Origin of the sequence: Streptomyces sp. HNM0645, assembly GCF_030056615.1 — a bacterium.
In the GTDB taxonomy this organism is placed as follows: domain Bacteria; phylum Actinomycetota; class Actinomycetes; order Streptomycetales; family Streptomycetaceae; genus Streptomyces; species Streptomyces marianii.
Genome location: NZ_JASHLT010000026.1, coordinates 1 through 57,671, shown reverse-complemented (window position 1 = coordinate 57,671; position 57,671 = coordinate 1). Strand labels below are relative to the sequence as shown.

The window sequence follows — 57,671 nt, the reverse complement described above, 5'->3', positions numbered from 1 at the left end:
GGAGGGCCGATGGCGGGGCGGCGTGGCGAGCGTGTTGAGCGTGCTTGCCTGGCTCCGGGCATGGGGAAGCACGCCGATCGTGGTGATCCGCGTGCTTCGGCGCTGTGGGGTTGTTCCACGCGGGCTCGGTCAGCGGGTGGACGGTGGCGGGCGCCCCGACGGCAAGGCGTGCATGACAACGGGATCGGCGGGTGGTGGGAGGGGGCCGCTGGCGTCGAAGTCGGCGGGGGTGAGTTCGTCGGGGCCGTCGCGTTCTGTGAGCTGGGTTTCCAGGACGGTCAGGTTGGCGATCGTGAGCATGACGGCGAGGAGAAGCGCCTGGGTGACTTGCCCGGGGGCGGGCCGGTGTTTGGGGTTGCCGATGTCGAGTTTCCCGCTCTTGAAGCGCCCGTTTGGCGCCTTCGTTGTGGCTGCGGATGGGCCGGTAGACGTTGATCCACGTTGTGTGCAGGTAGTGGACGTCCTGGCGGTACTTGGCCAGGCGCCAGTCGGCCGCTTCGGCATCGGCGGGCACGGTGATGGAGCCAGCGCAGCACACCTCGGGCAGCGTCTTCTTCGGTGGCGGGGCGAAGTGTTCGGCGTCGGGGATCTGGATGGTGGGGCGGGCCGCCGTGTGGGCGGTCCGGTCACGGGGTGCGGTGAGGTCGACGATCCGGGTGGGCATCGTGGCGGGGGTGCGGGGCCTCAGCCGGTCGCGGCGGGCGCAGTTGACCGAGGGGGACGGGCCGGAGGCCGGGCACTGGAGGCGGATCGCGCCGCGGGCGTCGGGTCCCTGTTTGAGCTTGAAATGGTACGGCTCGCGGGCCTCGATCTTCTCGGCGAGTTCGTCGCCAGGGGCGCGGATGGTGTCGTCGGCGGCGCCGGAAGTGGCCTGGATCAGAGGGGCGGGGGTGAGCGGGCACATCAGCGAGCCGTCGACGAGCGGGGCTCCCTGCCAGCTGCCCTGCCGTCCGCGCTCGATGACCTTGTAGTCCAGAGCGAGGCGGTAGCCGAGCCGTCGGACGGGGGTCTGGAAGGTGGCGGGGGTGCAGTTGGTGTAGGCGCGGTCGGCGGCCAGGATGCCGGGGGGCAGGCCGAGTCCGGTCAGTTGGGTGAGAATGTTGACCGCGTTGGGGCCGGTGCGGACGGTGGGGGTGTCGAGCTCGAAGCCCAGGCACAGCTGCGGGTACGCCTTGGGTGGGTCGTCGTCGGTGTCGCGGTGGTGGGCGGCTATCCAGCCGGTCAGGGGAAGCAGACGGTCCACCAAGTCGCAGCCGAGCGCGAGGAGGGTCAGGACGCCCCAGCGGCTGGTGACGTGGTCCAGGAGGGTCCGCGACGGGCAAGCGAACGGAACGAATCTACGGCTGGTCGGCCGAACCAGCCCATTGGGCTGAAGGCCCTCCCCGAACGCCCGGAAGTCTGCCGCGAGCGGCAGGTATGCGAACCGGCCCCGGTTGCGCGGCGCTGGTGATCGTGATGTGTGGCTGTGACGCGGACTGGTCAGAGACTGGCCAGCGGATGTCGCCTGATGCCGGGCGGCGCGGGGACATACGGTCGGTCAGGGCCCGGAGGAGCCACGCCCGCGCCACCGAATCGCGCCGGCCCCGAGGCCGGAGGTCACGACGGTCGGTCAGACGTACGCCTCTCGTACACGGTCACTCTCCGGCCGCGGACCTGCTCATCGGCCACTGGCCGGAAGTACTCCCGAAACGTGGAGATCTTGGTCCGGTCCCGCGCCGAACTCGCCGGCTTCGACACGTCTCCCGCGTCGGTGACGAGAACGATGCGCTGCCGAGCAAGCATCTCAGTCCGTATACGCGCGGCATCCCACTCCACTCCCTTCAGCGTTCCCGAACGTTCCGGCGTTTCCTCCAGGGCGATGTCCTGCAGGCCAGTGAACGCGTGCGGGGAGACCAGCCTGGTGTCCCGCCGAGCTGCCGGGACGAACAGCACGGCGTCCCCGGACTTCTTCAACCGCTCCACCTGCGCCGCAGCTGCTAGGACGTCGTCCACGCGGCTCTGCGGCGAGCGCTTCGCGAGCGCCTGCGGAAGCAGGACGACCGAAGCGACGGCGACCGCGACGGGAAGGACCCAGCGCGCGGCGCTCCACGACCGCCGCTGCACCGCCCCCACTAGCGTGCCAAGAAGGACACCGATCATCAGAGCCAAGCCCAGCAGGCTGAACAGCACATACCGATCCACGAAAAGCGGCTTGAACAGCGAGAGCCCGACGAGACCGAGCTGCGGGACCGCGAGCAGGGGCAGCCCGACGGCCGCTGCCGAGAGCCGTCCCGCCCGGGGCCGGTCCAGCAGGGTCCCGGCGCCGGCGATCGCAAGCAGGACCGCCGGTCCGATCAGCATGTGCCAGGTCAGCGGAGGGATCCAGGACACCTGCCCGGACTGGGTACGGCTGAAGAGGATCAGTGGAGTGACGCCTGCCGTTGCCGCCACGGATGCCGCGGTCCAACAAGCCCACGTCCCGCGCGTCGCTCGTGCCCACGCCAGGGTCGTCAGGTGCGCGGGCAGTATCAGCAACGAGAGCCAGTTCAGCAGGCCGCACACGAAGACCGTGCAGCCGTAGGCGGTCCAGTACCCCCACCGGTTCCGTCGCCCCTGCAGTATCGCCACGAGTAGCAGCGTTGAGAGCCCGGCGCCCGCCGCCACCAGGGCGTACGGACGGCCCTCCTGAAGGTAGAACTGCACGGAGGGAAGCAGCCCGAACGCCATGCCTCCGCCCAAGCCCACCGGATTCCCGGAAAGCCGCCGACCGAGTTCCGCCACACATGCCGCTCCCGCCGCGACCGCCAGCACGGAGGGCAGCCGTAACACGGTGGTCGAAGGGCCGAAGCACTCGAACAGTGCGTGCATGAACAGGTAGTAGAGGGCATGGACGACGTCGACGTGCTCCAGCATGCGCGTGATGTCGCTGGTGGACCGGAGGGCGACCTGCCAGGTTGCGGCCTCGTCCCGCCAGACACTGTCCTCCCGCGACAGCCCCCACAGGCCGAGCGCGACGGTCCACAGGAAAGGAATAAGCCAAACGGAAACACTGCGCTGAGAGCGGAGATCGGTGAATCTCGTCAAAGTCGGTCGCCCCCTGGCCAGCCAAATCCACGCAGTCGTTCGCAAGGTGTGGTGCTCGGCGTGAATCCGAGTGACGGGCAGGCCGGCAGCGCGGTCGTGATCTTACCGGCAAGGATCTCCATGCGCCGAACGAGGGGTCTCGCAGAACGGTCCGGCGGCGTCAACTTCCGTGCCTGAAGGGGCAGTGAGGTGGAGGGACGGAGGTGCGTGCGGGGCCGGGACTCCGCGCGGGGCAACGATTTTACGCCAAAAGGGATTCGAGCTGGCGCAAAATCGAGAATACGACACAAGTGGATCCGAGAATTCCGGCGCCGATTTCGCTAAGTCGGACGAGGGTGGCCGAAATTGCGGCATGGCCGAAACGTGACGGTGATTCAGGTCACTTAAATCCCGGTTGACGAGTTGCTAAGCCATTGGCAAAGATCTCTTCTCGGTAAATTGATCATCACGTAAGGGGAAGCGTTCATGAAGAAGAGAAGTGCTCTGAAGGCCACGCTCGCCTCCGCGGCGCTGATTCTCGGAGCAGCCGCTCCGGCGATGGCCATCACGGTGGACGTCGGCGGCGGTCGGTGGTCCTACGACCAGGGGGCGAACAGTGCCTGGTCAAACTACTACCACTCGAAGAACAAGCACGCATCCTCCGTGAAGATCGGTGCCAACATTTTCCGGAGTGGCTGCACTTCGGCCGGTAGCTGGTCGCTGGCGTCCGGTGGAAAGAACGGCGGCACGGTTAGCTGGTACTACGACCCGAGCTGCTGATTCCACGCTCGGATCGTGAAAGTGTGCACCCGGTAGATCTCGCTGAGTGAGCCGAGGCTCCGGTCCGACGCGGCTGCGGATATGCGGTTCTGTTCTGCCGTCTTCCGCAGTCGCGTCACGCTGCCCCTTGTTTCACCTGACATGCATGGCTCCCTGGAACTCTGAAATAAGATGTGCAATGCTGCAGCGAGGTATTAGGTTTGTTCACGTCGTCACACTGGCTTTCTCCGCCCTCCTCGCCTTCCTCTTCGTACGAGGCATCGACGAGAGCCGAGTTCTGGGAAGCGTCGCCCTGGTCGACGTGGTCGACTCCGATGGCACGGCGAGTTCCGCGCGCGTCGTAGACGTCGTCAAGTCGGTCGCGGCCGAGAGCCGAGTCGGTGTGGCCCGCGAGGTGCCGGATCTGAAGAACCCCGAGGGGCTCCGGCATCTGTACCTCGCCACAGGAGACCGTGGATCGGCGACGGGGGCGTGGCTGGACGAGGGTTACCCGTCCTTCAGCCGGAACGTCGAGACCCGTGTCCATCCCATATCCGAAATCGAACACCTCGATCCGCGCGGCGCTTATCACGTCTTCGGGCCGCCGGAAGCCGTCGACGCCCTGATCGGCGAGTTCGCCGAGCTCGGGCTCCGTGTGAACGTGGCGTACCCGCTGTCCTACGCGACGCTGGCGACCGACTACTCCGGCGATCCCCTGCCCTGGTCCCTGGGTGTCATGGCCCTCGCCGCCGTGACCCTGACCGGGGCGAGTGTGCTGCTGCGAGCGAAGACCTACGCCGTCCTTCGCCTGCAGGGCATGTCCTACACGGATGTCCTGATGCGCGATCTGAGGCAGACGGCGGGCTTCTGGCTCGTCTCCTTCGGTGGCGTCGTGGTGGTGACCCTCAGTGCCCTCGGTCTCTACAACGGCTGGGCCAGACTCGGTCTGTTCGCCTCGGTCGCCCTGGGGATCGCCGCCCTGCTGACCCTCCTCGTGATCGGCTCCCACGCCGCGGTTCTCGCACTCGTCTTCCGAGTCGGAATCCTGTCGTCCCTGAAGGGCGAACTGCCCTCGCGAGCGGCGACCATCAGCCTCTACGTGGTTCGCGTACCGGCGCTCCTCCTCGCGTTGAGCATCGCGTTGAGCGTCGCCGTGGCCGGCCAGGACGTCCTGAAACGACAAGAGAACCGCGACGTCTATCGAAGCGTGGGGGATGCCGTCTCGATTCGTCTCAGCGGCGCGTTCGCCACCCGACCCGACGAACTGGACCGAAAGGTCGGGCCGTGGCTTCGGGCGGCGGATGCGCGAGGCGAGATCGTCGTAGCCGGCCGAGGGGATCTCCAGATGACAGCACCGGATGCGAACCTGCCGGCGGGCGAGATCCTCATTGTCAACGAGACCTACGCCCGGGAGCAGCCGGTTCTCGACCAGGAGGGCCGCCGTTACGTCCCCGAAGCAGGTGACACCAAGAACTCGCAGCGCCGCCCCGTGCGCGTGATCATTCCCGCGCCTTACACCTCGCACACGGAAGCGATCGTCCAAGCGGTCTCCAGGAAGCTCGACCCGGGGCTCAGCCGGAGCATCCCCGTCAAGCCGCTCGGCGCGAAGAACGGGCAGCAACTCTTCGGTTACAACACCGGTGCCCTGGTCTACAGCTCGGCACACCCTGCGAACGAGGACAGGTCGCTGATGCGCGATCCGATCGTCGTCGTAGTCCCGAACGGGTCGGACTTCCTCACCGATGACGCCTACACCACCTTCGCAACTCAGGAAGGTGTCGTCTTCCTCGACCCCGACGATGTCCTGAACGCCATCGCATCGGAAGGGCTGCGGGACTATGTGTCGTCCGTGTCCCCGGTCGGGCAGCGGATCGCGACGGAGCTGAGCGACGCGGTCGGCGACTTCCGGCTGCAGATGTTCAACCTGGCCCTCGCGGTGGCGGTCCTCCTGGTCGCGGGAGTCGGAATCTGCATCATCTACACGAGGAAGAACGCCCAGCTCATCTTCGTGCGTCACATCAGTGGCTGGACATTTGCCGCATCCCATCGCTTCATTCTGGCGGTGGAGGCGGCCATCGCGATCGTCTTCGCGGTACGGATTCCCATCGAGGTATGGCAGCAGAACCGGGAGATCGCCGAGTTCACAGCGGCAGGCCTGCCGGCCCCCTTCCCTCCGTTGCGCGTCGAACTCGCAGAGCTGGCTCTCATCGCCGGCCTTGCCGTGGTCGAACTCGCCGTGATCCTCCTCGCCCTGTCGGCGTTCCACCGCCGGATCGTGAAGGAAGGCGCATCCGAGGCGTGACCCCCTCGAGAATCGAAGCAACCCCCCATCCAGCCGGAGTGCAATTGTGATTGACGTCGAGGGACTGTCGAAGAGTTTCGGCGAGCGAACGCTGTGGCGCGATATCAGCCTGACGGTAGGTCGTGGCGAAATGCTCGCCCTCACCGGTCCGAGCGGCTCCGGCAAGTCGACTCTCCTGAACTGCCTGGGGCTGCTCGACAGACCGAGTGCCGGGGCCATTCGCCACGAGGGGAAGGACATCACACGTTTCGGCAGGCGCGAGGTTCGCCTGTTCCGCAGAGATGTTCTCGGGTACCTCTTCCAGGGGTACGCCCTCATCGAGAACGCCACTGTCGAGGAGAACCTGGAAGTGGCCGTGAAGCCGCGTCGTGCGCTCCGGGACAAGGCCGGCGCGTCCCTCGCGGAAGCACTGCAGCGCGTCGGGCTGGCTGGGCGGCACCAGGAGACGGTCCACCGCCTCAGCGGTGGGGAGCAGCAGCGTGTGGCCCTCGCCCGTCTCATCGTCCAGCAGCCGACGCTCGTCCTCGCGGACGAGCCGACCGCCGCTCTGGACCGTGACAACACCGCCATGGTTCTGGACTCGCTACGGGAAATGAGCCGAGCCGGGTGTGCAGTAGTGATCGCCACACATGACGACATCGTCCGTGATGCCTGTGACAACGTGTTCGCCCTGGGAACGCCGCTCGTGGCCCAGTGAGCCTGACAGCGGGGGAGGCGTCAGTCGCCAGCGAGGTGGGGAACGATCTCTGCCGGCTTGGGAAGCGATCTTCGTACGCATTTGGAATGCCTGGTCAGGGGCACTCGTGAACGGCCCACAGCAGGGCTGTTCTTGAGTTCGCTCAGGTTCGGTTGACGAGATCCCGCCGATCTTCTTGATCGGTCGGGATCTTTGTCGTTTCCGGGGCCTGTTCGAGGCTGTTCTGGGTCGTGGATGGCGGCGGACGCGGAGCGTGGCCGTGATGCTGTCCCGCTTTTCAGTGGTGCGCGCACCACTGGCAGCCCCGGGGTGCCGGGGCTGGCCGCGGTCATGTTCGGTTCTTGCGGTTCAGCGATCTGTGGTGGGTGGCGGTGATCATCCGGTCTTCGCGGGGTGTTCCGTCTGCCGTGGTGCTGGTCGCTGGCGCTCGGTGCCTGGCGAGGATCTCGTCGAGGGCGGCAGAGAGCTGATCGTGAGCCGTCCGCGCTTTCAACAACTCGTCTTGGAGAGAAGCGAGTTCGGCTCCCAGTTCACGCTGACAGCGTTGGAGGCGGTCAGCCTTGCGAGCGTAGAAGTCAACGGCCGTGCGCACCCCGGAGGCCGCTGCAGTCTCGACCGTGCCAGCGAAGTCCATCCGCCCTCCCCAACCCGACAACGCCACAGGCACGACGTCAGACATCGTAGGCAACGCCAGACGTCCCAGACCCCCCAAACGTCAAGCTGTGTCTGGCAGTTGAAAGAAGCGAACTGCGACTGGTGCCCTGCGGCCCACCTGACGGCGCGGCGGGGGCCGGGCTCACGACGGCCCTGTCGGTACCCCTGCCGACCACCAGTGGGGCATCGCCTTGTGGAGCGCGGATCGAGGCGATCACGCGGCTCCAAGGGCGGGAGGTCCTGGCCTGGGTGCGCCGTCGGCTCGAAGCGCATGTTCGGCGATCTGTGAGGGAGCGGCTTGATGTGACACGCGACACCATTGACCGGCGCACTCTCCTTACACATGATCTTCACAGTTGTTTGTAGGGGGAAACTTAAGAACGGGGTGGGCGTGTTCACGCGACAACGGCGGCACGGCTGGCGTCAGGTGGTGCGGAGCGGGGTGACAGTCGTCGCGCTCCTGGGGGGTCTGATTCCGGCGGCCGGCGCCGTGGCGGCGACGCAGGCGCTTACCGCCGACGGGCCGACCGCGCCAGCGGCCGACAGCACTCCCGAGTCGGAGGCCAGCGCTCTCGCGGCGAAGACCGGTCAGCGTGTGGCCGTGGACGCCGTAACCACCGAGTCGTCCCAAGTCTTCGCCAACCCGGACGGCACCTTCACCCAGGAGATGAATGCCGCCCCGGCCCGTGCCCTCAAGGACGGCGGCACCTGGGCGCCCATCGACACCGCCCTCGCGCGTGAGGCCGACGGTTCCATACGGGCGAAGAACACAACCGCCGACGTCACCTTCTCGGGTGGAGGCAGCGGCGACGGGCTCGTCACGCTGGAGGATGGAGGGCACGAGCTGCGGCTCGGCTGGCCGACCACGCTCCCCGAGCCCCGGTTCGACGGCGCCACCGCCACGTACCCCGAAGTCCTGCCCGATGTCGACCTGCGGCTGACCGCGCTGAGCTCCGGATACACCTCGGTGCTCGTGGTCAAGACCGCTCAGGCGGCGAAGAACCCGGCGCTTGAGACGATCAGAATGACGGTCTCCGGCGACCTTGACATCGCCGCGACGGCCGACGGCGGCTTCGTCGCCCGTGAAGGCGACGGCACCCCCGTCTTCGAGAGCCCGGCGGGCCGCATGTGGGACTCCGCCGGTGACACCCCGGAGCCGGCGGGCGCCGCCACCCAGCACGCCCGCACCGCCCCGGTGACGGCGAGTACCACGGCTGCGAGCGGAGTAACGCCCGTCCCGTCGGCGACGACCACGACCCCGCTGCCCGCCGCCCAGGGCGAACCAGCCCCCGCGGAGGGTCCCGGCAGCGGTGACGCGGAAGCCGAGCTCCCGCTCAAGGTCACCGGCACCGCGCTGGAGATCACGCCCGACCCGGACCTGCTGCACGGCGAGGACACCGTCTTCCCGTTGTACATCGACCCACCCACCAAGGGCGTCACGCTGGGCGACTGGACCGCCCTCTCCTCCGACGGCGACAAGTTCTGGGAGTTCAGCGGGGACAAGGGCGTGGGGCGCTGCTCCAACTACGCCGGTTACCTCTGCTCCAGCAGCCCCTACACCCAGCGCATGTACTTCGAGTACCCACTGTCCTCGATCCACGGTAAGAAGATCCTCGACGCCACGTTCGAGGTGTACATGGTGTGGTCGTTCACCTGCGATCCGCAGTGGTACGACCTCAGTCACGTCACCAAGGGCATTTCATCCAGCACCACCTGGTCGACCCGGCCCACCGCGGACGACCTGATGGGAGACCGGCATGTGTCCTACGGCCGCGGCGGTCTGTGCAGCCCGTCGCAGCCGGCCAACTGGGTGCGCTTCAGCGACAACGTCGGTGAGGAGACCAACGAGAACCTCACGCCGACCCTCGCTTCCCACGCCGCGAACAAGGCCGCGCAGATCACCTTCTCCCTGACCGCGCACGACGAGTCCAACGCTGCCTCCTGGGCGCGGTTCCGCAATGACGCGAAGCTGTCGGTGACGTACGTCTCCTACCCGGACAAGCCGACTTCGTACGGCGTCCAGCAGGGCACCACCGGCCGGGCCTGCAACGCCTCCACCCTGCCCTTCGCCACCAGCGACACCACGCCGAAGATGCTGGGTACGGTTCAGTCGGTCGACGGCAGCCAGGCCCAGCTGCGCGCCATGTTCGAGGTGTGGAAGGCCGACGGCTCCAGCCGTGTCTGGTACGCGGCTTCGCCAGGCAGCGCGTGGGTCGCCGACAACGCCGTCCGCGACGCGTCCGCCAGCACGCTGGCGGCACAGACGGACTACCGGATGCGGGTCAAGACGCAGGCGTACTACAAGACGGACCGGGGTGCCACCGGTGTCCTGGACTCGGCCTGGTCGTCCTGGTGCTACTTCCGGGTCGACACCGATTCGCCGCCGCCACCGTTGGTGACCAGCGCGGACGGCGTCTACCAGCCGGCTGAGACCGATCCGGCCGCGGGCGGGGTGGGCACGCCGGGCCAGTTCACCTTCACCCCTGCGGACACCAACCCCACCACGGCCGGCATCCAGTCGGACGTCGTCAGCTACAAGTGGAGGCTGAACAGCGGCGCGGTCTCCCCTCCGATCCCCGTCGCCCAGGGCGCGGCCACGACCCGGACGATCACCCCGGACCAGGCGGGTGAGAACACGATCCAGGTTTGGGGCTACGACGCGGCCGGACACAGCTCGCTCACCGGCTATTACAGCTTCCTGGTGAAGGGCGCCGAGCATCCCTCGGGGATCTGGCACCTGGACAACAACCTCACGGACGCCACCACCGCCACCCAGCACCCGCTGACCTCCTCCGGGGCGACCTGGGACACCCTGGCCCGCAGCGGCTCCGGCGCAGCGAAGTTCAACGGTACGACCGCCTACCTGTCCACCTCCGGCGCGGTCCTGGACACCACCAGGTCCTTCACCGTCTCGTCCTGGGCACGTCTGGTGAAGAAGGACGTCAACTACACCGTCCTGTCGCAGGCGGGGACCAACGCCTCCGGTTTTCAGCTGTACTACTCAACCGCCTACAACGCCTGGGTCTTCAACCGCCACCAAACGGATGTCTCAGGCCCCGCGATCACCCGCTCGATCGGCACCAAGCCGCCGGTCCTGAACGTTTGGACCCACCTGGCGGGCGTCTACGACGCGGCAGCGCAGACCCTCCAGCTCTACGTCAACGGCGTCCCCCAGGGCGACCCGGTTCCCTTCACGGCCACCCCGTGGAAGGCGTCCGGAGGCGTGCAGGTCGGGCGACTGTGGGCGTCGGCGACCGGCAAGGAGAACTTCGCCGGAACCATCGACGAGGTGAAGGTCTGGTCCCGCGCGCTCGCGGACACCGAAGTCGCCCACGACGCCTGGCTGGAGGACGAGGACATCAGCGATGGCACCGCCGGCGACCCCGTCCCGGCGCTCGTCGCCAAGTGGGACGCCACGGACATGGCCAACGCGACCGGCACCACGGTGAAGGACACCAGCGGCTTCGCCCGGAACCTCACCCTTAACGGGGCCGCACTCACCCAGGCCACCACTGGGGATCCGGAGATCGGCGAAGAGGTCACGACCACGCAGTCGATGACCCTGAACGGCACCAGTGCGTATGCCACCGCCGCCGGTCCGGTCGTCGACGACTCCGGTTCGTTCACCGCGACCGCCTGGGTGACGCTGGACCCTGCCGAGCTGGCCGACACCAGCAAGTCGTACGCGGTGCAGGTGTTCGGCCAGTCGGGGACGAGCCAGTCCTCTTGGGGTGTCTGGTACGAGCAGCCGACCGGCAGCACCCAGGGACGGTGGACGTTCGGCCGTCCTGACAAGGACGGTACCGGAGCGGTCTGGACCGAGAGCGAATCCACCGCGTTCACCACGGGCCAGTTGGGTGTCCCGGTCATGCTGACGGTCGTTTACGACGCCCAGGCGGCAGCTGACCCCGACGACACCTCCAAGCTCGGCGCGCTCAAGCTCTACGTCGACAGCGCCCTGATGGGCGACGAGGACGGGGTGCCGTACTCGGCACCGTGGCAGGGCAGCGGAGCGTTCGAGATCGGCCGGGCGAAGATCAACGGCGCTGCCTCGCGCTACTTCCCCGGGACGATCGACAGCGTCCGCGTTTGGGCCGGAGCCACCTCCACCGACACGATCGCCAACCGGCGTAACACCGAGCAGTAATTAGGAGCGGGGCGGGACAGGGCGGGCCTCACGGCCCGCCCTGTCCCGCCTGCCCCGTTCTGCTCGAAACACTCTGAGCGTCTTCGCGGACGCGCCGTCGAGATCTGGCGTTCTCGGGCTTTGATGCTGCCCGAAAGCCTCCTGCCCCTATCCGAGAACCGGGAAGTCACCGTGTCTTCATCACCCTTCCGCACACGCTTGCCAGAGGCGGTCATACGCCGCTGGCTCGGCCGTGGCGCGCTCGTCCTCTCCCTCTCCGTCCTTCCGCAAGTCGTGATTCCCTCGGGCTACGACTTCGCCGCCCAGGCCCAGTCCCCGGCAGCCCGCAAGTCGCTGGAGGACCGGCCCGACGCGAAGATCGACAAGGTCGGTGTGCTCAAGCCCCGCACGTCCAAGGCCCCGAAGGACAGGGCTGCCCCCGCCTCCCACGAGACCCGTGAGCGGCTCAAGAAGGCCGCGTGGCCAAAGGCTGGGAAGGCCACCGCCGAGGTCGCGGCGACCGGTGAGACAACTCTCACCGTCGGAGGGCTCGGCGTAGAGCTGGCCCAGGAGCCGGCCGCCCCGGCACCCAAGCGGGCGAAGAGCAAGGCGTCGGCGAAGGCCACCGGTCCGGTCGAGGAAGTGGCGCTTCGTGTCCACTCCCAGTCGGCCGCGAAGAAGGCAGGTGTCAACGGCGTCCTGCTCACTGTCGACCCGGCGGGAGTCACGTCAAAGGACTCGGCCGGTGACACCGACAAGCTCCGGGTCTCCCTGGACTACTCTTCCTTCAACGACGTGTACGGCGGCAACTTCGGCCCCCGTCTGAGCCTGGTGACGCTCCCGGCGTGTGCGCTGACCACCCCGAAGAAGGAGTCCTGCCGCACCCAGAGCCCAGTGGCGGGCGCGGACAACGATGCAAAGTCCCAGACCCTGACGGGCACTTTCTCCGCCCGCACCCGCGCGGCCGGCGCCCCGATGCTGTTGGCGGCGGCGGCTGACAGTTCGGGCGGCGGAGGCGACTACAGCGCCACCCCGCTGTCCCCGACCGCCACCTGGGAGGCCGGCGGCAGCACGGGTGACTTCACCTGGAACTACCCGCTACGGGTTCCCCCGGCGACGGCCGGACCAAACCCGAACCTGTCCATCTCCTACAACTCCGCCTCGGTGGACGGACGCACGGCCGGGGAGAACAACCAGACCTCGGTGGTCGGCGAGGGCTTCTCGATCACTGAGTCCTACATCGAGCGCAAGTACGGCTCCTGCAAGGAAGACGGCCAGTCCGGCAAGAGCGACCTGTGCTGGAAGTACGCCAACGCCACCCTGGTCCTCAACGGAAAGGCCGTTGAGCTGGTCAACACCTGTGCTGACACAGCGGCCTGCGACACCGCAGCCCTGTCCGAGGTGTCGGGCGGCTCGTGGAAGGTGAAGAACGAGGACGGCAGCCGCGTCGAGCACCTGACCGGAGCCACCGGCAACGGCGACAACAACACCGAGTACTGGAAGGTCACCGACTCCTCCGGCACCCAGTACTTCTTCGGCAAGCACCGGATGCCCGGCTGGAGCGACAACGGCACCGCCGCCGACGACCCGGTCACCAACTCCGTGTGGAGCGTCCCGGTCTTCGGCGACGACTCCGGCGAGCCCTGCTACAAGTCCACCGGCTTCGCCGACTCCTTCTGTACCCAAGGCTGGCGCTGGAACCTGGACTACGTCGTGGACACCCACGGCAACGCCTCCACCTACTGGTACAGCCGGGAGACGAACTACTACTCCAGGAACGCCGACACCACGGTCAACGGCACCGGCTACACCCGCGGCGGCTACCTCACCCGCATCGACTACGGCCTGCGCAGCGACCTGATCTATGCCAAGCCCGCCGCCCAGCAGGTCCGCTTCACCTACGCCGAGCGCTGTGTCACCTCGGGAGGCTGCTCCAGCCTGACCAAGGACACCAAGGCCAACTGGCCCGACGTGCCTTTCGACATGATCTGCGCGTCCGGCACCAAGTGCACCACCCAGATCGGCCCAGCCTTCTTCACCCGCAAGCGTCTCACCGACGTCACCACCTCGGTGTGGACCGGTACCGGCACCACCCACCGAGACGTGGACACCTGGCACCTGGAGCAGAACTTCCCCGACACCGGTGACGCCTCCTCGCCGAGCCTGTGGCTGAAGTCCATCCAGAACACCGGCAAGGCCAACACCACCGCGGCCGCCCTGCCGCCGGTCGTCTTTGGCGGTGTCCAGCTGCCCAACCACGTCGAAGGCAGTGGCCCGGACACCCTGCGCTACATCAAGTGGCGTGTGCGCACCATCAAGTCCGAGACCGGCTCGACCCTCACGGCCAACTACTCCGACCCCGACTGCATCTGGGGCACCAGCATGCCGGCGGACATCGACAAGAACACCCGCCGCTGCTTCCCGGTCAAATGGTCCCAGTCCGGAGCGAGTCCGGTCACCGACTGGTTCCACAAGTACGTGGTCACCTCCGTCTTCCAGGACGACCCCTACGGCCACGGCGACACCGGCGAGACATACTACGACTACCAGGGCGGCGCCGGCTGGGCCTACGCCGACGACGAAGGCCTGACCAAGCCGTCCAACCGCACCTGGTCACAGTGGCGCGGCTACGGCAAGGTCATGGAGACCTCCGGCGACTCCGAAGGCCCGCGCTCCAAGAAGTCCACCCTCTACATGCGCGGCCTCAACGGCGAGAAGGAACTCGACGGCACCCCCCGGGTGGAGAAGGTCACCGACTCCACCGGCACCGAAATCACTGACGCCCGCCAGTACGCCGGCTTCGTCCGCGAAACCATCGTCTACAACGGCACCGAAGAAGTCAGCGGCACCGTCAACACCCCCTGGTCCCACAAGACCGGCAGCCACACCTACAACTGGGGCAGCACCGACGCCTGGATTGTCCAGGCCGGTGAGACCACCACCCGCACCAAGACCTCCACCGGCACCCGCGCGGTCAAGCAGAAGACCACGTACGACACCGCATACGGCATGCCGGTGACCGTCGAGGACAGCGGAGACGCCGCCAAGACCGGCGACGAGATCTGCACACGGACGAGCTACGCCCGCAACACGACGGACTGGCTGGTGAACAAGGTCAGCCGCGTCCAGGTGTACTCCGCCTCCTGTTCCGCGACGCCGGTGGTGCCTGACGACGTGGTCTCCGACGCCACCACGGCTTACGACAACCAGGCGACCGGGGTGGCGCCCACCAAGGGCGACATCACCGCCACGTACCGGGTCGCGAGCCACAGCGCTGTGGACAAGACCCCCGTCTTCCAGAAGGTCTCCGGGTCCACGTACGACAAGCTGGGCCGCCCGCTCACTGAGACCAACGCCCTGAACCGCACGGTCAAGACCACCTACGTACCCGACGACACCGGCTACGGCCCGCTGACGTCCAAGACCAGCATCGACCCGAAGACCTACAGCTCCACCACCCAGGTGGACCCGGCCTGGGGTACGGCCACCAAGACCACCGACGCCAACGGCAACGTCACCGAGTGGTCGCTGGACGCGCTTGGCCGGCTTCGCTCGGTCTGGAAGCCGGATCGTTCCCGCGCGCTGGGCGACGCCGCGACGATCGTCTATGCGTACAGCATCAACAATGACAAGGAGACCTGGGTCCGCACCGACGCCCTCAAGGCCGACGGACAGACGTACAACAGCTCGTACGAGATCTTCGACAGCCTCCTGAGGTTCCGTCAGAAGCAGGTCCCCGCGCCCAACGGCGGCCGGGTGATCTCCGAGACGCTGTACGACGACCGCGGCCTGGCGTACGTCAGCAACGAGCAGGTCCACGACAACGTGGCGCCCTCGGGCACGCTGGCCAACACGTTCCCCGGTTCCGTCCCCGCCTCCACCGAGACGGTCTTCGACGCCGCAGGCCGCGCCACCGAGTCGATCTTCCGCGTCTACGACCAGGAGAAGTGGCGTACCAAGACCCAGTACCAGGGCGACCGCACCGCCGTCACCGCCGCCGCCGGCGGCACCGGCACCCTGAGCATCACCGACGCCCGCGGCAGAATCATCGAGCGGCGGGAGTACGCCGGCCCGCTCCCGACCGGCACGGACTACACCCGTACGCTCTTTGAGCACGACCCTTCCGGCCGGCTGACGAAGATGACGGGCCCGGACAACGCCGTGTGGTCGTACGGCTACGACCTGCGCGGCCGCAAGACCACGTCCACCGACCCGGACAAGGGCACCGTCACCACCGCCTACAACGACGCCGACCAGCCGGTGACCACCACAACGACGCTGGAGCAGGTCACCCGCACACTGATCACCGACTACGACGAGCTGGGCCGCAAGATCGGCACCTGGGACGGGGCGAAGGACAACGCCCACCAGCTGACCAAATTCACCTACGACTCCCTCGCCAAGGGGCAGGTGACCGCGGCGATCCGGTACGTCGGCGGCACCACCGGCAAGATCTACTCCCAGGTCGTCACCGGCTACGACGCGCTCGGCCGCCCCAAGGGCGCCAAGACCGTCATCGCCTCCGGCGACCCCCTGGTAGCCGCCGGTGCGCCGCAGACCTTCACCACCTCCACCACCTACAACATCGACGGCACCGTCCAGTCCACCTCGATGCCCGCGGTGGCCGGTCTGCCAGCCGAGACCGTGACCAACAGCTACAACAGCCTCGGCATGCTCACCGGCACCGACGGCATGACCGACTACGTCCAGAACATCGGCTACTCCCCGTACGGCGAAATCGAGGAGACCCGCGTCGGCACCTCCACCGGTGCCAAGCAGCTCCAGATCCTCAACCGATATCAGGACGGCACCCGCCGCCTGTCCAACACACACACGGTCGACCAGACCAACACCGGCTACACCAGCGACGTCGACTACGTCTACGACGCCACCGGCAATGTCACGTCGATCACCGACAAGGCGAACGGCAAGGACACCCAGTGCTTCGCCTACGACGGCTACCGCCGTCTGACCGAGGCCTGGACCCCGTCGTCCAACGACTGCGCCACCGCCCGCTCGGCGACCGCACTCGGCGGGCCGGCCCCGTACTGGACGAGCTGGACCTATAAGCCCGGCGGCCTGCGCGACACCCAGGTCGAGCACAAGGCCACCGGTAGCACCACGACGGCGTACGGCTACCCGGCCGTCAACGCCAGCGGCGGCGGCCAGCCGCACACCCTGACCTCGCTCGCCGTGAATGGCGGCGCCGCCAAGTCGTTGACGTACGACGAGCAGGGCAACACCACCAAGCGGTACGGCACCACTGGTGTCGCACAGAGCCTCACCTGGGACATCGAGGGAGAGCTGGTCCGCCTCACGGAGGGCACGAAGACCACCGACTACCTCTACGACGCAAACGGCGATCTCCTGATCCGCCGCGGCCCCGGCAAGACCGTTCTCTACCTGGCCGGTCAGGAACTCCACTACGACACGGCTACCAACAAGTTCACCGCCCAGCGTTACTACGCGGCCGGTGACGTCACGGCCGTGCGCACGGAGACCAGCCTGTCCTGGATGGTCGACGACCACCACGGCACCGCCTCGATGTCGGTGGACGCCACCACTCAGGCCATCACCCGCCGCTACACCAAGCCGTTCGGCGAGACCCGCGGCGCGACACCCTCGGTGTGGCCCGACGACAAGGGGTTCCTCGGCAAGCCCGTCGACTCCGCAACCGGTCTGATCCACGTGGGCGCCCGTGAGTACGACCCGGCCACAGGGCGGTTCCTCTCGGTTGACCCGGTCCTGGTGCCCGAGGACCACGAGTCCATGAACGGCTACGCCTACGCCAACAACACCCCCGTCACCAAGGCCGACCCCACCGGCCTGCGGCCCATTACGGACTGCGAGCGCGGGTGCAGCGACGGCAAGGGCGGCACGTACCGCGACTACATGACCATGGGCCCGAACGGCACGTGGGTCTATCACTCCACGAAGACCTACACGACCAAGGTCCCTGGCACGTCCAGCACGTACATCAGCGCGACGGTGACCACCCGCGCCGGCCGGACGACCTCGGTCGACGTCGCTGTCTTCAAGAAGCCGAGCTTCAAGAAGGGGCCGAACCCCGAGCCTGAGCGAAAGGGGGGCAAGAAAGGCGAGGCCATGGACCTCTCCGCCCAGGAGCTGGTCATGCTCTGGGCGAAGGGAGGGCCGTCCGAGGTCACGCTTCCCCCGGACGGCGAGTTCGTCCGCCAACTGCGAACGGAGGACCACTTCCGGTCCTTCATCCGCAAGATGCAGGGTCTGATCAAGGACGGCGTCTACACGGCGGAGGGGCGATTCGACAAGTCCCACGGTAAGCGGAGCGACGGTGAGAAGATCTGGGAGGGCCTCACCGACCTCACCGGGTTCCTCACCGAGGGAATCTACGGCGCCAGCCCCGCGAGCATGGCGCTCGGCTCCTACAACCTCGACTACCAACTGCTCGGCGTCGCGTGCGAACCGCCCAGGACCGACTCGGAGTGGGACAACGGAGCCCTGGTCGGACAGGTGGACGTGACGATCTCCAACACCATGTCGGTAGCCTCGGCCACGCGCAGCCTCTCGAATGACGGGTACAAGAACGGAAGCTCCAACCCGGTCATGAAGGCGGGCTCGAACGTCGCCAAGCAGATCTGGCCCGACGGCCAGAAGGACATCACCGTGAAGATCCACTGGATCGAGGAAATCTATGTGCCGTACTAGGAGCAGCCGACCGTTCCTCTTTGCCGCCGCTGTCTCCACCGTCCTTGCCGTCGGTGTGTCGGGGTGCGCAGGGGAGGAAGCTCTCCCCGTCCCGACCGAGGGCCAGATCGTCGGCTCCTGGAGTAACCCGGAGGGCGACTGGATCAACTTCCAGAGAGGCGGAGCAGGCACCATCTCCGCAGGCGCGCAGCTCCAGCTGAGCGAACTGGTGGACGAGTCCGACACCAAGCCGGAATGCTCGTTCTCCTGGGGCGTCGACACGATCCCTGCCGGGGGCGACACGTGGGTATCCGTCACCTTCAATAGCGGTCAGTGCGGATTCTCCGGACCGGCCGAATTCGGTCTCTATTGCTACTACGAGGAATCTGGCGAACTGCGTCTTTCGCCGGCTGTGGAGCTCCCGAAGCCCGACGAGATCTACGCGCGCTCGACCGCGACCGGGTAATGAAGGGACGGCTTCGGACTGGCGGGTGAGGGGGTGGCGGCCGATGGCCGCCACCCCCTCACCCGCCTTACGGCGGCAGGGGCCAGCCGTGTCCGAATGCGGGCGGGTCCTTGGGTTCCGGGGCATCAGGCGGCCGTGTGGAGGGCGAACGGGGCGATCGATTCTCGCCGCCCAGGTCCGCCGCCCACCCGGCTGTCGGTGCCGGTCTGTCGCTCGCGGGTGCCCCGTATCTGCGAAGGTGATCCAGCAGCTCTCCCGGGCGGTGTCGAGGAGGGACCAGACGCGGCCGTCGCCGGTCGCCTCGATCTGCCACTGCTCGGGGGTCTGCGCGGTGTGTGCCATGTGCCAGACCGCCTTTGAGGAGGTGGCGCCGGGGTGTCTCGGTGACGGGTCCTGGGTACGCGCGGAGCCCCGGCGACCCCGCGGAATCGTGGTCAGTAGGGTCACGGGGTGACGACGAAGACGGACGCGACGGACGGTCGGCTGCTGTACGGGTGCATGGGGCTCGGAGGAACGTGGGACACCGCGCCGTACGGCCCCGGGGACATAGCCGCCGCGGAGGCGGCGGTCGAGGCCGCGCTGGACAGCGGGATCACCAGGTTCGACCACGCCGACATCTACCGGCACGGCAAGGCGGAGGCCGTCTTCGGCGAGGTCCTGGCCCGTGCTCCGGGGCTGCGGGAGCGGATCGTCGTGCAGACCAAGTGCGGCATACGTCTCGCGGACGGGGAGCGCCCGGGGATCTACGACCTGCGCGGGCGGACCATCGTGCGGCGGGTCGAGGAGAGCCTGGCGCGGCTGCGCACCGACGTGATCGACGTACTGCTGCTGCACCGGCCCGATCCGCTGGCCGACCCCGACGACATCGCCGAGGCGCTGACGTCGCTGCACCGGCAGGGCCTGGTGCGGCGGTTCGGGGTGTCCAACATGGGAGCGGCGCAGATCGCCCCGCTCCAGGCCCGGCTGGACGTGCCGATCGTCGCGAACCAGCTGGAGATGAGCCTCCAGAAGCGCGACTGGCTCGAGGCCGGTGTGGTCGTGAACACCCCCGAGGCGGCATTGAACGGCTTCCCCTTCGGCACCCTCGAGCACTGTCGGGACAACGGCATCGAACTGCAGGCCTGGGGCGCGTTGGCGCAGGGCCGGTTCACCGGGCGTCAGGAGACCCGCGAGGAGCAGGCCACCGCGCGGCTCGTCGCCTCCCTCGCCGAGCGGAAGGGCGTGACGCCGGAGACGGTGCTGCTGTGGTGGCTGCGGCGCCACCCCGCCCGGGTCTCGCCGGTGATCGGCACCGCCAACCCCGAGCGCATACGCGCCTGCCGGCAGGCAGCGCGGCAGGAGCCGGACCTCGACCACGAGGAGTGGTACGCGCTCTGGCTGGCGGCACGCGGTCTGCCGCTGCCCTGAACCGGGTGCGGCGACGGCCGTTCGGGCCGGGCGAGCACTCCCGGGGCCCGGCTACGACACGACGTCCCGCAGCGGTTCTCCGGCCAGGTGGTCGACGACGTTCTGGACCGCGGTCAGGGCGATCCGGACCAGGGTCTCCCGGGTCACGCCCCCGACGTGCGGCGACAGGACGACGTTCGGCGCCTTGAGCAGGCGCAGGGCGGCCGTCGGCGGTTCGGGGTCGAAGACGTCGATGCCCGCGCCCGCCAGGGTGCCCGCGGCCAGCGCGTCTGCGAGGGCGTCCTGGTCGACGAGCGCTCCCCGGGCGGTGTTGACGAGGAAGGCGGTCGGCCTGAGGAGCGCCAGCCGTCCGGCGTCGAGGAGATGGCGGGTGTCCGGGGTGAGCGGCGCGTGGAGACTGACGTAGTCGGAGACGCGGAGGAGTTCGTCGAGAGGGAGGAAGCGGGCGTCGCCCAGCCGGGACTCGGTGTCGGCGGGGGCCCTGCGCCGGCCGGTGTAGGCGACGCGCATGTCGAACGCCACTGCGCGGCGGGCGACTTCCCGCCCGACACCGCCGAGGCCGACGATGCCGAGGGTCTTGCCCGACAGCTCGGTGAGGGACTGCTGGAGGCGGGGCAGGGCCCAGTCGGCCTTGGTGAGCGCGGTGTGGGCGGGTACCACCTGCTTGGCGAGCGCCAGCATGAGCGCGAAGGTCTGCTCGGCCACGTTCTGCGCCTCCGCGCCGCTGGAGCCGATGTTGCAGACCGTCACGGACCGGGCGCGGGCGGCGTCCAGGTCGACGTAGTCGTATCCGTGGCTCGCGCACTGGACGAGTTCCAGGGCGGGTGCGGCGGCGATGTGCCCGGCGGTCACCGGGGCGAGGGCGGTGATGATCGCATGGGCCTCGCGCAGCGCGGCCGGGTCCTCGTCCGCCGACTCCACGACGGTGACGCGGGCGCCGGGAACGAGGCCGGCGAGCCCCGTACCGGTCGAACGGCCTCCCATGTGGGGCGGGATGACCGCCAGGACGTGCCTGGCGGCCGGCCGGTCCTCGCTCATGCGGACTCCCCCGTCAGATCGTCGGGCGTGAGCGAGCCGGGGCCCGCGTGCCCCGACAGCGCCAGTGTGAGGTCGAGTTCGGCCAGGAGACAGCGGATGACGTGGTCGACGCCCGCCTGCCCGTCGAGGCCGAGGCCGTAGGCGTACGGGCGGCCCAGGAGCACCGCCCGGGCGCCGAGGGCGAGGGCCTTGAACACGTCGTCGCCGGTGCGGATGCCGCTGTCGAAGAGGACCGTGAGCCGGTCGCCCACGGCCTCGACGACGCGGGGCAGGGCGTCCGCCGCGGCCACGGACCCGGCGACCTGCCGGCCGCCGTGGTTGGAGACGACCACGCCGTCCATGCCGGCGTCGGCGGCGCTGCGGGCGTCGTCGGGGTGGAGGATGCCCTTGAGGACGATCGGCCCGTCCCAGTGTTCGCGCAGGAAGGCCAGGTCGGGCCAGGTCTTGGCGGGGTCGGCGAACATGCCGACGAAGTGCGTCACGGCCGCGTTCGGGTCCTCGTGCACGGGTTTGGCGAGCCCGGCCCGGAAGGCCGGGTCGGAGAAGTAGTTGGCGGTGCCCACGCCGCGCAGGAACGGCAGGTACGCCTGGTCGAGGTCGCGGGGGCGCCAGGCCAGCAGCGGGGTGTCCAGGGTGACGACCAGCGCCGTGTAGCCGGCGGCCCTGGCCCGGTCCAGGAAGCTCGCGGTGACGTCGCGGTCCTTGGCCCAGTACAGCTGGAACCACCGCTCGCCGTCGCCCATCGCCTCGGCGACCTGTTCCATCGGAGTGCTGGAGGCGGACGACAGTATGTACGGGACTCCTCGCGCGGCGGCCGCCCGCGCCGCGGCGCACTCCGCGTCGGGGTGCATGATCGACAGCACGCCGATGGGCGCGAGTGCGAGCGGCGCCGGCAGTGGCCGGCCCAGGACCTCCACGGACAGGTCGCGTTCGTGGACGTCACGCAGCATGCGCGGCACGATCCGCCGGCGGTCGAGCGCGGCGCGGTTGGCGCGGGCGGTGCTTCCGTTGCCCGCGCTGCCGGCCACGTAGCCGACGGGCCCCGGGCCCAGCCGGTGGCCCGCCAGCTCCTCGAGCCGTGTCAGATCGGTGGGCAGCCGGGGCACGGCGCCCGTCATGCCGTTCAGATAGATCTCGTACTGGAAGTCCGCCCAGTGCCGCGTGGTCGCCATCCGATCATCCTTGCGGGGCTGGGCGGGCCTCGTCCATGGGTGTGCAGCGGCCGGCGGGGCCCGGGGTCCCGCCGGCCGCTGCGGTCGTCAGGCGGTCTGGGCCTTGTCGTACAGGGCCTTCGCCTCATTGCCGAAGTACGGGCCGAACATCCGGTTCGGCAGGAAGATGTAGCCGAAGCTGTTCACCGAGACCTGCAGGCCCGTGCCGGCCGTCTCGCTGAACCCGGTGAACCAGGGGCCGCCGCTGGAGCCGCCGGTCATGTTGCAGCCGAGGCTGTGGTCCTGGGTGAACAGCCAGTCCTTGGAGCTGTTTCCGCTGCAGTAGATCAGCTTCGTGCCGTCGTACGGGGACGCGGCCGGGAAGCCGAAGGCGTACATCTGCTTGTTGTAGCCGCCGTTGAACTGGATGCCCTGGGCGCCGGTGACCGCGGTCAGCTTCTGGCCGTTCAGCGGGGCGAGCACGGCCGCGCCGATGTCGTAGTTGATGTCCTCGCTCGCCTCCCACTGGGGGGTGGTCAGCGTCTTGGTGGCGGTCCACTGGCCGTACGGTGCCTGGCCGTTGGCGTAGGCGGGAACGAAGACGAAGTTGGTGTGCCAGCTGCCCTGGTACTTGACGCAGTGTCCGGCGGTCATGACGGTGCTGGCGTTCTGGCTGGTCACGGCGTTCGCCGAGCAGGACGCCGTACGACCCTGGAAGGTGAAGAAGACCCGGCCGGAGGTCTTCACGACCGCGCCGCCGCCGGTCCAGGCGCCGCCCGCCTGGGGGAAGGCCGTGGGTCCGACGGTCGTCGTCACGGCCCCGCGCTTCGGGGTCTTGAGGGTCTTGAGCGCGTCCGCGCCGAGGCGCAGGTCGAGCGGGACGGCGGCGCGCATTCGCTCCGCGGTCCAGAACGTGCGGGCCTGGTGCTGCTCGGCGGCCGTGGCGTGGTGGGCCACGGCGGTGGGAGCGGGCGAGGGGGCCGGGGCGGCGGCGTGGGCCGTGGTTGCGGCCGTCAGACCGCCGGTGAGCAGAGCGCCGACTGCTAACAGGGTCGCTGCGGCTGTGCGATGGCGTCTCACGCATGTCTCCTTCTGCCGGGGCAGGTGGGGGATGAGAACGGTGCGGACAGACGTGCGTGAGGAAGGGTGTCATGACTGCGCCCACTTTGTCAGGAGCGCGTCATGGCTGTTGTTCGCGCCGGCATGGAAGTGCCGGGGCCGGCGGACTACCGGGCCGGCGGGTCATCGCGCGGCGAGCAGCTTGGCGAAGCAGCGGCTGTTCTCGTACTCGCGGTAGTGGCCGAACTTGGCGCACGGCTCGTAACCGCTGGAGGTGTACAGCGCGATGGCCTCCGGCTGGGCCGTGCCGGTCTCCAGGACCATGCGGATCCGGCCGGCCGCGCGCGCGTCCTCCTCCAGCGCCGCCAGGACGCGCCGCGCAAGACCGAGGCCGCGCGCCTCGGGGGCGACGTACATGCGCTTGAGCTCGGCGTCGCCGTCCGCGTACCCCTCGGCGTTCTCGTCCTGGGTGCGCCAGCCGCCGGTGGCCACCGGGCGGCCCAGCCCGTCGTACGCGAGCAGGTAGAGTCCGCGCGGCGGGACGAACATCGAGGGGTCGAGCGGTGTGACATCGCCCTCGTCGCCGTAGCGCGCGGCGTACTCCAGCTGTACCTGGTCGTTGAGTTTGACCGCGTCAGGGTGGTCGAAGGACCTCGGCTGGATATCCATACCGGTAATCGTACATGTATGCGATGGGTTCTCCCTCGGATATCGTGCCGGGGTGCTCACTGTGACCAGCGTGAATGTGAACGGGCTGCGCGCCGCCGCGAAGAAGGGCTTCGTCGAGTGGTTGGCCGGGACGCCCGCCGATGTGGTGTGTCTCCAGGAGGTACGGGCCGAGGCCCATCAGCTCCCCGACGAGGTGCGCAGCCCCGACGGCTGGCACGCGGTCCACGTCCCGGCCGCCGCCAAGGGCCGCGCCGGTGTGTCCGTCCTGACCCGGCGCGAGCCGGACGCGGTCCGGACCGGTTTCGGCAGCGAGGAGTTCGACGGCAGCGGACGCTATGTGGAGGTCGACCTGCCCGGCGTCACGGTCGCCAGCCTCTATCTCCCGTCGGGCGAGGTCGGGACCGAGCGCCAGGACGAGAAGTACCGTTTCATGGACGCGTTCCTGCCGTATCTGAAGGGCCTCGCGCAGCGGGCGGCCGCCGACGGCCGGGACGTGCTGGTCTGCGGCGACTGGAACATCGCCCACCGGGAGGCCGACCTCAGGAACTGGCGGGGCAACAGGAAGAACTCCGGATTCCTGCCGGAGGAGCGCGAGTGGCTCGGCCGTGTGTACGGCGAGGGCGGGACCGGTGCCGGCTATGTGGACGTCGTCCGTGCCATGCACCCCGAGCAGGAGGGCCCGTACTCGTGGTGGTCCTACCGGGGGCGCGCCTTCGACAACGACACGGGCTGGCGCATCGACCTACTGGTGGCGACACCGCGTCTCGCGGGCGCGTGCGTGAAGGCGTACGTGGAGCGCGCGGCGAGCCATGCCGAGCGGTGGAGCGACCACGCGCCGGTGACGGCGGTGTTCGAGCTGTAGTGCCGGACCGGCGCCCAGGCGGCGGCCGTCGAGGCGGGCCGCCCGGCCCCGGGGTCCCGCGGGCGGTGCCCCCGTGCGCGGCCGTGGCGCTCGCGGACGCCCGCGGAGGGTCCGACGGGCCTGCGGTGCCCGACGGACGGGCCGGGTACGCCCGTCACGAGTCGCGCAGCAGGCGGTCCATCGCCATGGAGAGCTCCGCCTCCACCACGCTCTTCGCCAGGGGGCGCAGCCGCCCGGCGTCCGCCTCCGTCGCGTGCGAGCGCAGCAGTCCGACGAAGAGGGACGCCAGCGCCTCCGCGTGGCTGCGCACCTCGCGGCCCGCCGCGAGGACCGCGGAGAGTGGCACCCCCTCCTTCACCAGTGCGGAGGAGACGTCGAGCAGCCGGCGGCTGATGTGGACGATCTCGTCGCCGTCGGTGGCCAGATAGCCGAGGTCGAGCGCCGTCACGAGGTTCTCGGGGGTGACCTCGCCCTCGAAGTAGTCGGCCAGGTCCTCCGGGGTCAGCCGGACCGGGGTCTCCTCGGTCGGCTCGCCGAGGCCGAGCACCTCGCCGACGTCGCGGCCGCTGTCGAAGGCCGACGCCAGATCGGCGATTCCGCTGAGGGTGTGGCCGCGTTCGAGCAGGGCCGCGATGGTGCGCAACCGGGCCAGGTGGTGGGCGTCGTACCAGGCGATCCGGCCCTCCCTGCGGGGCGGGGGTATGAGTCCCCGCTCGCGGTAGAAGCGCAGGGTGCGCACCGTGATGCCGGCCTCCTGGGCCAGCTCCTCCATGCGGTACTCGCGGATTTCGCGATCCGTGCGCTGCTCGTCCGTCACGTCCGCAAGCCTATGTTGTACCGCCGGTAACTCGTTCGGTTCCACCCCTACCGCTCGGTATGCGGAGGCTCTACTCTCCCATCGTGCCAGTGATTGGTGGCACGGTTCGGCGGGAGTCTGTCTGCGGGAGGCGGCGGCATGGGCCAGCAGTACGAGCACGTGCGAGTGGCGGTGATCGGATCCGGATTCGGTGGCCTCGGCGCCGCCGTCCGGCTGCGCCGCGAGGGGATCACCGACTTCGTCGTCCTGGAGCGGGCCGATTCGGTCGGCGGGACCTGGCGGGACAACAGCTACCCCGGCTGCGCCTGCGACGTACCGTCCCATCTCTACTCGTTCTCGTTCGCGCCCAACCCCGACTGGCCCCGGACCTTCTCCGGGCAGGAGCACATCCGGGCGTACCTGGAGCACGTCACCGACGTCTTCGGGATCCGCCCGCACATCCGCTTCGGTCACGACGTGCTGACGATGCGCTGGAACACCGCCGAACTGCACTGGGAGATCGAGACCTCGCGGGGCGCGTTCACCGCCGACGTCGTGGTCTCCGCGACCGGCCCGCTGTCCGACCCCAAGACGCCCGAGATCCCCGGACTCGACGGATTCCCGGGCAAGGTCTTCCACTCGGCGCGCTGGGACCACGACTACGACCTGCGCGGCAAGCGGGTCGCGATGATCGGGACCGGGGCGTCCGCGATCCAGATCGTGCCGTCGATCCAGCCCCTGGTGGCGAAGCTGACCCTGTTCCAGCGCACCGCACCCTGGGTCATGCCCCGGATGGACCGGGCGATCGGCGCCGGCGAGCGCTGGCTGCACCGGCGACTGCCGCTCACCGGGACCGCGCGCCGCGGAATGCTCTGGGGCATCAGGGAGTTGCAGGTCAGCGCGTTCACCAAGCGGCCGAACCAGCTCGGTCTGATCGAGTCGTTGGCGAAGGCCAACATGGCCAAGTCCATCAAGGACCCGGCGCTGCGGGCGAAGCTGACTCCGTCGTACCGCATCGGCTGCAAGCGGATCCTGCTGTCCAGCGACTATTATCCGGCGCTCGCGCGGCCCAACGTCGACGTCGTCGCCTCCGGACTGACCGAGGTGCGCGGCTCCACCGTCGTGTCCGCCGACGGCACGGAGGCCGAGGTCGACGCGATCGTGCTCGGCACCGGCTTCCGCGTCACCGACATGCCGATCGCCGACCGGGTGGTGGGCGCGGAGGGCGTCACCCTCGCCGAGGCCTGGAAGGACGGCATGGAGTCGCTGCGCGGCGCGACCGCCGCCGGCTTCCCCAACTGGATGACGATCATCGGCCCGAACACCGGCCTCGGGAACAGCTCGATGATCCTGATGATCGAGTCCCAGCTCAACTACATGGCCGACTACCTCCGTCAGCTGGACGTCCTCGGAGGCCGGGTCGCGCTCGGTGCGCGGCCGTCCGCCGTCCACGCCTGGAACCGGCTGGTCCAGGAGCGGATGAAGCGGACCGTCTGGAACACCGGCGGATGCACCAGCTGGTACCTCGACGCAAGCGGCCGCAACACCACCATCTGGCCCGGCACGACGGGGGAGTTCCGGCGGCAGACCCGCACGGTCGACCTCGCCGAGTACGAGGTGCTCCGAGCCCCCCGCACCCCGGCCGCGGATCAGGCGGCCCCGGGCACCGGAGCGGTCGCGGCGGCCGTGGGGGAGGAGAGCGCATGAGCCGGCTCCTCAAGCGGTCCGCGACGGCCCCGGCCCCGCCCGTCGCCGCCCGCGAGCTCACCGCCGTCTCGGCCGACGGCTCCCGCCTCCACGTGGAGGTGCACGGCCCGGACGGAGCACCCGCCGTCGTGCTCGCCCACGGCTGGACCTGCTCCACCCACTTCTGGGCGGCGCAGATCAGGGAGCTGGCCGCCGACCACCGGGTCATCGCCTACGACCAGCGAGGGCACGGCCGCACACCCGCCGTCGCGAAGGCCGGGCACACCACCGAGGCCCTCGCCGACGATCTGGAGGCGGTACTCGCCACCGCGCTGGAGCCGGGCGAGCGGGCCGTGCTCGCCGGGCACTCCATGGGCGGGATGACGCTCATGGCGGCCGCCGCCCGGCCGAGGTTCGCCGAGCACGCCGCGGCCGCACTGCTGTGCAGCACCGGCAGTTCGCGGCTGGTCGCCGAGTCGCTGGTGGTGCCGATGCGGGCCGGCGGGCTCCGGACCCGGCTCACCGGGGCGATCCTCGGCTCGCGCGCCCCGCTCGGACCGGTCACACCGATCTCGAAGGGGATCCTGCGCTACGCGACGATGGGCCCGGGCACGGTGCCGGAGCGCGTCACCGAGTGCGCCCGTATCGTGCACGCCTGTCCGCGCCCGACCCGGGTGGCCTGGGCGGGTGTCCTCGCCGGGCTCGACCTCGACGCCGGGGTACGGGAGATGAGGCTGCCCACGGTCGTCGTCGCGGGCACCGCGGACCGGCTCACCCCGATCGTGCACGCCCGGGCGCTCGTCGCGTCGCTGCCCGAGTGCGTGGGACTCGTCGAACTCGCCGGCATGGGGCACATGACCCCCGTGGAGGCCCCGGAGAGGATCACCGCGGAGATCAGGAAGCTCGTGGACGCCCACCTGAAGCGGAACACCCCCGCGCGGCCCGGCGCCCGTACGAAGCAGGAGGAGAACGCATGACCAGGGTCAGCCTCGAAGGGCAGGTCGCCGTCGTCACCGGGGCCGCCCGCGGTGTCGGCGAACTGCTGGCCCGCAAACTCTCCGCGCGCGGGGCGAGGATCGCGCTCGTCGGCCTGGAGCCGGACGAACTGAAGGCGGTCGCCGGGCGGTTGCACACCGAGTGCGAGCACTGGCACGCCGACGTCACGGACCACCAGGCGATGACCCGCGTGGCCCGCGAGGTCAAGGAGCGTTTCGGCAAGGTCGACATCGTCGTCGCCAACGCCGGTGTGGCGTCGGGGGGTCCGTTCGCGGACTCCGATCCGGCGGCGTGGCGGCGGGTCATCGAGGTCAACCTCATCGGGAGCGCGGTCACCTGCCGGGCCTTCCTGCCGGTCCTGGTCGAGTCCCGCGGCTACTTCCTCCAGATCGCCTCGCTCGCCGCGATCACCCCGGCGCCGATGATGACGGCGTACTGCGCCTCCAAGTCGGGGGTCGAGGCGTTCGCGCACAGCCTGCGGGCCGAAGTGGGCCACAAGGGGGTGAAGGTGGGCGTCGGTTACCTGTCCTGGACCGACACGGACATGGTGCGCGGGGCCGACCGGGACGACGTGATGCGGGAGCTGCGGCAGCGGCTCCCGTGGCCGTCGAACCGCACGTACCCGCTCGGCCCCGCGGTGGACCGGATCGTCGCCGGCATCGAACGGCGCTCCGCCCACGTGTACGCGCAGTGGTGGCTGCGCGGGATGCAGTCGGTCCGCGGGTACCTGCCCGGCCTCGTCGGGGTCGTCGGGCAGCGGGAGATGAGGCGCTTCGAGCCGCGGCTCACCGGGATCCGAACGGGGCTCGTGGGCGCCGGCGGTGCCGCTGACGAGCGGGAACGTACGGAGCGTAACTGATCGAAATGCGCGGAATGTCCCTGCATGCCAGTCTGGTCGAGGCCCCGGGGGCCGGCCCAACGGCCCCCGTCCCTCACACCCTTCCAGGAGTGAACCAGATGGGTATCCAGGAGCAGTTCAAGGACAAGGCGGAGCAGCTCAAGGAGCAGGCGAAGCAGAAGCCCGGCATGAAGCAGGAGGCTTCGCAGCGCTCGCCGCAGCAGCGGCCGCAGCAGCGCCCCCCGCAGGAGCGCGGCCAGGAGCGCGGCCAGGAGCGCGGGCAGGAGCGCCGCCGCCCGGAGCGTGAGATGGGCGACGAGCCGCCGCACCGTCGCCACGACGCCTGACGTCCGAGGCACCCGGGAGGGGCGCACCCAGTGCACGGGGTGCGCCCCTCTCCCGCGGCCGGCCACCGCCGGTCGCCCGGTTCCGAGGTCCGGGCTCGTTGCCCGTCGTCCGGGTGTCCCGGTTCGGTGGGCCGGCGAGGGGCCCGGTTCCACGGCCCGGCGACGGGCCCGGTTTCCGGCCCGCGACCGTCGTCCGGCGCCAGGGAATGGCGGTCAGCCGCGTGGCGGCAGCGGAGGCCGGCGCCGGTCGGGGACGTTCTCGTACCCCGGAGGGGTCTTGGCCGGATCCTTCGCCAGCCGGTCGAGCGCGACCTGCACCGCGGTGTCGAGGTCGGTGCGCTTGCCCTCGGCCCAGTGGAGCGGCGGGCGTTCGGCGAAGATGTCCGGCTCCACGCCGTGGTTCTCCACGGCCCAGCCGTACGCCTCGAACCAGGCGGCGTTCATCGGCACCGTGATCACCGTCCCGTCCGCGAGCCGGTGCCGGCCGGTCATCCCCACCACACCGCCCCAGGTGCGCTGGCCCACCACGGGACCGAGGCCCAGCAGCTTGATCGCTGCCGTGATCATGTCCCCGTCGGAGGAGGTCGCCTCGTCCGCGAGTGCCACGATCGGTCCGCGCGGGGCGTTCGAGGTGTACGAGACCGGCTGCGCGTTCCGCGTCAGGTCCCAGCCCAGGATCGTGCGGCTCAGCTGCTCGATGACCAGCTCGCTGATGTGGCCGCCCGCGTTGCCGCGCACGTCCACGATCAGCGACGGCCGGGAAACCTCCATCCGCACATCGCGGTTGAACTGCGCCCAGCCGGAACCGCCGAGGGCCGGGATGTGGAGGTAGCCGCACTCGCCGCCGCTCATCTCCCGTACGACCGCGCGCCGTTTGGCGACCCAGTCCTGATAGCGCAGGGGGCGCTCGTCGACCAGCGGCACGACCGCCACCCGTCGCGGTCGGCCCTCGCCCTCGGCCGGCCGGAAGGTCAGCTCCACGGTCGTCCCGCCCGCCGCGGACAGCAGCGGGTACGGGCCGGTCACCCGGTCCACCGGACGTCCGTCGACATGGGTCAGCACGGCCCCCTCGCGGATGCCGGTGCCGGCGAGCGGGGAGCGCGCCTTGGAGTCCGAGGAGTCGCCGGGCAGGATCCGCACGACGGCCCAGCCTTCCTCCCTGCGGGCCAGGTTGGCGCCGAGCAGTCCCATCGCCCGCTGGTAGTGGGGAGGCCCCTCGTTGCGGCGCGCGGGGGTGACGTAGGCGTGCGAGGTGCCCAGTTCGCCGAGCACCTCGCGGAGCAGATCGGCGAACTCGTCGGGCGACGCGACCCGTTCGAGGAGCGGACGGTACTGGTCCAGCACACCGCTCCAGTCGATCCCGCACATGCCCGGGTCCCAGTAGTAGTCCCGGATGAGCCGGCCGGCCTCCTCGTACGCGCCCCGCCACTCCGCGGGCGGGTCCACCTCGTGCAGGATCCGGCGCATGTCGAGGTACACGGTGGAGTCGCTGTCGCCGGACTCGGTCGCGGGCACGGCGCGCAGCTCCCCGTCGTCGAAGACCACCAGCCGGGAGCCGTCGCCGCTGACCGCGAACCAGTCGAGGTGCGCGACGAGTTCGGCCCTGCGGGCCTTGGGGATGTCGAAGTACTCCAGGGTCGGCCGGTGCGAGGGGTCGGCGGGGTTGGCGAACGTCTCGCCGAGCGCGCCCGAGATCGGCCACCGCAGCCATACCAGACCGCCGCCCGCGACGGGGTGCAGCGACGAGTACTTGGACGCGGCCACGGGGAACGGCGTGACCCGGCTCTCCAGCCCCTCCACCTCCACCATCGCTGCGCCCTCCCCCATGTCGGCCTCGGTGGGGTCCAGCCCGCCGGCCGCCGGCCGCCCGTCGGGCAGCAGCGCGAACGGCGACGGCGTCGCGGACGACAGCGGTACGAGGTAGGGGCGGCAGCCCAGCGGGAAGGACAGGTCGCCGGTGTGGACGTCGTACACGGGGTCGAAGCCGCGCCAGGACAGGAAGGCCAGATAGCGGCCGTCGCGGGTGAAGACGGGGGACTCGTCCTCGAAGCGGCCGTTGGTGACGTCGACGACGGTGCGCGGGCCGGGGCCGTCGATGCGGGCCATCTTGATCTGGCGCAGGGAGCGGCCGATGAACGGGTGCGACCAGGTGAGCCAGTTGCCGAGGGGGGAGAAGGCGAGATCGCGGACGGGCCCGTTGCCGGAGCGGATCAGTTCGGTGACGAGGTCCTCGCCCGTGCCGCCGTGTTCGCCGACGGAGCCGGAGTCCGTGCCGCCGGGGCCGGCCGTGCCGCCGGGCCGGCCCGTGGAGCCGGCTTCCGAGCCGCCGGAAGCCCCGGTCCCGGCCTCGGCCGCCTCGGCTCGGGACGCCCCGGACGTTCCGGCTCCGTCGGGGCGGGGCCCGTCCGTTCCGGTCTCGTTCGTGCCCGTGCCGTTCGTCCCGGCTCCGTACGCCTCGGCCCCGTCGGTCTCGTGTCCCGGCGCCCCGGTACCGTCCGCCCCGTCGGTCGCGGACGCTTCCCCGGCGTCTCCTCCGTCCCCCGTGCTCTGCGCCCGCTCCGCCGCGGTCTCCTCCTCCGCCACCGTGAGCAGCAGCAGCCGCCCGTCGTGCGAAGCGATCGCGAGCCGCTCCCCGGCCGGGTCCGAGACCATCTCCAGCACCCGGCCCAGCCGGCCGGTGGCCAGCCGCCGGGGCGGCCGGTCGCCGCTGGCCCGGGGCAGATACGCGATCTCGACGGCGTCCTCCCCGTCCGCGTCGGTGACGTACGCGACCTGCCCGCCGCCGCTGCCGAGCATCACCGGCAACCGCACCCGGACGCCCGGGGTGTCGGCGATGGTGCGCGCCGGACCGTCGCGGTGGGTCAGCCAGTAGAGGCTGCCGCGTACGACGACGGCACTCGCCCTGCCCGTGGTGTCCACGGAGAGCCCGTCGACGTGGCTGGCGGCGGGGACCTGGTAGCGGCGCCGTCCGGCGCGCGGGCCGCCGAGCCGGACGTCCAGCTTCCGCGGCCGGGACTCCGGCGCCAGGTCCTCGACGACCCACAGGTCGCCGGCGCACTGGTACACGACCCGGCTGCCGTCGCTGGAGGCGTGCCGGGCGTAGAAGGCGTCATGGTCGGTGTGGCGGCGCAGGTCCGTACCGTCGGGCAGGCACGAGTAGAGGTTCCCGACGCCCTCGTGGTCGGAGAGGAACGCGATGCGGCCGTTCACGAACATCGGGCAGTCGAGATGGCCGCCGATGTCGGCCAGCAGCCGTTCGCCGTGCAGGTAGAGGCGCCCCATCGCGCCGCCGCGGTAGCGCTTCCACCCGGCCGGCTCGTGCGGCGGCTTGCCCGTGAGCAGCAGGGTGCGGTGCTGTCCTTCGCCGCCTGCGACGGCGATGTCGGAGACCGGTCCCCAGGGGAGGCGCTTTCCGGGGTCGCCGTCCGTGGGCACCTTGTAGGCCCAGGAGAAGTACGAGAACGGCTGGCCGTGCGAGGAGACCGCGAGGATGTTGCCGTCCGGGTCCCAGCCGCAGACCCGGGTGTCGGTCGAGCCCCAGTAGCCGAGGCGGCGTGCCGGGCCGCCGTCGACCGGCGCCAGATGGATCTCCGGGTCCAGGCTGCGCCAGGTCGTGTAGGCGATCAGGCTGCCGTCCGGGGAGAAGCGGGGGTGTCCGATCCGGGTCCGGTCGACGGTGAGCCGCCAGGCCCGGCCGGGGCTCCGGCCCGCGGGTACGAGGGGGGCGATCCAGAGATCGTCCTCGGCCGCGAAGCACAGCAAGTCGTCGTGCAGATGCGGAAAGCGGAGATACGCGACGTCTTCACTCACTCCTAAATGCTTTCCGCGTGCGGGGGGCCCGGCAACTCGTGGGGACGGACTTTCCCGTGGCGGCCGCGGGGCGGCCCGTGGCGACCCGGGCGACGCACTGTGGCCCAGGACACGTACGAAACGGTTTCGTTTCGCTCAGCGGCGGGGGTACAGTCGTTCTGTACGAAACCGTTTCGTTCGGAAGGTCGGTCATGGCACGTAGCAGACTCACGCCCGAGCGCGAGGCCGAGCTGTACGAAGCTGTGCTCGACCTGCTGTGCGAGGTCGGTTACGACGCCCTCACCATGGACGCCGTCGCCGCCCGCACCCGCTCCAGCAAGGCGACCCTCTACCGCCAGTGGGGGAGCAAGCCCGAGCTGGTCGCCATGTCACTGCGGCACAGCAAGCCGGTGGACATCTCCCGGATCGACACCGGCAGCCTGCGCGGCGACCTCCACGAGATGGTGTCGCAGTCCGACGACTGCCAGATGGAGCGGGACACCGCGCTGATGCGCGGCCTCGCCCGGGCGGTCCACGACAACGACGATCTGCTGCAGGCGTTGCGCGAGCTGTTCATCGAGCCGGAGATCACCGGGCTCGACATGCTGCTGCAGCGGGCGGTCGCCCGCGGTGAGATCTCCACGGACAACCCCGCCCTGAAGTACCTGTCGCACATGCTGGTGGGCGCGTTCGTGGCCCATCCGCTGATCAAGGACGAGCCCCTGTCCCAGGGCTTCCTGCACGAGTACCTGGACGCCGTCGTGCTCCCCGCACTGGGCGTCCCCGCCGACGGCGACTGACATCCCCCTCCTCTCCCCGCGCCACACCCTCCCCACCCCGCATTCCGCAAAGCCCCACCTGACGCGCACCGCTCACGTCGTCGGGCTGGTCAAGCCTGCCCATCCGCCCCAACGACCTGACCGGGAGACCCATCTCGTGGCCACGTTCCTCTACAAACTCGGACGGTTCGCCTTCCGGCGCCGACGGCTCGTCGCGCTGCTCTGGGTGGCGCTGTTCGCACTCGCCGGCTTCGCCGCCTCCTCCGCGCCTACCGCCGCGTCCAGTTCGTTCTCCATACCGGGTACGGAGGCTCAGAAGGCCTTCGACCTGCTCGACGAGCGCTTCCCGGGCACCAGCGTCGACGGAGCGACGGCACGCGTCGTCTTCAAGGCGCCCGAGGGCGAGAAGATGACGGACCCCGCCCACCGGGCCGAGGTCGAGAAGGCCGTCGCCGCACTCAAGTCCGGTTCGGACCAGGTCGCCTCGGTCGTCGACCCGTACCGGGCCAAGGCGATCAGCCGGGACGGCACCATCGCCTACACCCAGGTCTCCTACAAGGTCAGCGGCATGGAGCTGGCCGAGGAGGACCGCGAGGCCCTCACCGAGGCAGGTGAGAAGGCCAAGGGCGCCGGGCTGACCGTCGAGATCGGCGGCGACGCGCTGCAGGCCGCCCCCGAGACCGGCGCGTCCGAGATCATCGGCGTCGGCGTCGCCGCGGTGGTCCTCGTGATCACCTTCGGCTCGCTGGTCGCGGCCGGTCTGCCGCTGCTCACCGCCATCATCGGCGTCGGTATCGGCGTCTCCACCATCACGGCGCTCGCGAGCACTCTCGACCTCGGCTCCACCACGGCCACCCTGGCCACGATGATCGGCCTCGCCGTCGGCATCGACTACGCGCTCTTCATCGTCTCCCGCTACCGGGCCGAGCTGGCCGAGGGGCGTGACCACGAGGAGGCAGCGGGACGGGCCACCGGCACGGCCGGTTCCGCCGTCGTCTTCGCGGGACTGACCGTGGTCATAGCTCTCGTCGGTCTGGCCGTCGTCAACATCCCCATGCTGAGCAAGATGGGCTTCGCGGCCGCCGGCACGGTCGCCATCGCCGTGCTCATCGCCCTCACCCTGATCCCGGCCCTGCTCGGCTTCGCCGGCAAGAGGGTGCTGGGCCGCAAGGCGCGCAAGAGGACCGCGCAGGCCGGCGACAGGCCCAACATGGGCACGCGGTGGGCCCGGTTCGTGCTGCGCCGCCCGGTCGCCGTGCTGCTCGCCGGTGTCGTGGGCCTCGGCGCCGTGGCCGTGCCTGCCGCTTCGCTGGAGATGGGACTGCCGGACGACGGCTCCCAGCCCACCAGCACCACCCAGCGCAAGGCGTACGACCTGCTCTCCGACGGCTTCGGCCCCGGCTTCAACGGGCCGCTGCTCGTCGTCGTCGACGGCGACAAGGCCGCCGCGGACGGCACGGCGAAGGAGATCGCGGGACTCGACGGCGTCGCGGCCGTCACCCCGGCCACGTACAACAAGGCCGGCGACACGGCGATGATCACGGTGATCCCCGAGGACCGGCCCAGTTCCACGGAGACCGAGGACCTCGTCCACACGATCCGCGAGACCAGCGGCGACAACGTGCACGTCACCGGCGCCACGGCGATGAACATCGACTTCTCGCAGCGGATGAACGACGCGCTGGTGCCGTATCTGGCGCTCGTCGTCGGTCTGGCGTTCCTGCTGCTGATGGTGGTCTTCCGGTCCGTCCTGGTGCCCCTGAAGGCGGCGCTCGGCTTCCTGCTCTCGGTGGTCGCCGCCCTCGGTGCGGTCGTCGCGGTCTTCCAGTGGGGCTGGCTCGGCTCGCTGTTCGGCGTCGAGCAGACGGGCCCGATCATGTCGATGATGCCGATCTTCATGGTGGGTGTCGTCTTCGGCCTCGCCATGGACTACGAGGTGTTCCTGGTGACGCGGATGCGCGAGGCGTTCGTGCACGGCGAGCGGCCGGGCCAGGCGATCGTCACCGGTTTCCGGCACGGGGCCCGGGTGGTCACCGCCGCCGCGGTGATCATGATCGCGGTGTTCGCGGGCTTCATCGGCTCCAGCGAGCAGATGGTGAAGATGATCGGCTTCGGTCTCGCGATCGCGGTCTTCTTCGACGCCTTCATCGTCCGGATGGCGATCGTGCCGGCGGTGCTCGCGCTGCTGGGCGGCAGGGCCTGGTGGCTGCCGCGCTGGCTGGCCCGGGTGCTGCCGAGCGTGGACGTCGAGGGCGAGAAGCTGGGTGGCGCGGACGCCCCGGCGGGCGACGGCGGCAAGGAGCGGGAACTGGTCGGCGCCTGAGCGCCGCGCGGTACGGTCCGGCGCCGACCGCGTCCGCTGGTCCGTCCGTCCCGCCGGATCGCGTCCGCCCGGACCGGTGTCGTGACGTCGGCCCGGACCGCCTCCGGGAAGTCCGCCCGGACCGGCTCCGGGATCCGGGAGAGCGCCGGAGGGACGCCGGGCGCCCACCGGTCGACGACCGGTGGGCGCCCGTGAGCCGGAAGGCGCGGTGGCCGTGTCCGTCACACCCTGGTGGCGGGCGCGGCCGCTTCCGTGTAGGTGCGGCGCAGGAAGCGCACGAGGGGGCGGGTGTCGAACTGGATCACCGCCACACCGTCCGGCGAATGGAACTCGACGATCACCTGGGCGCGGCCGCACGGCCAGACGGAGACCGGACCGCGCCGGGCGGGTGCGCGCAGTCCCGTCTCCAGCAGCTCTCGGCGGAAGGCCCATTCGATGCCGCTCGGGAAGACGCACCGCACCGCGTCGGGCTCCCTGCCGGGCTCGTAGCGGAGGGCCACGGGCACTGATCGGTAGTGAGGGGCGTCGTTGATGATCCGGGCCTTCGCATGCTCTTCGACAGAGGGGCTCTCGACAGTGTGGGACATCGGACGCTCCTCACCTCTGGTTCTCTTTACTATCTAATGTCGCATATGTACTTCTAAACACCCAGGCGGGTCGGTTGCACCTGTAGAAAAACCACTCTTGCAAAGAGTTCGCAACAGGGCGCATCATCGGACGGTTGACCAGTCAGGCCGATGTGGCCTGCCCCCGGAAGCGGAGCCCGCCATGCATGTCCCCGACGGATTCATCGATGTCCCCGTCTCCGCGGCGGCCGGGGTCGTCGCCGCCGGTGCCGTGGCCGTGAGCCTGCGCGGTGCCCGGCGAGAGCTGGGGGACACCCGTGCCGGCGGCCATGGGGGAGAGCGGACGGCGCCGCTCGCGGGACTCGTCGCCGCCTTCATCTTCGCCGTCCAGATGCTCAACTTCCCGGTCGCGGCCGGTACCAGCGGCCATCTGCTGGGCGGGGCGCTGGCGGCGATCCTCGTCGGGCCGTACACGGGGGTGCTGTGCGTCTCCGTCGTACTGCTGCTCCAGGGAGTCCTGTTCGCGGACGGCGGTCTGACGGCGCTCGGCGTCAACATCCTGCTCATGGGCGTGGTCACGGTCGTCGTCGCCTACACCCTGTTCCGCGCGCTGGTCCGGGTGCTGCCGAAGAAGCGCAGGTCGGTGACGGTCGCCACGTTCCTCGCCGCTCTGGTGTCCGTGCCGGCGTCAGCCGTGGCCTTCACGCTCCTCTACGCGATCGGCGGCACGACCGACGTGCCGATCGGCACGGTCCTGGGTGCGATGACCGGGGTCCACGTCCTCATCGGCATCGGCGAGGCCGCCATCACGGCGGCGACGGTCGGCGCCGTCCTCGCCGTGCGGCCCGACCTCGTCCACGGCGCCCGCGGGCTGTCGGCGCCGCTCAAGCTGCGCGTGGACGGCGAACTGGTCGACGTCCGGCCCGAGTCCGCGCCGGCCCCCGCCGCCTCACCGCGTCCGGTGCTGCTCGCGGGCCTCGTGATCTCCCTGCTCCTCGCCGGCTTCGTCTCCTTCTACGCCTCCGCCAACCCCGACGGACTGGAGCGGGTCGCCGCCGACAAGGGCATCGACAAGGAGGTGGAGGACCACGCCGCCGCCGACTCCCCGCTCGCCGACTACGGCGTCACCAGCATCGACAACGTGCGGGTCTCCGGCGGCCTGGCGGGAGTCATCGGCGTCGGCGCGACGCTGGTGGTGGGCACCGGCGTGTTCGTCGTGGTCCGCCGCCGCGGCCACACCGCCGGGGCCCCCAAGGAATCCGTACGGGGCTGAGAAGCGGAAGCGGGAGAATGAGCACAGGTCACGCCCACAGGCTGTACCGGCACGGCGAGTCGCCGGTCCACCGGCTGCCGTCGCACTGCAAGATCGCCGCCGCCCTCTGCTTCGTGCTGGTGGTGGTCTCCACCCCGCGCGAGGCGGTCTGGGCCTTCGGCCTGTACGCGCTGCTGCTGGGCGCGGTCGCCGCGGCGGCCCGGATCCCGGCGGGGTTCGTGCTGCGGCGGCTGGTGATCGAGATCCCGTTCGTCGCCTTCGCGCTGCTCATGCCGTTCCTGGTGCCGGGCGAGCGCACCGAGTGGCTCGGCATCTCCCTCTCCGTGCCGGGGCTGTGGGGCGCCTGGAACATCCTCGCCAAAGGGACGCTGGGCGTCGCCACCTCCGTCCTCCTCGCCTCGACCACCGAGCTGCGCTCCCTGCTGCTCGGGCTGCAGCGGCTGAGGCTGCCGCCGCTGATGGTGCAGATCGCGTCCTTCATGATCCGCTATGGCGACGTCATCACCGACGAGATGCGGCGGATGTCCGTCGCCCGGCGCTCGCGCGGGTTCGAGGCCCGCGGGGTGCGCCACTGGGGCGTGCTCGCCAAGTCCGCGGGTGCGCTGTTCATCCGCTCCTACGAGCGCGGCGAGCGGGTGCACCTGGCGATGGTCAGCCGCGGCTACACCGGCACCATGCCCGTCATCGACGAGGTGACCGCGTCCCGCGCGCAGTGGGCGTACGCCGCCGCGCTCCCGTTCTCGGCGCTCGCCGTCTGTCTGCTTGGCTGGACCCTATGACCTCGCTCCCCCCGGCAGCCGCCGTCCCGCCGTCCCTCGACGTTCGCGGGCTGGCGTACGCCTACCCCGACGGCCACCAGGCCCTCTTCGGCGTCGATCTGACCGTCGGCCGCGGCGAGTGCGTCGCCCTGCTCGGCCCCAACGGTGCCGGCAAGACCACCCTCGTCCTCCATCTCAATGGCATCCTCACCGGCGGCGCCGGCACGGTCGCCGTCGCCGGGCTGCCCGTCGGCAGTCAGCACATGGCCGAGATCCGGCGGAAGGTCGGCATCGTCTTCCAGGACCCGGACGACCAGCTGTTCATGCCGACCGTCCGGGAGGACGTCGCCTTCGGCCCGGCGGCGGCCGGGCTGCGCGGGGAGGAGCTGGAGAAGCGGGTCCGCACGGCGCTCGACCGGGTGGGGATGGCCGAGTACCTGGACCGGCCGCCGCACCACCTCTCCTTCGGCCAGCGGCGCCGGGTGGCGGTCGCGACCGTCCTCGCCATGGAGCCGGAGATCCTCGTCCTCGACGAACCCTCGTCCAATCTGGATCCGGCATCGCGTCGTGAACTCGCTGACATCCTGCGCTCGTTGGACGTCACCGTCCTGATGGTCACACACGATCTGCCGTACGCCCTGGAGCTGTGCCCGCGATCGGTGATCCTCAGTGAGGGCGTGATCGCCGCCGACGGGCGTACCCAGGACCTGCTCGCCGACCCCGAACTCATGCGCGCGCACCGGCTCGAGCTGCCCTTCGGCTTCGATCCGCGGGCCGTGACGACGGGCGCGTGAGCATGCGGCGGGCTTCCGGGGCCCGCCGCAACCGGCCCGCCCACCACCGGCGGCGTTCGGCGCCCGCCCCACCGGCCCGGGACCGACCCGGAATCCGGTCACGGCCCGGCACGTTGCACCATGATGGGGCGAGGAGCGGGCCGGAACAGCAGGGAGAGGTGGACGTGGACGTCCAGGGCACGGTTGCGGAAGGCTTCGAGCCCGTCCGGGACGCGTTCATACGCAACTTCGAGGCACGCGGGGAGCGCGGTGCCGCCGTGGCCGTCTACAGGGACGGAGTGAAGGTCGTCGACCTCTGGGGCGGCACCCGGGACGTGGACGGTGCCGAGCCGTGGGCCGTGGACACCGCGCAGGTCGTCCGCTCGGCCACGAAGGGCTTCGCCGCCGCCGTACCGCTGCTGCTGCACCAGCGCGGACAGCTCGACCTGGACGCGCCCGTCGGCACGTACTGGCCGGAGTTCAAGGCAGCGGGCAAGGAACGTGCGCTCGTCCGGCATCTGCTGTCCCACCGGGCCGGAGTGCCCGTGCTCGACCGGCCGCTCACCGTGGCGGAGGCCGCCGACGGCGCGTCCGGGGCACGGGCCGTCGCCGCCCAGGCACCCGCGTGGGAACCCGGTACCGACCACGGCTATCACGCGCAGACCTACAGCTGGCTGCTGGCGGAACTCGTACGCAGGGTCACCGGACGCACGATCGGCCGCTGGACCGCCGAGGAGATCGCCCGCCCGCTCGGCCTGGACTTCTGGATCGGCGTTCCCGACGACGAGGCCCACCGCACCGGCAGGATCGGACGGATCGAGGAACCGCCCACGGCGTCCGGCGGCGGGCTGAGACTGCGCCCCAAGCGTTCCGTGGCGGAGGCGTACCGCGACCCGGACTCCCTCACCCGCCGGGCCTTCGGCGCCATCGACCCGATGCCCGACGAGAACGACCCCGCCTACCGCGCCGCCGAACTTCCCGCCTCCAACGGCGTCTCCACCGCCCGCGCACTGGCCCGCTTCTACGCGGCGACGATCGGCGCGGTCGACGGCCACCGGCTCTTCGCCCCCGCCACGCTCACCCTCGCCCGCACCGAGGAGTCCACGGGCCCCGACCGCGTCCTCGTGGTCGGCACCCGCTTCGGCCTCGGCTACATGCTCCACGGGCCGGCCTCCCCGCTGCTGGGCCCCGGTTCCTTCGGTCACCCGGGCCGCGGCGGATCGCTCGGCTTCGCCGACCCGGAGTCCGGCACCGCCCTCGGCTACGTCACCAACGGCATGCGCAAGGGAGTCACCGCCGATCCCCGGGCACAGGCTCTGGTCAGGGCGGTCCGCTCGGCCGGATGATCGGCGCATGCGGCGTCTCGGCCGCTCTCCCTGCCGTCCCGCGCCCCCTCGTAGGCGGCCAGTTCCTCTGCGTCGCCGATGAAGGCCGGGCCGCAGTGAGGTGGCAGCCCATCGATGACCGTCGCTACCGCATCGGCCGCCTGACGCGGGGCACATCCCGAGCAGCGAACTCATCGCTGTATGAGCCAAGCTTGATGAGCCGGTTCCAGGGCATCGTTTCAGATGTACGGACGTTTCCAGCTCGCATTCGACTTTCGATGGACTTGCCACCCCCGACGCAATGGACCGGCGGGGTCCGCGTCTGCTCCCAGAGGACGCGGCGCGCGCAGGGCCTGGGCGAACCGGGGCTGGGCAGGGGGCTCGGAAGTGCTCATGGCGGTCGCGCCAGCCGTAGGTGTACAGGCCATGCGACAGCGTTCGCCCAGCGGTACGCGGGGTGGGGCGGGTGCGGCCTACCGGGGCGGGGGCGGGGCGCGGCCGGCCCCCGCCCCTGGCCTCAGCCGGCCTTGAGGACCGACGCCACCAGCGGCCCGGCCGCGTCACCGCCGTGTCCGCCCGACTGCACCACCGCGGCCGCCGCCAGGTCCCCGGCGAACCCGGCGAACCAGCTGTTGGACGTGGCCTGCCCGTCCACCTCGGCGGACCCCGTCTTCGCGCCCTTGTCGCCCGGCACTCCGGCCATCGCCCGTGCGCCCGAGCCCCATTGGGCGGTGGCCCGCATCATGTCCCGCAGCTGTCGCCACACCGATCCCGACAGCCGCCGGTCCGCGGTTGCCAGTTCACGGCCGTCCAGCGAGCGCGGCACGATGACGGGTTGCTCGAAGCCGCCGTTCTTGGCCGTGGCGGCGACGGATGCGACGGTCAGCGCGTTCATCTGGACCGTGCCCTGGCCGATGTACTGCGCGGCCGCCTCGCCGCCGCTGCCCTCCGGCACCGAGCCGTCGAAGGTCTGCACCCCGGTGCTCCAGTCGAGTCCTATGCCGAAGGCGTCCCGCGCCAGCTTCGACAGCGCCGCGTCGTCGTGGACGTCGTCGATCAGCTTGATGAAGGCGGTGTTGCAGGAGCGCGCGAAGCTCTGGGTGAACGTTCCGTCGGGGATGTCGAAGTGGCCCAGGTTGTGGAAGGTCCGCCCCTGGTACATCGCCTCCTTCGGGCACTCCGCCTTCCGGTCGGCGGCGGCCAGCCCCTTGTCCAGCAGGAGCGCGGCCGTCACGATCTTCATCGTCGAACCGGGCGCCTGCTGTCCTCCGAGCGCCGCGTCGAAGCCGTCCTTGCGGTTGTTGGCCACCGCGCGGATCTCTCCCGTGCTCGGCTTGATCGCGACGACCGATGCCTCGCTGTGCCGTTTCACGGCCTTCTCGGCCGCCGCCTGGACGTCCGCGTCGAGGGTGGTCGGCAGCTCACCCGGCTCTCCCTCGGACAGCGTCAGCAACGTGGTGTCCGCGCCGTTCGGCGGGCTGATGACCAGCTCGACGCCCGCCTTGCCGCCCGCCTCGTCCCCGTACCTCTGCCGCAGTTGGTCGAGCACCGGACCGAGCGAGGGATACTTCTCCTTCGTCAGTTCCCTGCCCCTGCGGTCCACGGCCCTGATCGGCGGCGCGGCCGCGGGGCCCGTCCTCAGCCGTTCCTGCTTGTCGAGCTGCGGGTGGACGACGGACGGGGCCCAGTCGACGAGCGGCCGCCCGGTGGTCAGACCGCGGACGACCGTGAGCTCGGAAGCGTACGTCCAGGGCTTGCTCGCGCCCTCGTACGAGACCGTCGCGCTGACCGTGAACGGCACCTTCGGCCCGACCGGCTTCCCCTGCTTCATCGTCACCGCGCTGACGTGGGCCCCGTCGCGGAACGAGCTCAGCAGGGGCTCCGCCTCGGCGGCGTTGTTGGTGAGTTGCGCGGCCCGTGGCGCTTCCCCGGACGCCCAGGCGGCGAGGAAGTCCTCGGCGGTCGTGCGGATCTCCTCGGCGCTCGGCGGCCCCGATCTCTTCGTGACGGCACCGGACCTCGACTCCGTACCGCCGTCGTCACCGCCGCTCAGGACGTTGTGGGCGCCGTATCCCACCCCGCCCGCGAACAGCACGAACACACCGCCGACAACGGCGATCTTGGCTCCACTGCGCATGTCGCAGTCCCTCCCCGTGGCCCCCCTGAGGACCTTGAACGCGTTCAAGAATATCCAGTGGGCACTCTACGGGACAGGAGTGAGCCAGGAGACGGGCGTTACCGGACCGTGCCGTCGAACCGGGTAGGGCAAGGGCCATGAACCGCACGCGCACCATCGACACGACGACACCGCCCGGCGATCGGTCGCCGGACACGGTCTGGTACACCGCCTACGGCTCCAACACGCATCTGGAGCGGCTGTCGCACTACCTCACCGGCGGCCGCCCGCGCGGCGCCGCGCGGACCTATCCGGGCTGCCGTGACCCCCGTCCCCCCGCGGCGTCCGTACCGGTGGAACTGCCGGGCACGCTCTACTTCGCCACCCACTCCCCGGTCTGGCGCGGCGGCCGGGCCTTCTACGACCCCGGCGCGGCCGGCACGGTCCTGGCCCGCGCGCATCTGGTGACGGCCGGACAATTCTCGGACATCGTGGCCCAGGAGATGTACCGCGAGCCGGGGCGCGATCTGGACCTCTCCGAGTCGCTGGGACTCGGGAGGGCCGAACTCGGTGGCGGGCGCTACGAGACGCTCGTCTGCCCGGGTGTCCTGGACGGAGTGCCCGTCCTGACCTTCACGGCCCCGTGGACCCTCCACGACGTGGAGTGGACCCGGCCGTCCGCGGCCTATCTGCGCCATCTCGTCGCGGGGCTGACGGACGCCGGCGCGTGGCCGGCGTCCGACATCGCCGCCTATCTCGCGGCCTGTCCCGGCGCCGCGGGCCACTGGACCGCGGAGGCGGTCGCGGCGCTCACGGCGGCCCGCCGACGGTGAACCCCACGGCAGTTCGGGGACTCGGCGGGCCGGACGGCGGAACGGGCCCGGTCGGTGGAACGGACCGGTTCGGTGGAACGGGCCTCGTCAGTAGAAGTGGCGCCGGCCGCCGACCGCGTGGCCCATCGCGCCGAGGACCCAGAGCAGGGCTCCGACGGCGACCAGGATGATTCCGATGGTCCACAGGATGTTGATGCCGGCGACCAGCCCGATGATCAGAAGGATGAGTCCGAGGATGATCATTTGGTCCTCCAGGTCGGGACCCCCACAACCCGAACCTTGCCGCTCCGGCCCGCCGCAAACGAACGGCGGGGTTGATCTTTTCTGCCCTCCTCAGGCGCGGCCCTTTTCCGACGCGGGCCTGCCAGCCGCCCGCCGGCCCGGGATCGCGCGCCCTGCCGATCGCGCGTGTGGCGATCGGGCGTGTGGCGATCGGGCGTGTGGGTCCACGGAGTCTGCGGTTGCCCGCGGGACGGTCCGCAGCGGCGGGGAGGGGTGCCGGGAATGGTCACCGGGGGAGCAGCGCCGCTGCTGCTCGATGGGTGACGGCCCGATGCGGCGCATCGAGCACCGCATCGGGCTTCGGTGGGCTGGACGGGTTCAGGCGGCCAGCGCCACGGGCGATTTCGGCTGTTCCAGCAGTATCGGAGCCATCTTCAGAACCGACTCCAGCAGCGCCTGAGTACCGAGGACCAACTGCTCGTCGGGGGTGTGCTCCTTGTTGGAGTGGGAGAAGCCGCCGGTGGAGGGGACGAACATCATCGCGGTGGGGAGCCGTGTGGAGAGCACCGACGCGTCGTGCCCTGCGTAGGAGAGCAGTCGGTCCGTGCGGCCGTTCGCCCGGCAGGTCTCCTCGACGATGTCCAGGAGGAGCTTGTCGAAGTGCGCGGCGGGTTTGGCGGAGATGCGGGTCAGCGTCGCGGCGCAGTTCTCCTCGGTGGCGATACGGGAGACGGTCTGGTGCAGGTCGGCCTCGATGTCGTCGAGCGCGCTGTCGGAGGATGCGCGGATCTCCAACTCGGCGCCCGCGGTGCCGGGCACGACGTTGGCCGCCCCGGGGCCGAAGTGGATGACGCCGGCGTTGCCGATTCCCTTGGGGTCGATGCCGAGGATGATGTCCTTCAGTGCGGCGACGATGCGGGCGGCGACGCGTCCGGCGTCCTGCCGGTCCGCCCACATGGTGGTGCCCGCGTGGTTGTCCTGCCCGGATACCGACGCTTGGTAGCGGCGTACCCCGACGATTCCGGTGACGGGCGCCAGGTCGAGCCCGGCGTCCTCCATGCGCCGACCCTGTTCGACGTGGATCTCCAGATAGCCCACCAGGTCGTCGGCGTGTGCGGAGCCGGCGAGTGCGGTGGAGCCCACCAGGCCACCGGCGGACTGCGGGCCTACGCCCTCCTCGTCGAACCAGGCCACGGTCTCGACATGGTCGGCCATCGGGTGCCCCGTTTCGTGCAGGGTGCGCAGGACCTCCATGGCGGCGATCACTCCGTAGGCGCCGTCCAGATGGCCCCCTGCGGGGACGGTGTCGGCGTGCGAGCCGATGAGCAGCCAGGGGCCGGAGGTGTTCTCGCGGCGGGAGAAGACGTTGCCGATGTCGTCGTAGTAGGTGTGCAGGCCCTCCACCCGCATGGTCTTGTCCAGCCAGTCCCGCCCGGCCCGGTCGGCCTTGGTGCCGGCGACGCGCCACAGGGCGCCGTCCGGGCCTGCCCCGATCTGGGACAGGTGGGTGAGGTCGGAGAGCAGCCGGTCGGCGTTGATGCGGTCAGCCATGGGACGTTCCTGTTCCTGTGGGTGGATTCGGGGTTGCCGCGGGGTGGTGGTCAGCGCTTCGCACCCAGCGCGACGCCGGTGACGATGGTGGCCATGCAGAGGATCTGGACGAGGTTGATGTGCTCGCCGATGGCCAGGTAGGCGACGCAGGCGACGAACACGGGCTGGAGGTAGTAGATGACTCCGGCGCGGGTGGCGCCGATGAGGTCGACGGCCTTGTTCCAGGTGTAGAAGGCGATCGCGGACGAGGCGACGCCGATGTAGAGCAGCGGACCAACGGTGGCGCTGCCGGGGGTGAAGGTCCCCTGGAGCACGACGGAGGCGGCGTAGAAGGGGGCGAGCATCACGGTGCCTGCGGCGAAGGTGGCCAGAAGGAAGCTGGTGCCGGAGATCGTGGCCGGCTTGCGCTTGAGCAGGGCGGAGTAGCCTGCGAAGGTGGCCATCGCGGCGAGCATCCACAGATCACCGGCGCGGAAGTCCATCGTGAGCAGGGCGGTGATGCTGCCCTTGGAGACCAGCGTGACGACGCCGGCGAACGCGATGAGCATGCCGGTGGCGCGCAGCAGGGTCATGCGCTCTCCGCCGACGAAGGCGAACGCCGCGATCGCCGCTGGGGAAGCGGCGGCGATGAGTGCCAGATTCGTCGCGGAGGTGGACTGCCCGGCGATGTAGATCAGGGTGTTGAACAAGGTCACCCCGAGCAGTGCCGCGAGCACCACCAGGCCCGCGTGGCGGCGAATGGCCTGACGTTCACGCAGTAGGCCGCGTGCGGCGAAGGGGGCGACGGCCAGGAGGGCGATCACCCATCGCCAGAAGGACGTCTGCACGGGCGCGACGGCGTCGCCCAGGTGCCGGGCGATCACGAAGTTCCCGGACCAGATGGCGGTGGCGGCGAGCGCCAGGAGGGGGCCGAGCCACAGGCCGGGGCGGGGTGCCGGGGCCGCGGCGGTTTCCGTGCGGAGGGGGGATGCGGTCGTGGTGGTCAACGTGAGGGTCCTCGTCTGCGGGGTGGTCGGCACGTTTCGGGCGGGGGTTGCGGGCGCGAGCCGGTGACCGCGGTCACCGGAGGGCGGGTGACACGTCTTCGGCGCTAGTCCCATCCGGCGGAGTGCTGCAGGTGCCGGCTGTGAATCTCCCCGCCCTTCTCGCAGGGCGCTGCGAGCACCGCCCCGGTGCTCAGGGCGGCGAGCAGGGCGAGAGCAGCGGCAGGGAGCAAGGCGCGGGCACTTGCGGTGAGTTGGCGGCGGATGAAGGTGGGCATGACGCTCCTGCTACGCGAACGGCGAAGGTGTGCGCCGGTCGGACCAGGGCGTCGCGCCCGGCGAGATCTCCACACTGCTCGCCCGGCAGTACGAACGGAAGAAGATCAACTTGGCAAGAGGCGGCCTGGCAGCGTCCTGCCTCACGACCGTTCCGGCACCAGATGCCAACCGGACAGCAGCGGCGAGTTCACCAGCGCCCGGGAGACGATCCTGCGCGCCAGCGCTGCCGCCTTCTCCGGCGTCGCCGCCTTGATGAAGAACGTCAGATAGCCCAGTGACCCGGTCTCGAGACGCTTGGCGTGCAGGTGCTCCACCCCGTCCTCGATCGAGGAGGCCACCCACAGGATGTCGAGCACGTCAACGGGCAGGTCGCCACGTTGAGGCCCGCGCAGGGCCACGGTCACCATGTGCATGGGCTGATTCTCGGAATGCGAGACGGACATGGCCCAGGGTTTCGCCCAGGCAGGAAGCTTCCGGGCAGCAACCTGCCTGGCCTGCGGTTACCGTTGAGGGCGGCGCGGCGAGAGCATCAGGCAAGGAAGTTCATGTCGCAGCTGCACGCGCTCGGAATCGACCGCACCGCCGAAGCCGTCTACCGGCTGATGCTCGCAGAGCCCGAGCACGGCGTCGCCGAGCTCGCCGAAAGCCTGTCGCTCTCGGTGGACGAGATACGCGCCGCCCTCGACCAGCTCGCCGAACTGCGTCTGCTGCGGACCTCCTTGCAGGCAGACGGCGGTCTGCGCCCGGTCTCCCCCACCGTCGGCATCCAGCTCCTCCTCGCCGTGCGGGAGAAGGAACTCCGCCACGCCCAGCAGGAGTTCGCCGACGCCCAGGCAGCCGCCATGGCCCTGCTCCAGCAGCACGCCGAAGCCGAGACGGGCCGCCACGACGTCGAGGTGCTCACCGGCATCGAGGAAGTCCAAGCACGTCTGGAACAGCTCACCCACAACTCCACCGCGCCCCTGATGTCCTTCATGCCGGGCGGCGCGCAGAGCCAGGCCGCCCTCGACGCATCCCGCCCGCTGGACGCCGCCCTGCTGGCACGAGGCATCCCCGTGCGCACCCTGTACCAGGCATCCGTGCGCAACGACCCAGCGACGCTGGACTATGCCCGCTGGCTCACCTCACAGGGCGCGCAGGTGCGCACCGCCGCGGTCCTGCCCGTGCGCATGGTCCTGTTCACCGGCCAGGCCGCGCTGCTGCCGATCGACCCCGACCACACCCGCCGCGGTGCCGTCCAATTGCGCGGGCCCGGCGTACTCACCGCGCTCGCCGCCCTGTTCGACGCGGTCTGGGAGCAGGCGGACGTGTTCGGGACCGCCGCCGACCGGGAGTTGGACGACAACGGGCTGACGGGGCAGGAGCGGCAACTGCTGCGTCTTCTCGCCCAGGGGCACACGGACGCGATCGTCGCCCGCAGGCTGGGCATCGGCGTGCGCACCGCGCGCCGGATGATGGCCGACATCATGACCCGCCTCGGCGCCCGCTCGCGCTTCGAAGCGGGCGCAAAGGCCGTACGGCGCGGCTGGCTCAGCCACTGAGCGCCTCGACGCCGTTACGTTGCGAAGTCCGTCCGGCGTGCACGATCCCGGGCTGTCCAGGGGCCACCTGTGGGCCGTCCCCGGGCCGTCGAGCGGCGGCCCAGGACGACCGGGGGAAGCCCGTCGACGACCACGGTGGCCCCGGCACCGCCACGTGCCGGGCCCGCCATCGTGCCTGCTAGACCCAGGTGTCCAGCCGCATCCGGGCCCGCCAGTCGTCCATCGGGATCGGTTCGCCCGTGAACAGCGGCCAGAAGTAGATGAAGCCTCGCATGCCGTAGATCAGATGCCCCTGACCAGCCAAGATGCTGCCCGCGGCGCCCCGATGACTGCGCTGGGGCCGTCTCTGGGCCGTCACGACGGTCCGGACGGCTACGTCAGGCGTAGAGGCGGGCATGCGCGGCGCCGGCGAAGCTCATCATCTGGGCCTGTAGCTCGGAGGCCCTTCCTTCATAGCGGGGTGTTCCACCAGGCGCGCGTGCTCCGTCCACCGAAGCTTGCTCCAACCACTCATCAACATCTTCGATCAGCGCTTGATGGCTTGCGTAAACGGCGTTCGTGAGCTCAGTCACGGCTGCCTGTTCGTCGTCGGGCAGCATGAGCCGAAGGACCCACTCGGCAGCCTGCATCTCCCGTATCCGATCGTGGACTGCGGCCTGCCTGGTTTCGAGCTCGTCACCACCCGGGCCAGGGGCAAGCACGTGCTGCCGCACCATCCGCATGTGGCGGCGGGCAGTATCGACAGACAGGATCAGGTCGGAGTAGGCCGCGCGCCTGCGAGCTGTGGTCTCAGCGTCATGAGCGGCGCTCTGCTGCAGCCGGGCCACATTGACATGCGCGCGTGCTTGGAGACGCGCGCTGGCCCAGCTGGTCAGGGCGCCAACGACAGCCCCGCTGGCGCCGAGCGCCGCCCCTACGACTACCGCCCACTGCCCATCCATTGACCAGACGTTAGGCCCGTCAGGATTCGCCTGAGAGGCTTTCGAATATCTTCCCCACAGCGCTTCGCGTCCGTCCCTCACTACTCGGCATGAGATGCGTGTACGTGCGGAGCGTAAAGCCGGGGTCGGCGTGGCCCAAGTACTGGCTCAGGGCCCGGATGCTCTCACCTGCGTCCAGAAGCAACGAGGCGTAGAAGTGCCTCAGAGCGTGCATACCGTGTTCGGGCGCGGCTGCGTACCGTTCTCCCTTGGCAGGTTGGGGAATGATGCCGGCTTCCGCGAGGGCGGGCTTCCACATGCGGTCGTTGAAGTGGCTCACGCGAACGTGCTCGCCGGTGGTACCGCCGAAGATCAGTGACTTCGTCATCGGTGGCCCCTCCGGCGTACGCCATGGGAGGGTCACCGTGATGGGCGGGAACTTCTCGGAGTGGACGCGGAGCGCGTCGCCTACGGCTTTGGGCAGCGGAACGTCGCGGACCTTGCCACCCTTCGGGAGCGCGAACACAAACTTGCCGCGGATCCGTTTGAGCTGGTGCTGAACTGCCAGCCAGCCGCCCTCAAAGTCCAGCTCGCTCTCGTCGAGTCCGAACACCTCGCCCTGACGCAGCCCACAGCCGCCGGCCACATCTACGGCTGCGCGCAGGTGCTCCGGGAGCGCGGCGCGTACGGCGAACACCTGCTCCGCTGTCCAGGGCACGACCCTTGATCGGCTCGGCTTCGGTGTCTGCACCGAACGCGCCTTGCATGGGTTCTTGGTAATCAGGCCGTCGTCCACGGCTGCACTACTGACTTCGGCTGGTCAGGGTGATGCTGGGTTGTCGAGGGTGAGGCCGGTGCCGGTTATGAAGCCGTCGAGGGTGTGGGGCCGGTACTGGAGGCGTTTGAGCCGGTTGCGGACGAGGGCTTCGAGTCGGTCGAGGGCGACGACGGCGAGGTTGGCCAGGCTGCGTTTGACGTGCGCCCAGACCCACTCGACGGGGTTCAGGTCGGGCGAGTACGCGGGCAGCAGGAACACGGTCAGCCACTCCCGCTCGGCGATCAGCTCACGCATGGCACGGGAGACATGAGTGTTGAGCCGGTCCCAGACCAGCACGATCGGCGCCTTGACGAGGTGATGGGTCCCGTCGATCAGCGCGATGAAGTCGCGCTCGCCCATGCTGCGGCGCGTGCGCTTGCCCGCGGGGTGGGTGCGCAGGCGGTGGCACAGCCGGGTCCGGGAGCCCGGTCGCATCGCGATCAGCCCCGCCACGGACAGGCGTCCCGAACGGCTCCCGCTGACCGTCACGACCGGGGTGTGCCCGCGCCTGCCCCAGGTGCGTCCCCGGGGCGGCTTCCGGGTGAAGCCTGCTTCGTCCTCGAAGCAGATGTAGCCACCCGAGGCCGCCCGGGCTCTTTTACCTCCGCCCAGGTCGCCTCCTTCCAGACCGTGACGGCCTGCTCGTCGCGTTCGGCGACCCTGCGTGCGGGGACCTGCGGGCTGAAGCCGAGCCGGTGCATCAGCCGGGTGGCCCCGGAGACGCTGTAGGAGACGTGGAACTTCCTGCCGATCAGCGTGGCCACCCTCGCCGCGGTCCACACCTGGTCCTCCACCCAGCCATGCGCGGCCGGCCCTTCATCGAGGTAGGCGGCCAGCTTTTCCAGGCAGCGCGGGGACAGGCGGCATCGCGATCCGCTCGGGCCGCGGGAGGCCAGAGCCTGCACGCCGCCGTCCCGCCACATCTGCTGCCACAGGTAAGCCGACTTCAGGCTCACCCGCAGCCGCCGCGCCACGTCCGGCGGCTTGACGTTCTCCTCGAACAGCTCGGCCGCCTGAATCCGAACCGTCTCCCGGCGCCGACGTCCCGCAGGGGTCAACCCACCCCCATCCGCATACCTCATACACCAGGAGATACAGACAACACCCCGGACTCATCAGGGACTTCCAGAAAGATCACCCTAACGAGCCGAAGTCAGTAACCGTGGTCCAGCGCCTTCTCGGTTGCCCGAGGGCCCGGTAGCACCTGACGGCTCTTCTGTGCCTGCTCGCGTACCAGGATGCTGAGTTCAGCCGGCGTAGGCCACGGGGCGGCTCGGTGGATCATCCGGTGGCAGTTCGAGCAGATGAGCGCGAGGTCGGAGAGCTTTGTCGTGCCCTCGCCAGCCTCGTGCAGCGGTACGACGTGGTGGCACTCGATGTATCCCTCGCCGCGTTCGCCGTAGACCGCGGCGAAGTCGAAGCCGCACGCCTCGCACGCGAGTGAACCGCCAGCCTTAAGGACAGCAGCGATCTTCTTCTTCCGCAGGCCCTTGTTGCGCTCTCGCGTCCGGTGGCGGCGGTAGAGAACCTTGCCCTCGGGGGCGCTGGCGTCGTCTTCGGCGTCGTCCTCATCGTCGTCCGCGAGGACGGTCTCCAAGGTGCCGTGCGCCAGGCCCTCGCGCAGCAGCTCCGCTGCACGGGCCATTTCCTGCGGGCGGTCCAGGAAGTCACGCAGGACTTCGCGGTCCAGTTGCCCGCCCTTGGTCGGCTTCTTGTCGTAGTCAGGGTGGTGTGTGGCGATATCGAAGGTCTTGCGTGCCGCTCCGTTGTGGTTGCGGTACGTCGGGGCGCGCTCTTCGGGCGGGTAGGCGCCCAGGAGCTGCAGGTAGTGGGACAGCTCGGCAATGCGGGGGTCGTCAGCGTCGAGACCCTTCCAGTCGTTACGCGCCACCACGTCGCAGGCCAGGATGATCTCATCACGTGTCCACTTAGGGCTCCGGGACACTCCGATGGTGAAGCCCTGACGCTTCAGCCACTCCACCGCGTGACCGCGGCCGATGCCCCCGATGAGCTCTCCATGCGCCAGGGGCCTGCCGTGCTGGTGCTTGTGTGCCACGCCGGCCACTGCTTTGGAGTCGTACTCCTTACCGTCATGGAGGAGCAGGTACGTGCTCGCCTTGCCGTACTTGTACCGGTCCAGGAACGCCTCCTGCCCCAAGTCGTCGTACTCGGCAAGTGTCTTCAGGATGTCGTCCCGCGAGATCGCTCCCTTTTCCATGAGCGGGAGTGTAGGTGCGGGGTCTGACACGGACCCGCGAGTCTGCCTGGCGTGCACGATCCTGGGCCGTCCCTGGGCCGTCTGTGGGCCGTCGAGCGGCGGTCCAGGACGACGGGGGAAGCCCGTCGACGACCACGGCGGACCCGGCACCGCCACGTGCCGGGACCGCCATCGTGCCTGCTAGACCCAGGTGTCCAGCCACATCCGGGCCCGCCAGTCGTCCATCGGGATCGGTTCGCCCGTGAACAGCGGCCAGAAGTAGATGAAGTTCCAGAAGACGAGCAGTACCAGCACGCCCGCCGCGACCGCGCCCACCGTCCGGCGGCGCTCTCCGGGGGCGAAGCCCTGTTCCGGTGGGGCGGCGGGGACGCCGGTGGTGCGCTCGGGCGGGCCGATGATCGCGCCCAGGAGCATCGCGACGGCCAGGCACAGGAACGGGACGAAGACGACCGCGTAGAAGATGAAGATCGTCCGCTCCTGGTAGAGGAACCACGGCAGCCAGCCCGCGGCGATCCCGCAGGCGATCGCGCCCGCGCGCCAGTCGCGGCGGAAGGCCCAGCGCCACAGCGCGTAGACGACGGCGAAGCACGCGATCCACCACAGCACGGGAGTGCCGATCGCCAGCACCTCGCGCGCGCACTTCTCGGTGGCGGTCACCGGGCAGCCCGCGGTGCCTGCCGCCGGGTCCTCGTAGAAGTAGGAGACGGGGCGGCCCAGGACGATCCAGCTCCACGGGTTGGACTCGTAGGTGTGACCGGACGTCAGATTGACGTGGAAGTTGTAGACCTCGGTCTCGTAGTGCCAGAAGCTCCGCCACCAGTCGGGGAACACCCCGCTCCAGGGGCTGTCCTCGCCCGCCGTCGCCGCCCAGTCCCGGAAGTAGCCCTTGTCCGTGAAGATCCAGCCGGACCAGGAGGCGATGTACGTGGCGATCGCCACCGGCAGGCCGACGAGGGCCGGGAGGAGGTCGCGCTTCAGCACCGCCACGTACGGACGGACCGCACCGGCCGTCTTCCGCGCGCCCACGTCCCACAGCAGCGTCATCAGGCCGAAAGCGGCCAGGAAGTACAGGCCGTTCCACTTCGTGCCGATCGCCAGGCCCAGCATCACCGCGGCCGCGATCCGCCAGGGCCGCAGACCGAGCCGAAGGGTCTCGGCGATCCGCGGGTCCGGGCGCAGCACGCCCTCCGCGTCGACCGGGAGCGCGTCCGCGAACCGCCGTCTCGCCCGGTCCCGGTCGACGAGCAGACAGCCGAAGGCCGCCAGGACGAAGAACATCAGCACCTGGTCGAGCAGCGCCGTGCGGCTCATCACGAAGTGCAGCCCGTCCGTGGCCATCAGCGCGCCCGCGAGGCACCCGAGGAACGTCGAACGGAACAGCCGCCTGCCGATCCGGCACAGCATCAGGACCGACAGCGTGCCGAGCACGAACACCATGAAGCGCCAGCCGAACGGGGTGAACCCGAACATCTGCTCGCCGAGCCCGATGATCCACTTCCCCACCGGCGGGTGCACCACATAGCCGGGGTCCGACGGGATCGCGACCGCGTCCGGGTTCGCCAGGATCGCCTTGTCGACGTCCTTCGGCCAGGAACCCTCGTAGCCCTGGTTGACCAGGGCCCACGCGTCCTTCGCGTAGTACGTCTCGTCGAATATCACCGCCTTGGGGCTGCCCAGCTGCCAGAACCGCAGCAGCCCGGCCACCAGCGCCACCAGCAGCGGGCCGCCCCACGCCGAGAAGCGCTCCACCCGGCGCGCCGCCCCGGGCGGCACCCCCAGCAGCGACCACAACCGGTCGGAGAGCCGGGTGTACGGCGGCACCAGCCGCTCGCGCAGCCCGATGCCGGGTCTGGGCACATGGCCGAATCTGCGCAGGCGCTGCTGCCAGGACGGCGGCTGTTCCACGACGTCCCGACCGTGCGCGGCCCGTGGGGCGGTACTGGTCACCGCGCCATCGTAGGGAACGCGTCTGTGCGAGGGGCGTGGCCCGCCCTGCGAGGATTGCTCCTGTGACTGGATCGGTGACTGGAACACTCGTACTGGCAGGGACCCCCATCGGTGATGTGGCGGACGCCCCGCCGCGGCTCGCGGCCGAGCTGGAGAACGCCGACGTGGTCGCCGCGGAGGACACCCGGCGGCTGCGCCGACTCACCCAGGCGCTGGGGGTGCACACCCGCGGCCGGATCGTGTCCTACTTCGAGGGCAACGAGTCCGCCCGCACCCCGGAACTGGTGGAGGCGCTGGAGAGCGGCGCCAGGGTGCTGCTCGTCACCGACGCCGGGATGCCGTCCGTGTCCGACCCCGGCTACCGGCTCGTCGCCGCGGCCGTCGAGAAGGACATCAGGGTCACCGCCGTGCCCGGTCCGTCCGCCGTGCTGACCGCGCTCGCCCTGTCGGGGCTCCCGGTCGACCGGTTCTGCTTCGAGGGCTTCCTGCCCCGCAAGGCGGGCGAGCGGCTCGGCCGGCTGCGCGAGGTCGCGGACGAGCGCCGCACCCTCGTCTACTTCGAGGCGCCGCACCGCCTCGACGACACGCTCGCCGCCATGGCCGAGGTGTTCGGCGCGGACCGCAGGGCGGCGGTCTGCCGGGAGCTGACGAAGACGTACGAGGAGGTCAGGCGCGGCGGCCTCGGCGAACTGGCGGCCTGGGCTGCGGAAGGCGTACGCGGGGAGATCACCGTCGTCGTGGAGGGCGCCCCGGCCCCGGGTCCGTCCGAGCTGGGTGCGGACGAGCTGGTGCGCAGGGTGCGGGTGCGCGAGGAGGCGGGGGAGCGGCGCAAGGAGGCCATTGCGGCGGTCGCCGCGGAGGCGGGCCTACCCAAGCGGGAGGTGTTCGACGCGGTCGTCGCGGCAAAGAACGCGGCAGGAACAGGACCGTCGAACGGTAAAGGTCTATCGTGAAAGGCAAAGCTCGGACCGCGCGATCACGCCTTTCGGAAATGCGCCGGCCAAATCCTCGCCAATGAGCCGGAAGGCCTGATGTCATCCCGCGGCGGCAGGAGTCCACTGGTAGAGGACGCACCCCGCCGAACGGGGATCAGTGGATCAGGAGGAGCTGGCATGAGCGACACAGCGGGCACCCCGAGCGGCGCGGGACCCCTTCCGGTCGGCGCCCCCGAGACGGTGCAGGAGTCCTACGCCTTCGCCTGTATGCGGTGCGGCTACGGCTGGGAGCAGACCTACGACATCGAGCACCACATCGACGGCTCGGGTCGGCCTTTCTTCACGTACCGCGTTCAGGGGCAGGTCGTTCCCTCCCCGCTGAACCGGCTGACCTGCCTCAACTGCGGCGGGCAGAAGGTCCGCATCATGCGCGCCGGACAGGTGTCCGGCCTCGCCGAGTCGCTGCGCCGCCAGCACTTCGCGCCCCCGAACTTCGCCACCGCCGGGCCGGTTCCGACGTCCGAGCCGGAGCCGAAGGTCCCCGGGCGCCGCCACGGGGCACGCGCCGCCGACGCGTCCGAGGGGGCCGCGGCCGGAGCCGCCCTACCCGAGGGCGCGTCGCGCCGGGGGCTCGGCGGGATGTTCCGCGGTTTCCACCGCCGTAAGTGAGTCCGGCCGGCCCCGTGCTCGCAGCGGGCCGGCCGTGGGCACGGATCCCCTGCCGGTGAACCCGTCCGCGGGCCCGTCGCAGCCGTGCGTGAGGCCGTGGCCATGGTCCTCGTACGATCGTGGGCATGAGTGCCAAGCCCAACGACACCCCTCCGCCGCTGCCCGCACCGCTGGCCGTGCAGGTCGCCGATTCGCACACCCATCTGGACATGCAGAGCGGCACCGTCGAGGAGGCGCTGGAGAAGGCGGCGAAGGTCGGCGTGACGACCGTCGTCCAGGTGGGGTGCGACATCAACGGCTCGCGCTGGGCGGCCGAAACGGCGGCACGGCACGGGAACGTCCACGCGGCGGTCGCGCTTCACCCGAACGAGGCGCCGCGCATCGTGCACGGCGACCCCGTCGAGGAGGCGTCGCGAAGCGAATCGGGCAAGGGCGGCGGTGGGAGCCGGGCGGGACGGTCCCGACAGGGTGCGCGGCCTGGCGGCGGGGACGCCGCGCTCGACGAGGCGCTCGCCGAGATCGACCGGCTGGCGGGTCTCGACCAGGTGCGGGCCGTCGGCGAGACCGGGCTCGACCACTTCCGTACGGGGCCGGAGGGCATCGCCGCCCAGGAGCGGTCCTTCCGCGCCCACATCGAGATCGCCAAGCGCCACGGCAAGACCCTCGTCATCCACGACCGCGACGCCCACGCCGACGTCCTGCGGATCCTCGCCGAGGAGGGCGCCCCGGAGCGCACGGTCTTCCACTGCTACTCGGGGGACGCGGAGATGGCGCGGATCTGCGCCGACTCCGGGTACTTCATGTCCTTCGCCGGCAACGTCACCTTCAAGAACGCCCAGCCGCTGCGGGATGCGCTCGCCGCCGCCCCGCTGGAACTCGTCCTGGTGGAGACCGACGCGCCGTTCCTGACGCCCGCGCCCTACCGCGGTCGGCCCAACGCGCCGTATCTCATTCCGGTCACGGTGCGCGCGATGGCCGCGGTGCGGGGGATCGACGAGGACGCCATGTCGGAGGCGATTGCTTCGAACACGGCTCGTGCATTCGATTACTGAATGATAACGAACCGTCACATTCCGGGACCTGTCTGGCATGGCGCCGCGACACCGGGTAGTCGTCCTGCTTTGGAGAGTGACGAGGAGCGGCTAGGGTCCCGGCCTCGTGAGCACTTCGCAGGGCAGTCACCGTGCCGGCCGCGGCGGTCGCCGCGCCGCCCGGCTCATGGAGCCCCCGCCGCCGCCCGTGCCGCCGGCGCCCGTCAGGGTGCCGCCCCACGGCCGGGTCGCGCCGGTGTCCCCGTACGCGCCGACGGTCACGGCGTTCCGGTCCGGGGCGCCCGAGGGCCCACCCGGCGGTCCCGGGGGCGGCCGTCCCGGTCCCGACGGCTCCGGCCCGGCCGCTCGGCCCCCCGGCCCCGGCACACCGGGCCGTCCCGCCGGCGCCCCCGCCCGTGAGCCCGCGGGGACGGCGACTGCCGCACTTCCCGCCACTCCAGT

43 protein-coding genes and 1 pseudogene (1 of these 44 running past the window's edge) are annotated in these 57,671 nt (G+C 70.3%); 23 read left to right on the top strand and 21 right to left on the bottom strand.

Annotation, left to right across the window (positions count from 1 at the left end):
• Both QMZ92_RS19755 and QMZ92_RS19750 read right to left on the bottom strand, forming a co-directional pair.
• On the bottom strand, window positions 1-1,243 hold the 5' portion of the coding sequence (locus tag QMZ92_RS19755; RefSeq protein ID WP_283298694.1) for a hypothetical protein. 83 nt of this gene lie to the left of the window's left edge; the window shows 1,243 of its 1,326 coding nt (coding positions 1-1,243); it begins with the start codon at window positions 1,241-1,243; its stop codon lies off the left edge, out of view.
• Window positions 1,244-1,596: 353 nt separating this feature from the next.
• The gene (locus QMZ92_RS19750; RefSeq protein ID WP_138054741.1) at window positions 1,597-3,063 is read right to left on the bottom strand and encodes a glycosyltransferase family 39 protein; all 1,467 of its coding nucleotides are present in this window, start codon (window positions 3,061-3,063) and stop codon (window positions 1,597-1,599) included.
• Between the two features lie 465 nt (window positions 3,064-3,528).
• Here QMZ92_RS19750 and QMZ92_RS19745 point away from each other — a divergent pair, with 465 nt between their 5' ends.
• The 3 genes from QMZ92_RS19745 to QMZ92_RS19735 all read left to right on the top strand — a co-directional run bounded on the left by QMZ92_RS19745 (window position 3,529) and on the right by QMZ92_RS19735 (window position 6,800).
• Window positions 3,529-3,822, top strand: coding sequence for a lactococcin 972 family bacteriocin (locus QMZ92_RS19745; protein WP_138054742.1), 294 nt, complete (start codon window positions 3,529-3,531; stop codon window positions 3,820-3,822).
• A 145-nt stretch (window positions 3,823-3,967) separates the two neighbouring features.
• Complete coding sequence (locus QMZ92_RS19740; RefSeq protein ID WP_283298693.1) at window positions 3,968-6,103, top strand: bacteriocin-associated integral membrane family protein; 2,136 nt, start codon at window positions 3,968-3,970, stop codon at window positions 6,101-6,103.
• A gap of 46 nt (window positions 6,104-6,149) precedes the next feature.
• Entirely contained in the window at window positions 6,150-6,800 is a 651-nt protein-coding gene (locus QMZ92_RS19735) for an ABC transporter ATP-binding protein (RefSeq protein WP_283298692.1), read from the top strand.
• A 328-nt stretch (window positions 6,801-7,128) separates the two neighbouring features.
• Here the strand turns inward: QMZ92_RS19735 and QMZ92_RS19730 are convergent, their stop codons facing one another.
• Entirely contained in the window at window positions 7,129-7,434 is a 306-nt protein-coding gene (locus QMZ92_RS19730; RefSeq protein ID WP_283298691.1) for a hypothetical protein, read from the bottom strand.
• Between the two features lie 615 nt (window positions 7,435-8,049).
• On the opposite strand from QMZ92_RS19730, the gene QMZ92_RS19725 reads away from it, so the two are divergent.
• From QMZ92_RS19725 to QMZ92_RS19710, 4 genes are all read left to right on the top strand, one after another.
• Window positions 8,050-11,601, top strand: a complete 3,552-nt coding sequence (locus QMZ92_RS19725) for a LamG-like jellyroll fold domain-containing protein (protein ID WP_283298733.1) — start codon at window positions 8,050-8,052, stop codon at window positions 11,599-11,601.
• A 213-nt stretch (window positions 11,602-11,814) separates the two neighbouring features.
• Complete coding sequence (locus QMZ92_RS19720; RefSeq protein WP_283298732.1) at window positions 11,815-18,267, top strand: RHS repeat-associated core domain-containing protein; 6,453 nt, start codon at window positions 11,815-11,817, stop codon at window positions 18,265-18,267.
• Between the two features lie 55 nt (window positions 18,268-18,322).
• Window positions 18,323-18,712: a hypothetical protein gene (locus QMZ92_RS19715; RefSeq protein ID WP_283298690.1), complete on the top strand. Its 390-nt coding sequence runs from the start codon at window positions 18,323-18,325 to the stop codon at window positions 18,710-18,712.
• Between the two features lie 498 nt (window positions 18,713-19,210).
• Window positions 19,211-20,119, top strand: a complete 909-nt coding sequence (locus tag QMZ92_RS19710) for an aldo/keto reductase (protein WP_502962095.1) — start codon at window positions 19,211-19,213, stop codon at window positions 20,117-20,119.
• 51 nt (window positions 20,120-20,170) lie between these two features.
• Here the strand turns inward: QMZ92_RS19710 and QMZ92_RS19705 are convergent, their stop codons facing one another.
• The 4 genes from QMZ92_RS19705 to QMZ92_RS19690 all read right to left on the bottom strand — a co-directional run bounded on the left by QMZ92_RS19705 (window position 20,171) and on the right by QMZ92_RS19690 (window position 24,036).
• On the bottom strand, window positions 20,171-21,157 hold the full coding sequence (locus QMZ92_RS19705) for a 2-hydroxyacid dehydrogenase (RefSeq protein ID WP_283298688.1): 987 nt from the start codon (window positions 21,155-21,157) through the stop codon (window positions 20,171-20,173).
• The gene (locus QMZ92_RS19700) at window positions 21,154-22,329 is read right to left on the bottom strand and encodes a lactate 2-monooxygenase (protein ID WP_283298687.1); all 1,176 of its coding nucleotides are present in this window, start codon (window positions 22,327-22,329) and stop codon (window positions 21,154-21,156) included. The genes QMZ92_RS19705 and QMZ92_RS19700 overlap by 4 nt, the downstream gene beginning before the upstream one ends.
• 87 nt (window positions 22,330-22,416) lie before the next feature.
• Window positions 22,417-23,388, bottom strand: coding sequence for a trypsin-like serine peptidase (locus QMZ92_RS19695; RefSeq protein WP_283298686.1), 972 nt, complete (start codon window positions 23,386-23,388; stop codon window positions 22,417-22,419).
• A gap of 162 nt (window positions 23,389-23,550) precedes the next feature.
• A complete protein-coding gene (locus tag QMZ92_RS19690; RefSeq protein ID WP_283298685.1) occupies window positions 23,551-24,036 on the bottom strand; it encodes a GNAT family N-acetyltransferase in 486 nt (161 codons plus the stop codon).
• 52 nt (window positions 24,037-24,088) lie between these two features.
• Here QMZ92_RS19690 and QMZ92_RS19685 point away from each other — a divergent pair, with 52 nt between their 5' ends.
• A complete protein-coding gene (locus QMZ92_RS19685) occupies window positions 24,089-24,898 on the top strand; it encodes an exodeoxyribonuclease III (protein WP_283298684.1) in 810 nt (269 codons plus the stop codon).
• A 154-nt stretch (window positions 24,899-25,052) separates the two neighbouring features.
• Here QMZ92_RS19685 and QMZ92_RS19680 read toward each other — a convergent pair whose 3' ends face one another.
• Window positions 25,053-25,670 (bottom strand): MerR family transcriptional regulator, encoded by a 618-nt coding sequence (locus QMZ92_RS19680; RefSeq protein ID WP_283298731.1) that lies wholly within the window; start codon window positions 25,668-25,670, stop codon window positions 25,053-25,055.
• A 183-nt stretch (window positions 25,671-25,853) separates the two neighbouring features.
• Here QMZ92_RS19680 and QMZ92_RS19675 point away from each other — a divergent pair, with 183 nt between their 5' ends.
• The 4 genes from QMZ92_RS19675 to QMZ92_RS19660 all read left to right on the top strand — a co-directional run bounded on the left by QMZ92_RS19675 (window position 25,854) and on the right by QMZ92_RS19660 (window position 29,561).
• A complete protein-coding gene (locus QMZ92_RS19675) occupies window positions 25,854-27,401 on the top strand; it encodes a flavin-containing monooxygenase (protein ID WP_283298683.1) in 1,548 nt (515 codons plus the stop codon).
• Window positions 27,398-28,357, top strand: a complete 960-nt coding sequence (locus tag QMZ92_RS19670) for an alpha/beta fold hydrolase (protein WP_283298682.1) — start codon at window positions 27,398-27,400, stop codon at window positions 28,355-28,357. The genes QMZ92_RS19675 and QMZ92_RS19670 overlap by 4 nt, the downstream gene beginning before the upstream one ends.
• Complete coding sequence (locus QMZ92_RS19665) at window positions 28,354-29,235, top strand: SDR family oxidoreductase (protein WP_283298681.1); 882 nt, start codon at window positions 28,354-28,356, stop codon at window positions 29,233-29,235. Before QMZ92_RS19670 ends, QMZ92_RS19665 begins: the two co-directional genes overlap by 4 nt.
• A gap of 98 nt (window positions 29,236-29,333) precedes the next feature.
• The gene (locus QMZ92_RS19660; protein WP_283298680.1) at window positions 29,334-29,561 is read left to right on the top strand and encodes a hypothetical protein; all 228 of its coding nucleotides are present in this window, start codon (window positions 29,334-29,336) and stop codon (window positions 29,559-29,561) included.
• A gap of 213 nt (window positions 29,562-29,774) precedes the next feature.
• On the opposite strand, the gene QMZ92_RS19655 is transcribed toward QMZ92_RS19660, so the two are convergent.
• Complete coding sequence (locus QMZ92_RS19655) at window positions 29,775-33,371, bottom strand: S41 family peptidase (protein ID WP_283298679.1); 3,597 nt, start codon at window positions 33,369-33,371, stop codon at window positions 29,775-29,777.
• Between the two features lie 191 nt (window positions 33,372-33,562).
• Here QMZ92_RS19655 and QMZ92_RS19650 point away from each other — a divergent pair, with 191 nt between their 5' ends.
• Together QMZ92_RS19650 and QMZ92_RS19645 are read left to right on the top strand one after the other, a co-directional pair.
• Window positions 33,563-34,150: a TetR/AcrR family transcriptional regulator gene (locus tag QMZ92_RS19650; protein ID WP_283298678.1), complete on the top strand. Its 588-nt coding sequence runs from the start codon at window positions 33,563-33,565 to the stop codon at window positions 34,148-34,150.
• Window positions 34,151-34,286: 136 nt separating this feature from the next.
• Window positions 34,287-36,452, top strand: a complete 2,166-nt coding sequence (locus QMZ92_RS19645; RefSeq protein ID WP_283298677.1) for an MMPL family transporter — start codon at window positions 34,287-34,289, stop codon at window positions 36,450-36,452.
• Window positions 36,453-36,673: 221 nt separating this feature from the next.
• Here QMZ92_RS19645 and QMZ92_RS19640 read toward each other — a convergent pair whose 3' ends face one another.
• Window positions 36,674-37,039 (bottom strand): SsgA family sporulation/cell division regulator, encoded by a 366-nt coding sequence (locus QMZ92_RS19640; RefSeq protein ID WP_283298676.1) that lies wholly within the window; start codon window positions 37,037-37,039, stop codon window positions 36,674-36,676.
• A 181-nt stretch (window positions 37,040-37,220) separates the two neighbouring features.
• On the opposite strand from QMZ92_RS19640, the gene QMZ92_RS19635 reads away from it, so the two are divergent.
• The 4 genes from QMZ92_RS19635 (at window position 37,221) to QMZ92_RS19620 (ending at window position 41,168) form a co-directional block, all read left to right on the top strand.
• Window positions 37,221-38,291, top strand: coding sequence for an energy-coupling factor ABC transporter permease (locus QMZ92_RS19635; RefSeq protein ID WP_283298675.1), 1,071 nt, complete (start codon window positions 37,221-37,223; stop codon window positions 38,289-38,291).
• Window positions 38,292-38,308: 17 nt separating this feature from the next.
• The gene (cbiQ, locus tag QMZ92_RS19630) at window positions 38,309-39,070 is read left to right on the top strand and encodes a cobalt ECF transporter T component CbiQ (RefSeq protein ID WP_138054760.1); all 762 of its coding nucleotides are present in this window, start codon (window positions 38,309-38,311) and stop codon (window positions 39,068-39,070) included.
• Complete coding sequence (locus QMZ92_RS19625) at window positions 39,067-39,843, top strand: energy-coupling factor ABC transporter ATP-binding protein (RefSeq protein ID WP_283298674.1); 777 nt, start codon at window positions 39,067-39,069, stop codon at window positions 39,841-39,843. The genes cbiQ and QMZ92_RS19625 overlap by 4 nt, the downstream gene beginning before the upstream one ends.
• Before the next feature lie 164 nt (window positions 39,844-40,007).
• Entirely contained in the window at window positions 40,008-41,168 is a 1,161-nt protein-coding gene (locus tag QMZ92_RS19620) for a serine hydrolase domain-containing protein (RefSeq protein ID WP_283298673.1), read from the top strand.
• 496 nt (window positions 41,169-41,664) lie between these two features.
• Here QMZ92_RS19620 and QMZ92_RS19615 read toward each other — a convergent pair whose 3' ends face one another.
• Window positions 41,665-43,284, bottom strand: coding sequence for a penicillin-binding transpeptidase domain-containing protein (locus tag QMZ92_RS19615; RefSeq protein ID WP_283298672.1), 1,620 nt, complete (start codon window positions 43,282-43,284; stop codon window positions 41,665-41,667).
• 137 nt (window positions 43,285-43,421) lie between these two features.
• Between QMZ92_RS19615 and QMZ92_RS19610 the strand changes: the two genes are divergently transcribed.
• Entirely contained in the window at window positions 43,422-44,096 is a 675-nt protein-coding gene (locus QMZ92_RS19610) for a histone deacetylase (RefSeq protein WP_283298671.1), read from the top strand.
• A gap of 87 nt (window positions 44,097-44,183) precedes the next feature.
• Here the strand turns inward: QMZ92_RS19610 and QMZ92_RS19605 are convergent, their stop codons facing one another.
• The 5 genes from QMZ92_RS19605 to QMZ92_RS19585 all read right to left on the bottom strand — a co-directional run bounded on the left by QMZ92_RS19605 (window position 44,184) and on the right by QMZ92_RS19585 (window position 47,544).
• A complete protein-coding gene (locus QMZ92_RS19605; RefSeq protein ID WP_171053047.1) occupies window positions 44,184-44,339 on the bottom strand; it encodes a DUF6131 family protein in 156 nt (51 codons plus the stop codon).
• Window positions 44,340-44,696: 357 nt separating this feature from the next.
• Window positions 44,697-45,869: a M20/M25/M40 family metallo-hydrolase gene (locus tag QMZ92_RS19600; RefSeq protein WP_283298670.1), complete on the bottom strand. Its 1,173-nt coding sequence runs from the start codon at window positions 45,867-45,869 to the stop codon at window positions 44,697-44,699.
• A gap of 50 nt (window positions 45,870-45,919) precedes the next feature.
• Window positions 45,920-46,855, bottom strand: coding sequence for a DMT family transporter (locus tag QMZ92_RS19595; RefSeq protein WP_283298669.1), 936 nt, complete (start codon window positions 46,853-46,855; stop codon window positions 45,920-45,922).
• Window positions 46,856-46,959: 104 nt separating this feature from the next.
• Window positions 46,960-47,130, bottom strand: coding sequence for a hypothetical protein (locus QMZ92_RS19590; RefSeq protein ID WP_283298668.1), 171 nt, complete (start codon window positions 47,128-47,130; stop codon window positions 46,960-46,962).
• Window positions 47,131-47,271: 141 nt separating this feature from the next.
• Window positions 47,272-47,544 carry a hypothetical protein gene (locus tag QMZ92_RS19585; RefSeq protein WP_283298667.1) on the bottom strand — a complete coding sequence of 91 codons (273 nt, stop codon included), beginning with the start codon at window positions 47,542-47,544 and terminating at the stop codon, window positions 47,272-47,274.
• Between the two features lie 132 nt (window positions 47,545-47,676).
• Between QMZ92_RS19585 and QMZ92_RS19580 the strand changes: the two genes are divergently transcribed.
• Window positions 47,677-48,672 (top strand): helix-turn-helix domain-containing protein, encoded by a 996-nt coding sequence (locus QMZ92_RS19580; protein WP_283298666.1) that lies wholly within the window; start codon window positions 47,677-47,679, stop codon window positions 48,670-48,672.
• Window positions 48,673-49,049: 377 nt separating this feature from the next.
• Here QMZ92_RS19580 and QMZ92_RS19575 read toward each other — a convergent pair whose 3' ends face one another.
• The 5 genes and pseudogenes from QMZ92_RS19575 to QMZ92_RS19550 form a co-directional block, all read right to left on the bottom strand.
• Window positions 49,050-49,613 carry a hypothetical protein gene (locus QMZ92_RS19575; RefSeq protein WP_283298665.1) on the bottom strand — a complete coding sequence of 188 codons (564 nt, stop codon included), beginning with the start codon at window positions 49,611-49,613 and terminating at the stop codon, window positions 49,050-49,052.
• A 19-nt stretch (window positions 49,614-49,632) separates the two neighbouring features.
• Window positions 49,633-50,397: pseudogene (locus QMZ92_RS19570) on the bottom strand (tyrosine-type recombinase/integrase); the annotation flags it as partial.
• Between the two features lie 15 nt (window positions 50,398-50,412).
• Window positions 50,413-51,491 (bottom strand): IS630 family transposase gene (locus tag QMZ92_RS36435; RefSeq protein ID WP_502962094.1). Its coding sequence is split into 2 segments (ribosomal slippage): window positions 50,413-50,990 and window positions 50,990-51,491, totalling 1,080 coding nucleotides; the frame shifts between segments, so codons are not numbered across the junction.
• Window positions 51,492-51,562: 71 nt separating this feature from the next.
• Complete coding sequence (locus tag QMZ92_RS19555) at window positions 51,563-52,627, bottom strand: HNH endonuclease (RefSeq protein ID WP_283298664.1); 1,065 nt, start codon at window positions 52,625-52,627, stop codon at window positions 51,563-51,565.
• A 180-nt stretch (window positions 52,628-52,807) separates the two neighbouring features.
• Window positions 52,808-54,574 carry a dolichyl-phosphate-mannose--protein mannosyltransferase gene (locus tag QMZ92_RS19550; RefSeq protein WP_283298663.1) on the bottom strand — a complete coding sequence of 589 codons (1,767 nt, stop codon included), beginning with the start codon at window positions 54,572-54,574 and terminating at the stop codon, window positions 52,808-52,810.
• 74 nt (window positions 54,575-54,648) lie between these two features.
• On the opposite strand from QMZ92_RS19550, the gene rsmI reads away from it, so the two are divergent.
• From rsmI to QMZ92_RS19535, 3 genes are all read left to right on the top strand, one after another.
• Window positions 54,649-55,527, top strand: coding sequence for a 16S rRNA (cytidine(1402)-2'-O)-methyltransferase (gene rsmI / locus QMZ92_RS19545; RefSeq protein ID WP_138054769.1), 879 nt, complete (start codon window positions 54,649-54,651; stop codon window positions 55,525-55,527).
• A 159-nt stretch (window positions 55,528-55,686) separates the two neighbouring features.
• Window positions 55,687-56,178 carry a hypothetical protein gene (locus tag QMZ92_RS19540; RefSeq protein WP_283298662.1) on the top strand — a complete coding sequence of 164 codons (492 nt, stop codon included), beginning with the start codon at window positions 55,687-55,689 and terminating at the stop codon, window positions 56,176-56,178.
• A 125-nt stretch (window positions 56,179-56,303) separates the two neighbouring features.
• Window positions 56,304-57,230 carry a TatD family hydrolase gene (locus tag QMZ92_RS19535; protein ID WP_283298661.1) on the top strand — a complete coding sequence of 309 codons (927 nt, stop codon included), beginning with the start codon at window positions 56,304-56,306 and terminating at the stop codon, window positions 57,228-57,230.
• The last annotated feature ends 441 nt before the right edge of the window (window positions 57,231-57,671 follow it).

Excerpts from the sequence above, each read along its gene's own strand:
- QMZ92_RS19590 (WP_283298668.1), bottom strand. The coding sequence starts at position 47,130 with ATGCCCACCTTCATCCGCCGCCAACTCACCGCAAGTGCCCGCGCCTTG.
- QMZ92_RS19585 (WP_283298667.1), bottom strand. The coding sequence starts at position 47,544 with ATGCACATGGTGACCGTGGCCCTGCGCGGGCCTCAACGTGGCGACCTG.
- QMZ92_RS19670 (WP_283298682.1), top strand. The coding sequence starts at position 27,398 with ATGAGCCGGCTCCTCAAGCGGTCCGCGACGGCCCCGGCCCCGCCCGTC.
- QMZ92_RS19660 (WP_283298680.1), top strand. The coding sequence starts at position 29,334 with ATGGGTATCCAGGAGCAGTTCAAGGACAAGGCGGAGCAGCTCAAGGAG.
- QMZ92_RS19745 (WP_138054742.1), top strand. The coding sequence starts at position 3,529 with ATGAAGAAGAGAAGTGCTCTGAAGGCCACGCTCGCCTCCGCGGCGCTG.
- QMZ92_RS19610 (WP_283298671.1), top strand. The coding sequence starts at position 43,422 with ATGAACCGCACGCGCACCATCGACACGACGACACCGCCCGGCGATCGG.
- QMZ92_RS19665 (WP_283298681.1), top strand. The coding sequence starts at position 28,354 with ATGACCAGGGTCAGCCTCGAAGGGCAGGTCGCCGTCGTCACCGGGGCC.
- QMZ92_RS19690 (WP_283298685.1), bottom strand. The coding sequence starts at position 24,036 with ATGGATATCCAGCCGAGGTCCTTCGACCACCCTGACGCGGTCAAACTC.
- QMZ92_RS19705 (WP_283298688.1), bottom strand. The coding sequence starts at position 21,157 with ATGAGCGAGGACCGGCCGGCCGCCAGGCACGTCCTGGCGGTCATCCCG.
- QMZ92_RS19710 (WP_502962095.1), top strand. The coding sequence starts at position 19,211 with ATGGGGCTCGGAGGAACGTGGGACACCGCGCCGTACGGCCCCGGGGAC.
- QMZ92_RS19555 (WP_283298664.1), bottom strand. The coding sequence starts at position 52,627 with ATGGAAAAGGGAGCGATCTCGCGGGACGACATCCTGAAGACACTTGCC.
- QMZ92_RS19650 (WP_283298678.1), top strand. The coding sequence starts at position 33,563 with ATGGCACGTAGCAGACTCACGCCCGAGCGCGAGGCCGAGCTGTACGAA.
- QMZ92_RS19740 (WP_283298693.1), top strand. The coding sequence starts at position 3,968 with ATGGCTCCCTGGAACTCTGAAATAAGATGTGCAATGCTGCAGCGAGGT.
- cbiQ (WP_138054760.1), top strand. The coding sequence starts at position 38,309 with ATGAGCACAGGTCACGCCCACAGGCTGTACCGGCACGGCGAGTCGCCG.
- QMZ92_RS19635 (WP_283298675.1), top strand. The coding sequence starts at position 37,221 with ATGCATGTCCCCGACGGATTCATCGATGTCCCCGTCTCCGCGGCGGCC.
- QMZ92_RS19615 (WP_283298672.1), bottom strand. The coding sequence starts at position 43,284 with ATGCGCAGTGGAGCCAAGATCGCCGTTGTCGGCGGTGTGTTCGTGCTG.
- QMZ92_RS19580 (WP_283298666.1), top strand. The coding sequence starts at position 47,677 with ATGTCGCAGCTGCACGCGCTCGGAATCGACCGCACCGCCGAAGCCGTC.
- QMZ92_RS19730 (WP_283298691.1), bottom strand. The coding sequence starts at position 7,434 with ATGGACTTCGCTGGCACGGTCGAGACTGCAGCGGCCTCCGGGGTGCGC.
- QMZ92_RS19540 (WP_283298662.1), top strand. The coding sequence starts at position 55,687 with ATGAGCGACACAGCGGGCACCCCGAGCGGCGCGGGACCCCTTCCGGTC.
- QMZ92_RS19605 (WP_171053047.1), bottom strand. The coding sequence starts at position 44,339 with ATGATCATCCTCGGACTCATCCTTCTGATCATCGGGCTGGTCGCCGGC.
- QMZ92_RS19640 (WP_283298676.1), bottom strand. The coding sequence starts at position 37,039 with ATGTCCCACACTGTCGAGAGCCCCTCTGTCGAAGAGCATGCGAAGGCC.
- QMZ92_RS19700 (WP_283298687.1), bottom strand. The coding sequence starts at position 22,329 with ATGGCGACCACGCGGCACTGGGCGGACTTCCAGTACGAGATCTATCTG.
- QMZ92_RS19680 (WP_283298731.1), bottom strand. The coding sequence starts at position 25,670 with ATGGAGGAGCTGGCCCAGGAGGCCGGCATCACGGTGCGCACCCTGCGC.
- QMZ92_RS19675 (WP_283298683.1), top strand. The coding sequence starts at position 25,854 with ATGGGCCAGCAGTACGAGCACGTGCGAGTGGCGGTGATCGGATCCGGA.
- QMZ92_RS19600 (WP_283298670.1), bottom strand. The coding sequence starts at position 45,869 with ATGGCTGACCGCATCAACGCCGACCGGCTGCTCTCCGACCTCACCCAC.
- QMZ92_RS19625 (WP_283298674.1), top strand. The coding sequence starts at position 39,067 with ATGACCTCGCTCCCCCCGGCAGCCGCCGTCCCGCCGTCCCTCGACGTT.
- QMZ92_RS19575 (WP_283298665.1), bottom strand. The coding sequence starts at position 49,613 with ATGGATGGGCAGTGGGCGGTAGTCGTAGGGGCGGCGCTCGGCGCCAGC.
- QMZ92_RS19535 (WP_283298661.1), top strand. The coding sequence starts at position 56,304 with ATGAGTGCCAAGCCCAACGACACCCCTCCGCCGCTGCCCGCACCGCTG.